Source organism: Candidatus Laterigemmans baculatus, from assembly GCF_010367455.1.
Classification (GTDB): Bacteria; Planctomycetota; Planctomycetia; order Pirellulales; family Pirellulaceae; genus Laterigemmans; species Laterigemmans baculatus.
Genome location: NZ_WRPR01000126.1, coordinates 1 through 57,671, shown reverse-complemented (window position 1 = coordinate 57,671; position 57,671 = coordinate 1). Strand labels below are relative to the sequence as shown.

The 57,671-nt window shown below is 61.2% G+C and carries 34 protein-coding genes (1 of these 34 running past the window's edge); 21 read left to right on the top strand and 13 right to left on the bottom strand.

Going from position 1 to position 57,671, the window contains the following annotated elements; translation table 11 throughout:
• The 17 genes from GNK13_RS21555 to GNK13_RS19350 form a co-directional block, all read left to right on the top strand.
• On the top strand, positions 1-1,474 hold the 3' portion of the coding sequence (locus GNK13_RS21555) for a GAP1-N2 domain-containing protein (RefSeq protein WP_203329156.1). The gene continues 926 nt to the left of window position 1, outside the view; 1,474 of the gene's 2,400 nt are visible here — the last part of the coding sequence; the start codon falls outside the window, past its left edge; the stop codon is at positions 1,472-1,474.
• A 16-nt stretch (positions 1,475-1,490) separates the two neighbouring features.
• Positions 1,491-4,382 (top strand): hypothetical protein, encoded by a 2,892-nt coding sequence (locus tag GNK13_RS19425; protein WP_164104223.1) that lies wholly within the window; start codon positions 1,491-1,493, stop codon positions 4,380-4,382.
• A 15-nt stretch (positions 4,383-4,397) separates the two neighbouring features.
• Positions 4,398-5,375, top strand: coding sequence for a DUF4339 domain-containing protein (locus GNK13_RS21950; protein WP_164104222.1), 978 nt, complete (start codon positions 4,398-4,400; stop codon positions 5,373-5,375).
• Positions 5,376-5,553: 178 nt separating this feature from the next.
• The gene (locus GNK13_RS19415; RefSeq protein ID WP_203545383.1) at positions 5,554-6,300 is read left to right on the top strand and encodes a MotA/TolQ/ExbB proton channel family protein; all 747 of its coding nucleotides are present in this window, start codon (positions 5,554-5,556) and stop codon (positions 6,298-6,300) included.
• A gap of 55 nt (positions 6,301-6,355) precedes the next feature.
• The gene (locus tag GNK13_RS19410; RefSeq protein WP_164104220.1) at positions 6,356-7,183 is read left to right on the top strand and encodes a hypothetical protein; all 828 of its coding nucleotides are present in this window, start codon (positions 6,356-6,358) and stop codon (positions 7,181-7,183) included.
• Positions 7,180-8,088: a hypothetical protein gene (locus GNK13_RS19405; protein ID WP_164104219.1), complete on the top strand. Its 909-nt coding sequence runs from the start codon at positions 7,180-7,182 to the stop codon at positions 8,086-8,088. Before GNK13_RS19410 ends, GNK13_RS19405 begins: the two co-directional genes overlap by 4 nt.
• Before the next feature lie 185 nt (positions 8,089-8,273).
• Entirely contained in the window at positions 8,274-8,495 is a 222-nt protein-coding gene (locus tag GNK13_RS19400) for a MerR family transcriptional regulator (protein WP_164104218.1), read from the top strand.
• Between the two features lie 54 nt (positions 8,496-8,549).
• Complete coding sequence (gene pglW, locus GNK13_RS19395; protein ID WP_164104217.1) at positions 8,550-12,827, top strand: BREX system serine/threonine kinase PglW; 4,278 nt, start codon at positions 8,550-8,552, stop codon at positions 12,825-12,827.
• Positions 12,828-12,920: 93 nt separating this feature from the next.
• A complete protein-coding gene (locus tag GNK13_RS19390; protein WP_164104216.1) occupies positions 12,921-13,304 on the top strand; it encodes a GxxExxY protein in 384 nt (127 codons plus the stop codon).
• Positions 13,305-13,388: 84 nt separating this feature from the next.
• The gene (gene pglX / locus GNK13_RS19385) at positions 13,389-17,360 is read left to right on the top strand and encodes a BREX-2 system adenine-specific DNA-methyltransferase PglX (RefSeq protein WP_164104215.1); all 3,972 of its coding nucleotides are present in this window, start codon (positions 13,389-13,391) and stop codon (positions 17,358-17,360) included.
• Between the two features lie 519 nt (positions 17,361-17,879).
• The gene (locus GNK13_RS19380; protein ID WP_164104214.1) at positions 17,880-18,374 is read left to right on the top strand and encodes a hypothetical protein; all 495 of its coding nucleotides are present in this window, start codon (positions 17,880-17,882) and stop codon (positions 18,372-18,374) included.
• Positions 18,375-18,586: 212 nt separating this feature from the next.
• Complete coding sequence (locus tag GNK13_RS19375; RefSeq protein ID WP_164104213.1) at positions 18,587-18,784, top strand: hypothetical protein; 198 nt, start codon at positions 18,587-18,589, stop codon at positions 18,782-18,784.
• Positions 18,785-18,961: 177 nt separating this feature from the next.
• Positions 18,962-22,675, top strand: coding sequence for a phage resistance protein (locus GNK13_RS19370; RefSeq protein WP_164104212.1), 3,714 nt, complete (start codon positions 18,962-18,964; stop codon positions 22,673-22,675).
• 2 nt (positions 22,676-22,677) lie between these two features.
• A complete protein-coding gene (gene pglZ / locus GNK13_RS19365) occupies positions 22,678-25,416 on the top strand; it encodes a BREX-2 system phosphatase PglZ (RefSeq protein WP_164104211.1) in 2,739 nt (912 codons plus the stop codon).
• A 115-nt stretch (positions 25,417-25,531) separates the two neighbouring features.
• Positions 25,532-26,851 (top strand): BREX system ATP-binding protein BrxD, encoded by a 1,320-nt coding sequence (brxD, locus tag GNK13_RS19360; protein WP_164104210.1) that lies wholly within the window; start codon positions 25,532-25,534, stop codon positions 26,849-26,851.
• A complete protein-coding gene (locus GNK13_RS19355) occupies positions 26,848-28,950 on the top strand; it encodes a DEAD/DEAH box helicase (RefSeq protein WP_164104209.1) in 2,103 nt (700 codons plus the stop codon). Before brxD ends, GNK13_RS19355 begins: the two co-directional genes overlap by 4 nt.
• A 108-nt stretch (positions 28,951-29,058) precedes the next feature.
• The gene (locus GNK13_RS19350) at positions 29,059-29,376 is read left to right on the top strand and encodes a hypothetical protein (protein ID WP_164104208.1); all 318 of its coding nucleotides are present in this window, start codon (positions 29,059-29,061) and stop codon (positions 29,374-29,376) included.
• A gap of 79 nt (positions 29,377-29,455) precedes the next feature.
• Here the strand turns inward: GNK13_RS19350 and GNK13_RS19345 are convergent, their stop codons facing one another.
• Entirely contained in the window at positions 29,456-34,558 is a 5,103-nt protein-coding gene (locus GNK13_RS19345) for a DUF4011 domain-containing protein (protein ID WP_164104207.1), read from the bottom strand.
• A gap of 186 nt (positions 34,559-34,744) precedes the next feature.
• On the opposite strand from GNK13_RS19345, the gene GNK13_RS19340 reads away from it, so the two are divergent.
• Genes GNK13_RS19340 through GNK13_RS19330 form a run of 3 tightly spaced genes read left to right on the top strand, consistent with a single transcriptional unit; the run spans position 34,745 to position 41,030 of the window.
• Complete coding sequence (locus GNK13_RS19340; RefSeq protein ID WP_164104206.1) at positions 34,745-36,028, top strand: hypothetical protein; 1,284 nt, start codon at positions 34,745-34,747, stop codon at positions 36,026-36,028.
• Positions 35,992-38,148 (top strand): hypothetical protein, encoded by a 2,157-nt coding sequence (locus tag GNK13_RS19335; protein WP_164104205.1) that lies wholly within the window; start codon positions 35,992-35,994, stop codon positions 38,146-38,148. The genes GNK13_RS19340 and GNK13_RS19335 overlap by 37 nt, the downstream gene beginning before the upstream one ends.
• Positions 38,136-41,030 (top strand): helicase-related protein, encoded by a 2,895-nt coding sequence (locus GNK13_RS19330; RefSeq protein ID WP_164104204.1) that lies wholly within the window; start codon positions 38,136-38,138, stop codon positions 41,028-41,030. Before GNK13_RS19335 ends, GNK13_RS19330 begins: the two co-directional genes overlap by 13 nt.
• A 133-nt stretch (positions 41,031-41,163) precedes the next feature.
• Here GNK13_RS19330 and GNK13_RS19325 read toward each other — a convergent pair whose 3' ends face one another.
• Complete coding sequence (locus tag GNK13_RS19325) at positions 41,164-41,880, bottom strand: phytanoyl-CoA dioxygenase family protein (protein WP_164104203.1); 717 nt, start codon at positions 41,878-41,880, stop codon at positions 41,164-41,166.
• Between the two features lie 279 nt (positions 41,881-42,159).
• Here GNK13_RS19325 and GNK13_RS19320 point away from each other — a divergent pair, with 279 nt between their 5' ends.
• The gene (locus GNK13_RS19320) at positions 42,160-42,930 is read left to right on the top strand and encodes a hypothetical protein (protein ID WP_203329155.1); all 771 of its coding nucleotides are present in this window, start codon (positions 42,160-42,162) and stop codon (positions 42,928-42,930) included.
• 589 nt (positions 42,931-43,519) lie between these two features.
• Here GNK13_RS19320 and GNK13_RS19315 read toward each other — a convergent pair.
• From GNK13_RS19315 to GNK13_RS19265, 11 genes are all read right to left on the bottom strand, one after another.
• Positions 43,520-43,990, bottom strand: coding sequence for a hypothetical protein (locus tag GNK13_RS19315; RefSeq protein WP_164104202.1), 471 nt, complete (start codon positions 43,988-43,990; stop codon positions 43,520-43,522).
• Positions 43,991-44,038: 48 nt separating this feature from the next.
• Entirely contained in the window at positions 44,039-45,427 is a 1,389-nt protein-coding gene (locus tag GNK13_RS19310) for a hypothetical protein (RefSeq protein WP_164104201.1), read from the bottom strand.
• A gap of 141 nt (positions 45,428-45,568) precedes the next feature.
• Positions 45,569-45,781, bottom strand: coding sequence for a hypothetical protein (locus GNK13_RS19305; RefSeq protein ID WP_164104200.1), 213 nt, complete (start codon positions 45,779-45,781; stop codon positions 45,569-45,571).
• 131 nt (positions 45,782-45,912) lie between these two features.
• Complete coding sequence (locus tag GNK13_RS19300; protein ID WP_164104199.1) at positions 45,913-46,173, bottom strand: hypothetical protein; 261 nt, start codon at positions 46,171-46,173, stop codon at positions 45,913-45,915.
• A gap of 9 nt (positions 46,174-46,182) precedes the next feature.
• The gene (locus GNK13_RS19295) at positions 46,183-47,151 is read right to left on the bottom strand and encodes a hypothetical protein (protein ID WP_164104198.1); all 969 of its coding nucleotides are present in this window, start codon (positions 47,149-47,151) and stop codon (positions 46,183-46,185) included.
• Positions 47,152-47,726: 575 nt separating this feature from the next.
• Positions 47,727-48,023, bottom strand: a complete 297-nt coding sequence (locus tag GNK13_RS19290) for a hypothetical protein (RefSeq protein WP_164104197.1) — start codon at positions 48,021-48,023, stop codon at positions 47,727-47,729.
• A 349-nt stretch (positions 48,024-48,372) separates the two neighbouring features.
• Positions 48,373-48,879 (bottom strand): hypothetical protein, encoded by a 507-nt coding sequence (locus GNK13_RS19285; protein WP_164104196.1) that lies wholly within the window; start codon positions 48,877-48,879, stop codon positions 48,373-48,375.
• Positions 48,880-49,085: 206 nt separating this feature from the next.
• On the bottom strand, positions 49,086-50,576 hold the full coding sequence (locus GNK13_RS19280; RefSeq protein ID WP_164104195.1) for an AAA family ATPase: 1,491 nt from the start codon (positions 50,574-50,576) through the stop codon (positions 49,086-49,088).
• Positions 50,577-50,743: 167 nt separating this feature from the next.
• Positions 50,744-50,935: a DUF2997 domain-containing protein gene (locus GNK13_RS19275; protein WP_164104194.1), complete on the bottom strand. Its 192-nt coding sequence runs from the start codon at positions 50,933-50,935 to the stop codon at positions 50,744-50,746.
• The gene (locus GNK13_RS19270) at positions 50,932-51,300 is read right to left on the bottom strand and encodes a DUF1257 domain-containing protein (protein ID WP_164104193.1); all 369 of its coding nucleotides are present in this window, start codon (positions 51,298-51,300) and stop codon (positions 50,932-50,934) included. Before GNK13_RS19270 ends, GNK13_RS19275 begins: the two co-directional genes overlap by 4 nt.
• A gap of 1,250 nt (positions 51,301-52,550) precedes the next feature.
• The gene (locus tag GNK13_RS19265) at positions 52,551-54,548 is read right to left on the bottom strand and encodes an integron integrase (protein WP_203329154.1); all 1,998 of its coding nucleotides are present in this window, start codon (positions 54,546-54,548) and stop codon (positions 52,551-52,553) included.
• Positions 54,549-57,671: the final 3,123 nt, after the last annotated feature.

Sequence of the window (57,671 nt, the reverse complement as noted above, 5' to 3'; positions counted from 1 at the left end):
GCGCAGCCGCAGGTTGCCTCCCGGTCCTCCGTTAGAAAAAGCACCGACGGCGAGTCGAAACCTGAAAGCTGCGTACATATTGGGCGCCTTATTGGCCGTGCTGGCCGGGTCTGCTGCGGTATTCGGCGTTCCTCAGATTTACCACCGAGTTTCCGCGTCTGTGGCATCTAACAAGGACACTGCTGGATCAGCGGCTGAAGCGGAAAAAGCTGCCGCTGAGAAAGCTGCCGCCGAGAAAGCTGCCGCCGAGAAAGCTGCCGCCGAGAAAGCTGCCGCCGAGAAAGCTGCCGCCGAGAAAGCGGCTGCCGAGAAAGCGGCTGCCGAGAAAGCGGCCGCCGAGAAAGCTGCCGCCGAGAAAGCTGCTGCTGAGAAAGCTGCTGCTGAGAAAGCCGCCGCCGAGAAAGCCGCCGCCGAGAAAGCCGCCGCCGAGAAAGCCGCTGCCGAGAAAGCCGCCGCCGAGAAAGCCGCTGCCGAGAAAGCCGCTGCCGAGAAAGCCGCTGCCGAGAAAGCCGCCGCCGAGAAAGCCGCCGCCGAGAAAGCCGCCGCCGAACGCATGGCTTTATTTGGGCCGTTTCGAGTGTCTCTCGATATAGAAAGTTTGGCTGTGGGCACCATCGACGGCGTGGCACGAATACCGTTCGATAAAATCGAGGGTGCGCAGGGAAGCACATGGTACTATCCCGACAAAAACGCTCTGGAGATCGAACGCGTCGCCCCAGTGCGACTAACGACGAGGAAGCTCAATCAGGAAGCGAGGAATCGGAAGCTAATCGCGATGGATAAGCCCTTTGCGATCTCTCAAATCTCCCAAATTCAAGAATTCAAAAATTACAGCAGGGTCTCAACTCCATTTTCAAAAAACCCACTGGTTTCCGCATTTTCGTCAGCAGCAAATAACGAAGTGATCGTGCGGATTGTCTTCGATTCTAGCAGACCCAGCATCGACGGATTAGAAGAGCTTGAAAGAATTGCAACCAATGTGCGGCGGGATTACGAGCGAACATGCAAGACTTCTGAAGTACTGCGTGCGCTTCACCAGTCAACATCACTCACGCCAATCGATGATGGCCCCGAGAAGACCATTCCGCTTGAAGGCGTAACCCTCAAAGAGAAGGCTATTACTGGGATTGCGAATCTCATCGAGAGACATGACAGCTTGAGCAAGGAAGCTTCGCGACTGAAGTCTGAGTACGAAGATAGAACTGCAGCCATCAAAGCCGAAATGGCGGGTGTGGTGACGGATGACGCAAAAACTGCGTTGAGGAAAAAGGCCCGAGAATTCAGCGATCTAGCGGAAAAGGCCGCGGAACTAGTCGATCAGTTTGCAAACCTAAAAAATTCTCTCGCAGAGTTCGCCAGCGGTGTTGAGGTAGACCTCGGGACACTGAGTTTTGAAACGCTTCCGGAAGGCGGCTTGTTGGCCCGACCTGCGATTCTGCAGGAGAAGAACATAACCATACTCATTAAGTTTTGATCGCATTCAATTAAACATGACGTCACCTGTTGATCAAATTCGTCAGCTCCTAGACAAGCGGGATGGGCTTTCGGTCGAGTCCATGCGGCCGTTGGCTGCTGCGTACTCCGAAGAGGTCACTCGCGTCAACGAGCGTCTGCGCGATGCAGCACAACTGCTCCGCAAGGGGCTGCGCAGCGAAGCAATTCAGCGAGCCAGCCTGCACCCAAACGCGATCGAAGGCGCTGCAAACCTCGACTTCCCCGAGTATGAGGACTGGTTCGAAATCCTTCAGTTCCTCGCGATTCCGCTTCCGCCCGACCTCGATCGGGATGCGGCGGAACAGTTGAACGAGGCGATCGTCGAAACGCAGCCTCTTAACAAGATTCTCAAGCAACATCGTCGGCTGGCGATCGCTCGTGCTCCGCTAGCGTGGCGGTTGAGAATTCTCCGTCGTCTCGCGGCGCTCGACCTAACGAGCAGCGTGTGGGAAGAGGACCTCGAATCTTGGGAAGAGGCTCGGCTCAAGCAAATCCCCGGGGAACTACAAGCTGCGATCAAGGCCGAGGATACCGACAAGGTCGCGTCCATCGTTGATGAACTGGCTGATCCGTCGTGGCGAAACACGCCGGACCCGAAACTGGTTGACCAGGCACGCACCGCACTTCGTCGCTTCGCGCATGAAGCCCATCTTGAGCGCCTCCGAGTGCTCGTGCCGCAGTTGCATGACGCGTTCAATGAGTTCAATGAGGCAGAAGCCCGACGCCTGCGAGACGAACTGCGCTCGACAGAGAAGCGAATGACTGACGCGATTCCGGCTGACCTAGCCGAACACGCGGAGCCGGCGCTGCTCTGGCTAGAGGAGATCGATCGAGAGGCTAACCTCCGGCAAGAACATGCCGTCGCCGTCGCAGGTTTTGAAGCAGCCCTTGATGCCCATGCCCCGGCCTCTGACCTTCAACGTGCTTTCCACCAAGCCACCCGATTCGATGAGCCGCTCAGTCCGGAATTACAGCAGCGATATCGAGTCGCCATGGAAGAGCGGCAACTAGCGGCAAAACGCAAGACGCAGGCCGTCATCGCCGGCATTGGCGCCGCCACGCTCCTCATGGCCGCCGTCATAGGCTACTGGCAATACCAGTCACTCCAGGAGCGCAAAGTCGCTGCAGCGCATGCTCAACTTAAGGGATTGCTGGATGCTGAGAAGCTCAGTGAGGCTGAGGGGCTCTGGAAGCGGATCGAGTCAAGCCAGCCTCAGATCGCTGCCAGTACCCAATTAGCCCAGCTTGCGAGTCAGCTAACAACGATGCTGGCCAATGAGTCTTCCCGCGCTGCTCAGTTTGCGGACTACTTAGAACAAGCTGATGCCGAAGACCCAGCGCATATCGACTTATCGGCACTGGCTCGTGCGGAGAACTTGGCTGCCAACGAAGAAGAGAAAGCGTCTGCATTCCGCATCCGCCGTCGTCGTTCGCAGTGGGAAAGCGAGGTAACGGCGCAGCACTCGAAAGCGGTCACGACCGCGGTTGCCGAATTTACCCGGCAACTCGACCAATTCGAGTCGATGTCGGCGTCGAGGATCGAAACCGCCGAAATTGCTGCGTTGATCGCAAAGCTGAAGCACCTAGAAGCGACCTATCCGCGACGAGGATCCGCAGCTAGCGGCGAAATCGATCTCGTTCGCTCGCGGGCCGCGGCGATGAAACAGGCCGTGGAAGAGCAACGTCAACAGATGGATGCCATTGAGCGCGCCCATCAACGCGTCATTGACGCCCCTTCACTCAAGGCTTTTGCCGAAGGGCTTGAGGCATTCGCGCGTGACGCTCCGGATTCTCCGGCCGCCGATGAGTTCGCTCAAGCTGCGACCGAACAGCCCCTCTGGGAGCGTGCGCTCGCTTGGAACAGCGTAGCGGCGGCCCTTTCCTCGTCACTGAGTGCAAGCCTGACGCCCGATCAGGCCCAGTCCCTTCTCGAACGCAACGCAGAACTCCGGCGAGATCTGGAGCAAAACCCTGCTGAACTAGTGGCACCGGAGTGGCGCACGCGTTTGGAGGAAGTCGCGAATCGTACCAAAGTTCTTGATGAACTCTTTGCCGAACTACCGCAGACCGTCATCGCAGAGCTGAACACCGCAATCGACGCAGAAAAGAACCGCTACTTCGTCTACAAGAGCTACCAAGACCGGTACCCCGAGAAGTTTGACAACCGCAACTCAGGCACGACGAGCATTGACGTAGTGAGCACTGAAAGCGGTGCGGTCGCGGGTGAGCCAGCGCGTGAGCCGATCACGACGCTCCCGGAACCACGATCGACCATCCGCTGGTTGTCGGAGCGGGGACAGAGTGAGCGCAACGCCTTCCTCACGAACTGGAATCAAACATTCCTGAGGACGATAGCCGAACTCCGCAGTCGCCCGGATCTTGACGGGACGATTAAGGAAATGCTGCTTCTCCATCTGCTCGAAGGAGCCTGCAAGGGCAACCCCGCCCTCAAGGAGCTTCTCGCTGATGAGCTGCAACTGCTTCGGGCTCGGGGCGAGTTCCGCGAACAGTGGTACGTGGCGGGACCAGCGAACAGCCAGCTGGATCCCGAGATCGAACAGAAAGTCGTAGCGGCACTCTCATCTGCCTATCGAACCGATCCGTCGAGTCTTCGCGAACTGCACACCCTCGCTGAGCGGCGATACCGTTGGATAGGGTTCCTGACCCGGGACTCCTCGGGATCGATTGACGCTCACGTGAAGGACGCTCCTGACACTACAGGGCTCCTGCTAATCGTGCGTGCCTCGCTCTCCGACCCGGGCCGGGTCACCTGGGTCCCAGTTGGAACGTGGGAGTCCGATCAACCGAAGCTTGACCGGACCTCCGCCGATTTGACCGCCGGCCGTCCGCTTTTCTTCCTTGGCTCTCCCTTAAACACCGATTCCTGAGCAGCACGCTTTCTCATGACCGACAGCTCGGACCAATATTTCGTTCGTTTCCGCGGCCGTACCCTCGGACCGCTTCCAGCTCAGCGGGTACAAGAGCTTGTGCGACGCGGCCAGATCACTCGTCTGCACGAGTTGTCGCCGGATGGCCTCTCCTGGTCCAAAGCTGAGACGTTCGACTCGCTTTTCCGAAGGCCCGCTCCGCAATCCGCTTCCTCGTCGACGACTCAGGCTGTAGAGCCGCAGACTTCGACCGGTGGTGCGGAGCCTGCCACCCCTCAGCCACTCACAGCAAAAGCAGGGAGCGCTGCAGATCCGGAGGTTCAGTGGTACGCCCATATCGGAGAAGAGAGCCGAGGTCCGGTCTCGACTCAGAAGCTAATGGAGTGGATTGACGGCGGCGTCGTCGACCGCACCACCCTCGTCTGGCGTGCCGGCTTCGATTCGTGGCAACCGGCAGAGCAATCCCTCCCGCAACGATTCAGTCCTATTCAACCTGGCCATGCCGCATCACCATTCAGCCGCCGCCCTACGCTGTCGCTCGGAGCATACGACACTACAACAACTGGCAACCCAAATGACTGGTCGCTCCTGGCCACAGAGATGCATCGTCGACGTGGTTGGGCACTGTTCTTCGGAATCTTTCTCATTTCGCTTGCCAGCCTACAAGTTCTGGCCCAAATCGTCGTTTTGCTCATGGCGGCTAGTAATAGCGAAAGCCGCGCAGAGACGTTCGGCGCCGCAATATGGGCCATGACCGGCCTCGCAATCGCTGGTCCCATTCTGTATTCGGGCATCCTCGTCATCCGTTATTGCAACTGGGTGTCAGAATTTCGGGACGATCAGAACCAGGCGAATGCTCTGAAAGCCTTAAAGCGGCTCAGCTCATTGTGGATGTTTAGCGGCATCACCGCGCTCGTATGGCTGGTTTTGCTGATTGCTGCCCCAATCATAGTAATAACGCTCGGACTCGAAGCCATAGAAGCGTTTTCATAGCAGATATTACTCCAACATCCAGATCCCGCTTCGTTTCGAAACGAGGGCAGCAACGACTGTGACTTATCTAACTTCTCCACCGCTTCCGCGACCGCTAAGCGTTCTACGCAGCGATCCAGAACGACGTCTCGGCATTCCCGCTGGCAATGGCACCGCTGTTAACACTGCATTTTCAGGCTTGATTGCGGCAGTGTTAACCACGATGTTTTATACCGCCGTCTACTTCCTACCGGAGCATCACTTCCGTGCAATGCTCCTCGATCGAGGGCCAACCCAATACTTCGCCGTCTTTCTGGGATTTTGGTGCGTAGTGATTCTTCTGTTCAAACGCAGCAAATTGGGAGTCCAGCGGCGAGCGTTGTCGCATTCCGTCGTTCCCGAGACGCATGACTTCGTACTTTCGTCGCAAACCGCTGATCACCTGATCCGAAACATCCATGCGATTGCGGAGGATCCAGAACGGTTCCTCGTTTACAACCGGATCCTTGTCGCGGTGTCGAACCTCAAGAACCTCGGCCGCGTCTCCGACGTCGACGACATACTTCGTTCGCTGTCCGAGAGGGACGAATCCGCGCATCAGACGTCGTTCGCGACACTTGGCGGGTTCCTTTGGGCGATCCCAGTGCTCGGCTTCATCGGCACAGTTCTCGGTCTCGCATCGGCGATTGGAAACTTCAGTTCACTGCTGGAGCAGCAATCGGATGTCAGCGGCATCGTCGGCTCCCTGCGTGAAGTAACCGGCGGACTGAGCACCGCGTTCGAGACGACGCTGTTGGCACTCGTAATTGCCTTGGTAGTGCAGCTCTGGATTACTGCGCAGAAAAAGGCAGAAGAAGTCTTTCTCGACGACTGCCAAGAATACTGCTTGAAGCAGATCGTCAGTCGCATCCGAATCTTGCCATTCGAGCAATCTCGCGATGTCTGACTGGCACCATGTCCAGTAGGCTACCCCACCGAAGCCGCTTTCCTTCGGCCATTACATGAAACGTCGCTCAGTTGGTCCCGGAATTTCCTTCTTCGCTTTCCAGGACATCATCACCGCAGTGGTTGGAATCTTTATCCTGATCACGTTGATACTCGTGCTCGAGCTCGCCCAACGCGTCGAGGCAGCGACCAGTCCACCCACGGTTGATATCGAGCAGCTCCAGACATCGCTCGCCTCTCTCGAGGCGGAGGTCGAGAAGATGCAAGCAGAGTTTGAGCGACGCATGTCGAGCCAGAAGCAGCTCGCCAACCTCAACGAGTTCAACCGCGACGCTAAGATTGCGGAACTGCGATATGCAGCGCAAGCGGCAAGCGAGCGACTTGCCAGCGCGCAAGTGGAGAATCAACGGGCGGACCGGAGCCTCAAGGAGGCTCAGAAGGCCGAATCGGCGCTCCTGCAGAAATCCGCCGCTCTTGCGGACGACCGGGAACTGATCGCCGACCTGCGAGAGAGGCTGAAGGAAATGGGCCGTCGCATTAACGAGATCGAAAGCGAAGATCCTTTGATCTACCGTGACAATACAGCCGACGGGCAGTATCTCACTCTGCTAACGCTTGGAGATGGGGAAATCGAGCTGAGCGACGCCCTCAGCAAGAAAACCCTCCGCTGGAATGGGCTAGGGAGGATACATCAGTTTCGTGAGTGGCTAGATCATACGGACCTGCAGTCGCGACATATTCTACTCCTTGTTCGCCCGGGCGGCGCTCGTGACTTCGAGCGTCTGCAAGCGGAACTGGAGATGGACCACGCAACGTTCGGGTACGACGTCATCGGGACGAATCGAACCATCCATATGGCCTTCGAAGTGGATGAGTCGCCGTGAAGCGAGAAATGTCCGACAGCTCGAGTTTCGACCTGTTTCTCGATACGATTTGCAACACCTTCGGCGGGATCGTCTTTTTGGCGATCCTGCTGGCCATCATGATTCAGACGCGTGCAATCGTTAAATCCCCAGAGAGGTCAGACCAGCAACCGCCAACGCCCGATGAAGTCCGCGAGCTAATCACGAAGCTCGATTTGCTAGCCGCCCAACATGCTGATCTTCAGCAGTCATTAGCAAATTCGCCCGCGCGTGCCGAGTTACCCGAAGACGCGCAGTTTCAGGAGCTCGCGGCGCAACTGGACCAGTTGACCAGTGAGCTTGCCGAGATGACGGCGATGAATGCGTCGCAGACACGGCAACTCGCGGAAGTCCTCGCCGAAAACTCGCGACTCGAGGAAGAGAACCGACGAGTTCCAGCGGAACTGCAGGCCGTCCAGAACCAGGTGAACCAAGCGACTGCTGCACTGCGCACCACGTTGGCAGACCAGCAACAGACCCTGCAGGTGCCGCGTGTGCGGGACTCGAATGCAGCATCAGTCCTGCTGCTGCTGCAATCTCAGAGGGTGTTTTTGGCGATGGAGCCTGACGCCTTTGGTCTAGGCGTCAATAGCCGGCATGTTACGACTGCTGGAAGCCTGGCTACCGAATTGATGATTACACCGTTAGCGGGATCGGGCTGGCCGGTTGCCACCTCTGACGGATGGAAACGCATAGAGCAGCTGATACTAGAAATCAGATCCAAGGGAAAAGCCGTGAGTATTGCAGTCTGGCCAGATTCCTACGAAGCATTCGCAGAGGTCAAGTCCCGGATGGTTGCTTCCGGTGTGGGGTATCAGCTGGTCGTAATGGGGGAAGGTGAAACGCTGGTGCTAAGAAACGGCGGAGGTCGTTCGACTATTCAATGAATAACCGCGTGCCGCTCCGCCCCAACGATGTATGCCGAATGTAGGTCAGCGGCCATTTCGGCCTCTGTCGCTCGCTAGCGGCATCCGTATGCCAGCTTCTCTCGCGCCCTCGGGTTTGGTAGGGTTCGTGCATCCTTGTGCCCGGGTTGTGCGGGGGCGGATTTCCTCCGGAGGAGGGGCGGGTGATGCCGAATCTCGACGATTATCTCACGATCAAAGAAGCGGCGGCCTTTCTGGGGGTCTCCCCCAATACGCTCCGCAGCTGGGGATCCAGCGGCAAGCTGCCCGAGCACCGCAACCCGATCAACGGCTATCGGCTGTTCAAGATCGCTGATCTCGAGGAATTGCTCGCACGGATCGAAAGCTCTCGTAGCTCTGGATCCGGACAGCGGCAACAGCCGAAGTAGTGTGAATGCCCGGGGGCAGGGCGGCATCAGGGCATCGTGGAAAGCAAATCAGGTATGGGCTCGCAGTTTTGGACGACCGTTTCGGAGTCGCAGTTTCCCTGGGAACGCGACGCGCTGGACTTTGTCCGCGAGCGGCTGCCCGAGCGCGAGCCGTTCCGCGCGTGGTCGAACTTCGAGTTCATCGCCGATGACGGCAGCATCAACGAAGTCGACCTGCTCGTCCTTTCCCCGGTCGGGCTGTTCCTAGTCGAGATCAAATCCCAGCCGGGTGAGCTGCGGGGGGATGCCGGCACGTGGACCTGGCAGAAGCCGGACGGAAAACTCGTCACGACCGATAACCCGCTGTACCTGGCGAACCAAAAGGCCAAAAAGCTGGCTTCGCTGCTCGGGCGGCAGAAAGTCGTCAAGCGCAAGCGGGGGCGGGTCCCGTTCATCGAGTCCCTGGTCTTCTGCTCGGCTCCCGCCCTCCGGCTCCAGCTGGAAGGCACCGCCGCCTACCGCGTCTGCATTCGTGACGGCGGAGAGGAGTCCGAGGGGCCGCGGCCGGGGATCATGGCGGCTCTTGAGCGGCGGGAGTGCCCGGGACTCGATCCGCATCCGAAGGGAGGCGGCGACCGCGAAACCGCGCGGCTGATCTGCCAGGCGATGGACCAAGCCGGTATCCGGCCGTCTCGACGGCATCGCAAAGTCAGTGACTTCGAGCTGAAGCAACTGCTTGGCGAAGGAAAAGAGCTCGGCGGCCGTCCGGCCTACCAGGATTGGCTGGCGACGCACGTCCAGCTGTCTCAGACGCGGCGCCGCGTTCGTATCTATCTCGTTCGCACCAGTGCCAACGACGATGACCGGCAGATGATCCAGCGGGCGGCCATGCGCGAAGCCCAGCTGCTGGAAACGCTCGAGCACCCCGGCATCCTCCGCATCTACGGGTTCACCGAGCACGAGTTGGGCCCAGCGCTGATCTTCGAGCACGACCCGCTCAGCCTGCGGCTTGACCACTTCCTGGCCCAACGCGGCGCCAAGCTGACTCCCGAAGCTCGCCTCGAGCTCCTGCGGCAAATCGCTGAAGTCGTGCAGTACGCCCACGAGAAGAAAATCGTCCACCGCGCCCTCAGCCCCCAGAACATCCTGGTTACCAATGCTGGCGGTCGCCCCCGGGTGAAGATCTTCAACTGGCAGGCCGGCTACCGCGGCGGCACTGCGTCCAGCGGCGTCTCCCGCGAGATCACCGCCACGTCCCATGTGGATCAGCTGGTCGACGACATCAGCACCGCCTACATGGCGCCAGAAGCCATGTCCGACGGGGACAACACCGGCGAACACCTCGATGTCTTCTCGCTCGGCTGCATCGCCTATCACCTCTTTTCCGGGGAAGCCCCCGCGGCGAATGGCCTGGAGCTGAGCAACAAGCTCCGCGAGACCCGCGGGCTGCAGATCAGCTCGGTCCTTGGTGGCGCCGGTGAGGCACTCCAGTCGCTGGTCCAGGAAAGCACGCACCCTGAAGTACCCAATCGCCCCGAGTCCGTGGCTCGTTTTCTCGAGGATCTGGACGCGGTCGAAGCGGAGGTGGCCAGTCCCGACGTCGACCACGTCGACGATCCGCATCATGCGAGCAAAGGGGACACGTTCCCTGGCGGCTACACCGTTGTCCGCCGCATCGGCGAAGGGTCGACGTCGATCGCGTTCCTAGTCGAACGGGGCGAGCAGAATTTCATCCTCAAGGTTGCCAACGACACCGATCACAACGACCGCATCCACGAAGAGGCGGAGATTCTCGGCAAGCTGCGGCACGCACGGATCGTCGAGCTGGATTCACCCGTAGAGATCGGCTCGTACGCTGGCTTCCTGATGAAGCCGGCCTTCGTCGAGCGAGCCAAGAAGAAGATCGAGACGCTGGGCCAGCGGGTGCGGCGTGACGGGCGACTTCACATCGATCTGCTTCAGCGGTTCGGCGAAGACCTGCTGGACGTCTTGAATTTCCTGGAAGAGCAGGGAATCCCGCACCGCGACATCAAGCCGGACAACATCGCTGTGGCACAAGCTGGCCGTAGCAACCGGCTTCACGCTTTAGTGTTCGACTTCTCGCTCTCCCGCACGCCAGCGGAAAACATCCGTGCGGGCACGAAGCACTACCTAGACCCGACGCTCCCAACGCGCAAGCCCTCGCCTCCGCGGTGGGACCTGCACGCGGAACGCTATGCCGCGGCTGTCACGCTTTACGAACTGGCCACCGGCACGTTGCCCCTGTGGGGAGACGGCATCACCGAACCGTCACAGCTGCCCGACAGCTGTGAAGTGACGATCAATCCGGAGCTGTTCGACAGCGGACTACGCGAATCGCTGACCGCGTTTTTCGAGCAAGCCCTGCGGCGGGATCCCAGCGAGCGTTTTGACAACGCCGAGGAGATGCAGCGGGCTTGGCGGCTGAGCTTCGAAGGCGTCGAGGAAGCCGGAGCGCTGACCGACGTCGAGGACGAGGATCAGCTGCGGGAGCTGCTCGCCGATGCCACGTTCGACACTCAAATCCCGGAATTAGGCCTGGGCACCCGCGCCACCAACGCCCTCGACCGAGCCAACATTCTCACCGTCGAGGATCTGCTGACCTTCCCGATGCGCCGCATCCTGCGGTTGCGCGGCGTGGGCAACAAGACGCGTCGCGAGATCTCGCTGGCGATCCGCATCCTGCGAGAGCGGCTGGGACGACCTGAGCAGGCGGGCGGCGTTCCGCAGGTAAGCGATGAAGAGGCGAAAGACGAGGATGTCGACAGCCTCAGCGTGGATCTGCTGATTCGTCGCGTCACGAAAGCCAGCACTCGAGCCGGGCAGGCGCAGCAGCGGGTGCTCGAAATCCTCCTGGGACTCGCTTCCGATGCACAGCAAGCGTGGGCGACGCAGTCGGACGTGGCTCGCTGCGTCGAGGTGACTCGAGCCCGCGTGGGGCAGATCGTGGGCAAGTTGCAAGAACGCTGGCGGCGGGATGCTGCGATCAGCCGGCTGCGAGAAGAGATCCACGAGATTCTGGTCGCGGCCGGCGGGGTGCTGTCCGCCGCGGATCTCAGCGAGGCAGTTCTCGCCGCGCGTGGTTCGGTGCAAGACGAGCCGATGCGGTCGCAGCTGGCGGCAGCGGTCACACGTGCCGCGCTAGAAGTGGAACGCACCACGGCCGAGCCGCGTTTCCTGGTGCGCCGCGAGGGCGGACGCGTCATCGTCGCCACCGGCCAAGAGCTCGCTGGTTACGCTTTCTCGCTCGGCCGCGTGGCCGATCAGCTCGCCGCGGAAGATCCCCTGGCCGCTCCCGCTCGCGCGATGGAGCGATTGCGGGCCGTACCGTTGCCGCACGAAGCCGAGCCGCTGACCGATTCCCGCCTGCTGCGGCTCGCCACTGCGGCATCCGAAACCGCTGCGGTTTCCAGCCGTCAGGAAATCTATCCCCGCGGGATGGAGGCAACTCGGGCACTGCGACTGTCGTACAACGCGCTGGTCGGCGTGAAGCAATTGACGGTCGAAGAAGTGCTCGAGCGGGTGCAGGGCCGCTATCCTGACGCGGCGCCGCTGCCCGGACGCCCACAGCTGGACGATATGCTCCGCGCCGCAGGGCTGGAACTCCGCTGGGACCCAGCCGCCGATTACCGCAAACACGGTCGACGCGGCGTCGGCTGCTACGTCGGCCCCAGAGGGAGCGGCTTCACCGTCACCAGCGGCAGCGAGACGCTGCAGCGCCAACCGACCACCCGGGGACCATTGCCGGCCGGAGAGCTCTCGCCGGAGGAAGCCGATGCGCGGCAGTTTGAAGAGCGGCTGCAGCGAGCCGCCCGCGACGGAGCGTTTTTGGCGCTACTGGTCCACCCTCGCGATTACCAACAAGCGGTCGAGGAGATCGCGCGTCGCTTCTCGGTGGAAGTGGTCGATTTTGAGGCGACGTTCCTCGAGCAGCTCAAGGCCGCCGCCGAGAAAGCCCGCGTCGACTGGACGTTGGTCTTGAAGACCGATGCCAAACCCGGCAGCGGCGACTGGCGCAAATTGCTGATGCTGGTCAGTCGGGCGGTGAAGCAGATGGAAGAGCAGATCCGCGGCAGCGACCGCACCGTCCTGCTGACCTACGCGAACCTGCTCGGCCGTTACGAGCAACTCGACCTGCTAGACCGTCTCCGAGACGCCCTCGGCCGCGACGGCCGACTCCCCGGCCTCTGGCTCCTAGTTCCCGGAGACCATCAGCCCCTGATGGATGGCAAGGCGATTCCAGTCTTGAGCCCCGCTCAGCGAGCGCAGGTTCCTGAGAGTTGGATCAGAAACGTACACCGCAGTCGGCATTTAGCAGCAGTAGGGCCCGAATGATGAACGAGGCCTCACGCAAAGGCGCAAAGGCGCCAAGGAAACTGAATTCCCCCCTTTGCGAGCTTTGCGCCTTTGCGTGAGGCTCATCCCGCCATGACCGAGAACGACCTAGCACGAACCACCGTCGACACGGCGTACCAGATCCATCGCCAGCTCGGACCAGGACTGTTGGAATCCGTATACCAGGCGGTGATGGTGCATGAGCTGCGTAAACGCGGACTTCAGGTGGAGGCGGAGGTCCCTGTTCCCGTAGTGTGGGACGACACAAAACTGGAGGTTGGCTTCCGAATTGATGTGTTCGTGGAACGCCGCTTGGTCGTGGAATTGAAGTCCATCGAGAAAATCGCTCCGGTTCATAAGAAGGTGCTGCTGACTTACCTGCGACTGACGAACAGCCGACTAGGGTTACTGATCAATTTCGGCGAGGAGCTGATGAAAGACGGCCTCTCGCGTGTAGTAAATGGTTTAAACGAGTAAGACCTCACGCAAAGGCGCAAAGACGCCAAGAACCTCGAATACCCCGACTTTGCGAGCTTTGCGCCTTTGCGTGAGACATCGATCATGATAAATCGCCAACAACTGCTGAAAGATTTACAGGCCCTACTGCGTCGTCTCGAAGCTGACCTGCGCGAGCGGCATGACGAGATGCCGGAGGTACGTGAGGCTCTCGAAGCCGAGTTCAATAAGGCGAAGGAGCAGGAGCGTACGGCGCTCAGTTACGAAAACTGGCTCTCGGACTACGCAACTCAGATCGCCGCGGCCTGGGTGCTTTCCTGCGTTTTTGCTCGCTTCTTGGAAGACAACGAGCTGGTCGATCCACCGCGGCTGGCCGGTCCAGGCGAGCGGCTGAAGCGGGCTCGGGACGAGCATGAGTTGTACTTCCGCTCGGCGCCGACGGAGACGGACCGGGAGTACCTGCTGCATGTGTTTGGCGAATTGGCCAAGCTGAAGGGCGGCGAGGAGATTTTTGGGCGGCACAACCTCATTCACCAGCAGCCGACGTGGCTCAGTGGTGACGCAGCGGGCGATCTACTGAAATTTTTTCAGAAGATCGACGCCAACAGCGGCCAGCTCGTCCACGACTTCACCGATCCCGAATGGGACACGCGGTTCCTGGGCGACCTCTACCAGGACCTCTCCGAAGCGGCACGCAAAAAGTACGCGCTGCTGCAGACGCCGGAATTCGTGGAGGAATTCATCCTCGATCGGACGCTCGATCCGGCCCTGGATGAATTCGGTCTGGAGCCTCACGCAAAGGCGCAAAGGCGCGAAGAGGAAGACGGCGGCAGATCTTCCTTGGCGAGCTTAGCGTCTTTGCGTGAGAATCGCTTCCGCATGATTGATCCTGCGTGCGGATCCGGCCACTTCCTGCTCGGCGCTTTCCCACGCATCCTCGACCGTTGGCAGCGTCAGGAGCCGGGGACGGGAGTACGCGAGCTAGTCCAGCGGACGCTCGATTCGATCCACGGCGTCGATGTGAACCCGTATGCCATTGCGATCACGCGGTTCCGGTTGCTGCTCGCAGCACTGCGAGCCTGCGGCATCACTCGGCTGAAGGACGCGCCCGCCTTTCGGATGCATCTCGCTTGCGGCGATTCACTTTATCACGGGCGGGAATCGCAACTGCAGTTCGAAGACATCAGCGATGAGGCGCACTACTTCGCGACCGAAGATGCCGACGAACTGCGCCGCATCCTGCGGGAGGGCACCTTTCACTGCGTCGTGGCGAATCCGCCCTACATCACGCCGAAGGATCGCGCGGCGAATCAAGCCTACCGGAGGTTGTATCCCGATTCTTGCCACATGAAGTATTCGTTGGCCGTCCCGTTCATGGAGCGGTTGTTTCGGCTGGCGGTGAAGAGTGGTCAGTTCTCAGGTGGTGGTCATCAGTCGTCAGTTGTCAGTCATCAGTCAAAGGGCACTGACAACTGTCAACTGACTACTGACAACTCCCGCGCAGCGGGCTACGTCGGTCAGATCACAGCCAACAGCTTCATGAAACGCGAGTTCGGAAAGAAGCTAATCGAGTCGTTTTTCCCGACGATGAACCTCACGCACGTAATCGACACCAGCGGGGCATACATCCCGGGCCACGGCACGCCGACAGTGATTCTATTCGGTCAGAACCGTAAGCCGGTGAATGGCACGATCCGTACGGTGATGGGGATTCGCGGGGAACCAAGCACGCCGGACGATCCGGCGCAAGGACGCGTGTGGTCGGCAATTATCGAGCAGATCGATCAGCCACGATCTCAGAGCGAATTCGTGAGTGTCGGCGACTCGGAGCGGGAGTTATTCCACAAGCATCCGTGGTCCATTGGCGGGGGCGGTGCCGCGGAATTGAAGGAAGAGCTTGAATCATCAGCGGCATCCACAGTCGCGACGCATTCAATATGCATTGGATTCGGCGCAATTTTGGGTGAAGACGAGGCATTTTCTGGCCCGGGTAATTCTCCACGCATAAGGCAACTTCCCTCAAGTCGCCGGCGATCAATAGTTGAAGGCGAGCAAGTTCGCGACTGGTCTCTTGGCTGGCAGTTCAACGCGTTGTTTCCCTACGACCAAAACATTGTACTATGCGATCGGAGCGAGATTGAGCGTTGGCTCTGGCCTGTACGGAGTGTGCTCTGGCAGAGAAACGACTTCAGCAAGCAATCGTACCGACAGTGCGGGCGCCCATACTGGGAATATCACCAGATCCCCATCGACCGCAATCAGACGCCCCTGTCGATCGTGTTTGGCGAGGTGGCGACTCATAATCATTTTGTGCTCGACCGGGGTGGGAAGGTATTCAAGCAGACGGCTCCGGTGATCAAGCTGCCTCGCGAGGCGAGCGAGGACGACCACCTGGCCCTCCTCGGCCTCCTCAACAGCTCCACCGCCTGCTTCTGGATGAAGCAGGTGTGCCACAACAAGGGCAGTACGGTCGATCAACATGGTGCGAGACAGCGAACAAGTCCCTTTGAGGACTTTTTCGCATACAACGCCACGAAGCTGAAGCAATTGCCGCTTCCCGCTGCCCGACCGCTGGAGCTGACCCGGGATCTCGACTCGCTATCCCAGCGGCTCGCTACGTTTGCGCCCGATCAGGTGCTCACGCAAAGGCGCAAAGGCGCAAAGGAAGGGGGCTCTGACCTTGGCGTCTTGGCGCCTTTGCGTGAGGCCCTCACCACCGCCCACGACGCCTGGACCCAAACCCGCGGCGAGATGATCCGCCTCCAAGAAGACCTCGATTGGCAGTGCTACCAGCTCTACGGACTACTCAACGAAGAACTGGTGAGCGGTGAGTTATCAGTTGTCAGTGATCAGTCGTCAGGAAATGGCGTTCAAGAAACTGATAACTGTCAACTGACGACTGACAACTCCCTTCCCATCGACCTCGGCCAGCGCGCCTTTGAAATCGTCCTCGCCCGAAAGAATGTCCAAACCACTTGGTTCGACCGCCACGGCAGCACTCCCATCACCGAACTCCCCGCCCACTGGCCCGACGACTACCGACAACTCGTCGAGCGGCGGATCGAGGCAATCGAAAAGAACCCGCAGATCGCCCTAATCGAACAGCCCGAATACAAACGCCGCTGGAATACCGAGCCCTGGGAGTCGCAGGTCGAGCGGGCGCTCCGCGAGTGGTTGCTCGATCGGCTAGAGGCTTACTTCGACTTCGATGGCCGGATGTCGGAGGGGCTCACGCAAAGGCGCGAAGGCGCAAAGGAGGAGGACGGTCGGGAATCACTTGGCGCCTTTGCACCTTTGCGTGAGATCCGAATCGTCTCCACCGCCAACCTGGCCGACGTGGCCTCAAAAGACGCTGCGTTTATGGAAGCGGCGGAAGTGTATCGCGACGACCCCGCGTTCGACGTTCACCGCTTGGTCGAAGAACTCGTCGCTGCCGAGAGCGTGCCGCTACTTCCCGTGCTGCGGTACAAGCCGTCGGGGCTGCGGAAGCGGGCCGAGTGGGAGCGGACGTGGGAGCTGCAGCGGGAGGAAGACGAGCTCACGCAAAGGCGCAAAGGCGCAAAGGAGGGAGAAGAACGAGAGACTCTTGGCGCCTTGGCGCCTTTGCGTGAGATCCCGGTTCCTCCCAAGTACACCAGCGGCGACTTCATCTCCACTGGCGGTGCTCGCTACTGGGCTCTCCGCGGCAAGCTGGACGTGCCCAAGGAGCGGTGGATCAGCTTTCCGCACTGCGAGGGCGAAGACGGCTCGCTGCCGATCGCCTGGGCCGGCTACGACCACCTCCAGCAGGCGCTGGCGATCGGCCAGTACTTCCAGCACATCAAGGATGAAGTCGGCGGAGCCGGCGATCCCCGCCTCGAGCCGCTGCTCGCCGGCCTCCTCGAGCTGATCCCCTGGCTCAAGCAGTGGCACAACGAGCCCAGCGCCGAATACGGAGGCACCCGCATGGGCGACTACTTCGAAGGTTTTGTACAGGACGAAGCGAGGCAGCTAGGCAAGACCGTCGACGAGATCCGGGCGTGGCAACCACCCAAGAAAACGTCCCGCGGCCGTGGTCGCCGGAGGGCCGCGACGTGAGCATTGGTTGTTGCCAGTTGTCAGTGGAGCGGTGAGTGACTGCGGGGTGGATCGGACCTCACGCAAAGGCGCAAAGCTCGCAAAGGGCAGATCCCGGTTCTTGGCGCCTTTGCGTGAGTCGATCCGGCTGCCGAAGGGTAAACAGGTGCAGGACGAGCTGATGGCCACCAAAACGAAACAAGGCGGCGAGGCACCCCCGCCGCGTGGATCTGGTCCGACGATTTACACGGCGACACTGCAGCCACAATCCAGCGGTGGCGGTGTCGTTCGCGGTCGAGAAATCAGCGAAGCGGATGCTGTGACCGGACGACGACACGGGCGTGATGTGGTCGTCTGTGGCCCGAACCCTCGAGATAATCGAGAGCTAGCGAAACAAATCGAAACACAAGCAAACGGCCGATGGAAGCGATGCCCGCCGCACTTCAACGCGGGCCCCGACGCGCTGCCCCATTACCAGCCTGATCCGCGACCTCCCGCGGGTCACTGCTTTTATGAAACCGATCACCGCAAGGCGAAGCCATGAAGTTCTTCACCCCCAAAATTTACCTCGGTTTCAACTCGGACGATCCGGACGAAGCGGACAAGGCCGACCGGCAATGGGAAAAGGCCCTCGGGTCTTACCGAAAGCACCTCACCGAGATCGGTTCCCAACTTCCGGCGTCGGTCCGCGAATTGGCTGAGACACTCGATTTGCACGATGCAGACTACCTCGGCCTTTCCCTGCCGCACATCCCGGAAAGCGAGGGGCCGCTGGCGATGTTGGCGATGCGCCGCGACGCCACCATGACCCTGCTGCTCTACTTCTTGGCGGAGGAGCCACTGATCCAACCGGTAAAAGAATCGTGGCCATTCTCCCATGAGCGGGTGCACTGGCTCTACGACGAATTCAGTGTCGCCCCCGGAGGAATCCCGCAGCACGAAGTCCTGCTGAGCAGCGGACGCATCATCACCCTGCGATTTCACGATCTGCAGATAATCAAGCACGAAATCCACCACCGATCGGCCGTGGCTTGATGTGTCGTCAGCTTGTCACAGCGACGCAATCAGCGTCAGCTCTCCCCGCACGCGACGCACGTTCCGCGACACGCCACGTCGAATTTAACAAAACTTAGCCAGTGGCTCCTCGTCGAAGCTGACGCAGGGGCTCGCCGCGCAAGTCGTAGCGACACCACAAGTTGCAGCGAAAGCGATCTTAGCGGCGTCCTAACAAACGCGTAGACAACCAGATGACTAAACAACACCCGCAGGACCACGAGGAAATCAGCAATCGCTTGAAGGACGTCGACCGCGTGAACGCCGCTCTCAAACGAGCAGCTCGAGATGCAGTCCAAGAGCACGCCCGCGAAGGCAGGAAAATCGTCGTCTGGCGCGACGGCCGCATCGTGTGGGAAGACGCCACCATCGAAGAAGCCCCTAAGCAGTAATGAAGCTGTCAACGACCACAGTGCGCGGCAGCCGGAAGGCCTCACGCAAAGACGCAAAGGCGCCAAGAACTTGAAATCTCCCCTTTGCGAGCTTTGCGCCTTTGCGTGAGCCCCAATCCACCACACGCCACCAGCCGCCCCCCTGACAACTGACGACTGAAAACCGACAACTCGCCCATGACCCTCCTCAAAGACCTCATCGACATCCCCGAGCACATCCAGCGCGGCGACTTTGTGCTGCGGCTCTCCGAGGGGGTGACGCGTGCCGATCAGACGGTCAAGAACTACGTCGCCACGCCGGAGCTCGTAAAGTGCTTTGACGATGCGCTGTCGTTCGTCCGCAGCGCGCTGGTCTCGAACACCAGCAAGGCGTCCTACCTGCACGGCAGCTTCGGTAGCGGTAAAAGCCACTTCATGGCCGTCCTGCACCTGATCCTGCAGGGCAACACCGCCGCCCGCAGCATCACCGAGCTGGCCGGCGTGATCGACAAGCACAACGAGTGGACGCAGGGCGAGCACAAGAAATTCCTGATGGTGCCGTACCACATGCTCGGCTCCACGACGATGGAATCGGGCATTCTGGGCGGCTACGTCGACTTCATTCGCCGAACTCACCCGAACGCGCCCATCCCGGCCGTCTACCTCAGCGAAGGCTTATTCCGCGATGCTCACTCGCTGCGCCAGCAAATCGGCGACGCAGCGTTCTTCACCGGACTGAACGAGGGTGAAGGAGGCGGCGACGGCGGCTGGGGGGAATTCGAAGCCGAGTGGGACGCGCGGCGGTTTGATGAGGCAATCGCGGCACCGCCCGGCGACGACGAGCGTCTGCAGCTGATCAGCCGACTGCTGAGCACCTACTTCAAGCAGTACCACGCGGTCTCTTCCGGCAGCGGCGAAGCCTACGTCTCGCTCGACCACGGGCTGTCGGTGATCAGCAAACATGCGGCGTCGCTCGGCTACGACTGTCTGATCCTGTTTCTCGACGAGCTGATCCTCTGGCTCGCCAGCCGTGCGGCCGACGTCAAATTCGTGCACCAAGAAGTGCAAAAGCTAGCCAAGCTGGTCGAGGCCCAAACGGCTGATCGCCCGACGCCGATCGTCAGCTTTGTTGCCCGCCAGCGCGACTTGCGCGAACTGGTCGGCAATAAAATTCCGGGGATGGAGAAGCACAACTTCGCCGATGCCCTGGGATACCAGGAAGGTCGCTTCCACACGATCACGCTTGAAGATCGCAATCTGCCCGCGATTGCCGAGCGGCGGGTGCTTTGTCCCCGCGATAACGCAGCTCGCAATGAGATCAGTGCGGCATTTGAGCGGGTCACCAAAGTCCGTGACTCGGTGCTCACCACGCTGCTGACCAGCGAGGGCGACCGGCAGATGTTCCGCCAGGTCTACCCGTTCAGCCCGGCGCTGGTGCAGACCCTGATCGCGCTCTCCAGCATGCTCCAGCGGGAGCGGACGGCGCTCAAGGCGATGGCCCAGTTGCTGGTCGAGCAGCGAGAGACGCTTCAGCTGGGCGACATCGTGCCGGTGGGTGATCTGTTCGATGTGATCGCGCACGGTGACGAAGCCTTCAGCCCCGAGATGGCAAGCCACTTTGAAAACGCACGGCGGCTCTACCACCAAAAACTGCTGCCCCAGCTGGAACGCACGCACGGACGAGTCGAAGAACTGGAGAAGCTGCCGTTTGACGATCCGAAGCGGGTCGCGTTCCGCAACGACGACCGGCTGATCAAGACGCTCCTGCTCTCCGCGCTGGCGCCAGACGTCGAGGCCCTGCGCGGATTGAACGCCGAGCGGCTGGCGGCGCTCAACCATGGAACGATCAAGACGCCGATCCCGGGACGCGAAGGGGCGGAAGTGCTGCGGCGCTGCAAACAGTGGGCGGCCGATGTCGGCGAGATTCGCCTCGGCGAAGAAGCCAACCCGACGATCACCGTCCAGTTGTCCGGCGTCGACACGGGCAGCATCATCGAGCAGGCAGGCCGAGAAAACAACATCGGCAATCGCATCCGCCGCACGCGGCAGATGATCTTCGAACAGCTCGGGATCGCCGACAGCGACGAGTTCTTCCTCCATCACGAATTCACCTGGCGGCACACGCGGCGGACCTGCGAGGTGCTGTTCCGCAACATGCGTGAGCTGCCGCTCTCGTCACTCGAGGCGGAAGACGAATGGAAGCTCGTGATCGACTTTCCGTTCGACGAGAGTGGGCACGGACCGCGGGACGACGTCAGCAAGGTTCAAGAGTTTCTCGACGCACATCCCGAAGGCACAAAGACCCTCGTCTGGATTCCCGCCTTTCTCAGTACCGATGCCGAGAGGGATCTGGGAATGCTGGTGATCCTGGAACACATCCTCACGGGCGAGCGGTTTGGCGGCTACGCTTCGCACCTCTCGCCCCAGGACCGGCAGACAGCCAAGTCGCTGCTCGATAACCAGCGCAGCGTCCTGCGGCAGCGCGTGCAAAGCCATCTCGAGGCAGCATACGGGCTCGACCAAGTGCTCACCGGATCGCTCGACACGGTGCATGACCTCGAGCTCTCCGAACGTTTCCAGTCGCTCCTGCCTGGCTTCAAGCCGCAGCCTCCGGTCGCCGCCAATCTCCGTGGGGCGATGGAAAGCCTGCTCGACCAGGCACTGGCGCATGAGTTCCCTGCCCACCCCTACTTCGAGGCCGACGTCAAAACGACGAACCTCCGCAAGGTCTATGAGGTGGTCAGCGAGGCAACCCAGAGCGAGGACGGGCGCGTCCTGGTGGACAAACCATTGCGGCCGCTGCTACGGCAAATCGCTGGTCCGTTGATGCTGGGCGAAATGGGTTACGACGCCACCCACTTTGTGCTCGGGCACCATTGGCGGAACCATTTCATGCGGAAAACGGCCGAAACCGGCAGCGAGATGTCCGTGGAGAAACTGCGAGAGTGGATCGATCAGCCCAAGCCGATGGGCTTGCCGCGAGAGGCGGAGAACCTGGTGATCCTGATCTTCGCCGAGCAGACTAACCAGTCCTTCTACCTGCATGGTGGGATCTACGATCAGGCCAAGCTGACCGATCTGCCCGAAAGAGCCGTGCTACGTGAAGAGCAACTGCCCGACAAGCCGGACTGGGACGCGGCAGTGGCACGGTCGGCGAAAATCTTCGGCATGGCTCCCTCGCCGCTGCTGAAAGCCGCCAACGTCTCGGCACTCACCTCGAAGATTAAGGAGGCAGCCGGCACTTCACGCCGCGCCTGCCAGATGCTCTGCAGTCGTCTTCGGGAGCGACTCGAGTGGGCGGGCGTCAATCCGGACTCGGCCGATCGGCTCCAGACGGCTACGGCCACTCTGACGCTCGCCGATGCACTTGGCTCGGCCGAAGCGGGCTCCGTGGTGGAGATTTTGGCGAAGGCAGAGGTGGCGACTTCGCTGGAAGCGATGGGCAGCTGCTATGGCAATGCCAGTGAACAAGCCGAGCGGCTCGATGCCACCGACTGGGAGATTCTGGATGCGATCCGAAAGCTGCAGGATGAACGGCAGCAGGCGGCGGAGAAAATCATCGCCGAAGTCGCTGAAGCCCTTCGAAGCGACGAGCACGTCCTGGCGCTAGGCCCGGCGCTGAAGTCCGCTCAATCGCGTGCCGTCCGCCTGTTGGCTAAGGCGCCCGCCGGCGCTGCGCCGCCGCCAACTCCACCAGCAGGCCCTGGGGAACCGCGAACTCCCCGAATGCTTCCCCCCGTTCCCCCGCAACCTGCGCCACCGCAGCCGGGGCGACGTGTGGTGGAGCAGGACACCCGACAGGATCTGGGGCTGAGCGAAGCGAACGCGTTGCTGACGGAACTGGATCAGAAAGCGACAGCAGGGCGAACCGTCCGCGTTAGCGTCAGCTGGCGGATTGAGGAGGAGGCGTAAACATGGCCGTGGCTGCCCCCTCGTTCCACGAGATCAAGGCCCAGGTGAGGGCGATCCGTCAGGCACTGGAGCGCTCGGACCGCACCGATGACGCGCAGGTAGTCGGAATCCACACGAACGGTCGCTGGGCCGGTGACGCGGAGCGGACCGACGGCGACGAGCGGTACTGGATCGTCCAGTGCGATTCGCCGCTCGCGATGCGGCTGGCTCTGCAGGAGACCCGGCCCGACGTCACGACTAAGGTGCTGCTGACACAGTTGTCGGACACGGACCTGGAGATGGATGTCCTGCTGCGGCTGGCCAAACGCCGACTGTTCACCATCGACGCTTGGCAGATCGTCCAGAGCCTATTTCAGGCGCGATCCCTCGATCCGCGGATTGCCCGGCACGCTTGGATGGCTGAAAAGCTGCTCGACTCGATGCCGGCCGAGGGTTACCCGCCGTCGCCCAGCGGGTTTCTCGATGCCGAGACGGTGTGGCAGATTTTGCTGGAGCGAGAACTGGGGCTCAGTGCTGACCAGCCCGACCTCGCCGCGCTGCTCGCTTGGTCGGTCCACGGCGAAAACGTCGACCGCTGGCGAGCGACATCGACGGAGTTCCGAAAGGCTGCCATCGACTGGATCAGCCAAACGGCCGGCCCGGCCGCGACAGCCATTCTCACGATGCTCACTCGGTCGGAAAAAGCCGACGCGGTAGCGATCGGTTTGGCATTGGGAGTGGTGTTCCACAAGAGTGCGAAAGGGAAGCTCGACAAACCGGCCGTACGTCTCGAAGAGCGTTATCTGGGCGGTCAGTCGCTCGAGGAAAACGTCATCAGCCGCTGGCATTCCACCGCCAGTGAGGTCGTCACCGTTCACTTCGGATCGCGTCCCAAGCTGCGGTATTCGTTGCTGGAACGCTGCGACGAGATCCTGGCCGACGTGGAGGCGGATCAATTCGCCTGGCTCAGCCGAACTTCACCGCGTGGATTCAACCTGCGAATGGCCCGCTACGGAAAGGCTCTGCGGCAAACGCTGAAGAGCAGCCCCGTGGTCGTCTCGGAGCACTTGGTGGAACTGAAGGAGGCCATCTCCGACCACGACTTGGCTCGCGACGAAAATCACCGGCGGCGGTTGGAACGGGTCGAGATGTCCCTGCGATTGGTGCGGTGGTTGATGCACGTGAGCCGTAGCGGACCGCCTGAGCATGCGTCGCTGGCTGAGGCAGCGGAGTGGCACTTGGCCGAGGGCTCGTTCGTCGATTGGGCGCGGCTAACCCTGCGCAGCGGCGACCTGGAGCGGGACCTTTCGAAAGCCTACGGCGAGCTGATCGCCGCGGCGAACAAGCTGCGCGAGCCTCAGGCACGGCGGTTCGCCGAACTTGCACGCGACTGGACGGCAGCCGGTTCGACCGGCGGTGGCGTGATCCCTGTCGAGCGGGTGCTGGAGCAATTGGTCGGCCCACTGGCGGCTGATTTTCCGGTGCTGCTGATGGTTCTCGATGGCATGAGCGGGGCAGTCTGCCGCGAGTTGCTCAGCAGTATCACTCGCAGCAACGACTGGACGGTGCTGTGTAAGACCGATGCGGCGACGCTCCAGCCAGCGCTGGCGACGATCCCTTCGGTTACCAAGGTTTCTCGCACGAGCCTCCTCACCGGCCAGTTGCAGCAGGGGGACCAGGCGGCTGAGCAGAAAGGGTTCGCCCAGCACCCGGCGCTGGTGAAACAGTGTGGACGCACTAAGCCGCCGGTCCTGTTTCACAAGGTCGACCTCGCCGACGCCGACGGCCCGGACGCGGTTGACGATCTGCGAGATGAGATTGCGTCGACTGGTCGGAAGGTGGTCGGGGTGGTCATCAACGCGATCGATGACACATTGGCGAAAGGGGATCAGCTGGATATCCGCTGGAGCCGAGACCAAATCAAGATCCTGCCAATGCTGTTGCACGAAGCGCATACGGCGGGGCGGCTGGTGATCTTCGTCAGCGACCACGGGCATGTGCTGGAACATCGCACCGAGTACCGCTCCCACAACCTTGATGCACCTCAGAACAGCGGCGAGCGTTGGCGTCCGAACGATGGACAGCCGCAAGAAGGTGAGCTGCTGGTTAGCGGCAGTCGGGTGATGCTGGCCGACGACCAGCAAGTAATCGTCCCCTGGAGCGAGACGATTCGCTACACCCGCGGCAAGAGCAACGGCTACCACGGGGGACTCTCGCCTCAGGAGATGATCGCTCCGATCGCTGTGCTCTCGCCAAGCGAGAAGGTTCCCGAGGGCTGGGCACTGGCTCCGCTCGACACGCCGGCGTGGTGGGACGACGCGGTTGCTGAGATGGCCACGGTGGAGAGTGCCGAACCGGCCGAGTTGCCGGAACCCACCAAGCCGGGGCTGCTATTCGATCTGGAGCCGGCCGAGAACACCGCCATGCCGGCCGCTTCCACCGCGAAAGCTCAGCCGCAGTGGATCGAGTCGCTGCTGGCGTCGCCGGTTCTAGAGCAGCAAAAACAGCTCGCCGGCCGCATCAAGCCGACAGACGAGCAGATCAGCAGTTTGCTGGCCGCACTCGAATCTGCCGGTGGAAAACTCACCACCACCGCATTGGCTCGACGGCTCGAGCTGCCACCGGTGCGCTTGCCCGGCTTCCTGGCCATGATGCAACGTATGCTCAACATCGAGGGCTACGCCGTCCTCACCCGTGATGACGCGTCCGACACGGTCGAGTTAAACCAAGACCTGCTCCGCCGACAGTTCGAGCTCGAATAGAAAGCGTTGTTCCTCCTCCACTCCTGTCCATGTCCTTTGCGTCTTTGCGCCTTTGCGTGAGGCCCTCCTCCACGAAATCACGATCGCGACAGTAAAGCCCGGAGATTCCGCCTTAATGACCATCAGCCCCCAGCGCCGCCAAGAGATCATCGACGCGCTCCGTCGCGGCACGGTGCCGCAAAGCAGCCTCGATGCCTTTGCGGTCGGACTGGGCCGTTTTGAAGATGCTCTGGAGGCTGAGCTACAGAACGTGAAAGCGGGCAGCAGCGTGTTCAAGGCCGTGCGCGGCGAGTACGGATGCGGCAAAACGTTCTTCGCACGCTGGCTGGCCGATCGGGCCAGAAAGAATGGATTCGCCTCCTCCGAGGTGCAGATCTCCGAAACCGAAACACCGCTGCATCGGCTCGAGACCGTCTACCGCCGACTGATCGAGCGGCTGGCGACCGCGGACACGCCACAGGGAGCGCTGCGGAACATCCTCGACAGCTGGTTCTACACACTTGAGGAAGACGCACTCGCGGAAGGGCAGGTGGATCCGAATGACGGTGAGGCCCTGCTTGCCCGCACCGACGAACTGCTTGAGCAGAGGCTCGGGCGAGTTACGAGCACGGCGCCGATGTTCAGCGCGGCGCTGCGCGGCTACCGCCGGGCGCAAGCTGAAAACGACATGGCAACCGCCGAGGGTATTGTTGCCTGGCTAGCTGGCCAACCGAACGTCGCCGCCAGCGCCAAGCGCTACGCCGGAGTGAAGGGGGACATCGACCACTTCGGGGCGTTGAACTTCCTCCAGGGCCTACTGATCGTCCTCCGCGACTGTGGTCACCCAGGGCTGTTGGTCGTGCTGGACGAGGTGGAAACACTCCAGCGGGTTCGCAGCGACGTGCGGGACAAGGGCCTCAATGCGCTGCGGCAACTGATCGATGAAGTCGACTCCGGCCGCTTTCCCGGGCTCTACCTCGTCGTCACCGGCACGCCCGCCTTCTTCGAGGGACCCCAGGGAATCCAGCGGCTCGAGCCACTTGCCCAGCGGCTGCACGTCGACTTCCAGACCGATACCCGCTTCGACAATCCGCGTGCGCCGCAGATCCGTCTCCCTGGCTTCGACCTCGAACGCCTCTGCCGCGTCGGAGAGAAGGTGCGGGACATCTACAGCGCTCACAGTAATTCTGCCGAGCGAATCGGCGAGCTCTGTGACGACTGCTACATCCGCGATTTGGCTGAAGCGGTCACTGGCCGGCTAGGCGGTAAAGTCGGCATCGCCCCCCGGATCTTCCTCAAAAAGCTAGTCGCCGACGTCCTAGACCGCATCGACCTGCACCCCGACTTCCGGCCTCGCGAAGATTACGCCCTGACCGTCAGCGAGAGCGAGCTGAGCGCAGTGGAACGCCACGCGGCCGGAGCCACCGACGTCGACGAGATTGAATTGGAACTGTGAGCGCGTTCGACCAGCTGCATCCCGCCCTCCAGTACCAGATCGTCAACAGTCTGGGCTGGCGTGAGCTGAGACCGTTTCAGGAGGCGGTGATCCCGCAGGTCCTCAGCGGTCAGCACATCATCATCCTGGCGCCGACGGCGGGTGGGAAGACCGAAGCGGCGATGTTTCCCACCATCTCTCGGATGCTCTCCGAGGGTTGGTCAGGCTTGAGCGTCCTCTACATCTGCCCGATCAAGGCGCTGCTCAACAACCTCGACGTCCGGCTGCAGCATTACTGCACGCTACTCGGCCGACGCTCCGGCCTCTGGCACGGCGACGTGAAGCAGTCCGCCCGCCGACGCATTCTGCAAGAGCCGCCGGACTGTCTCCTGACGACCCCCGAGTCGCTGGAGGTGATGCTGATCTCGAAGAATGTCGACGCCCGCGGTCTGTTCAGCAATCTGCAGGTCGTGATCATCGACGAGATCCATGCGTTTGCTGGCGACGACCGAGGCTGGCACCTGCTCTCGGTCCTGGAACGGATCTCCCGGCTAGCGGACCGTGAGCCCCAGCGCATCGGGTTATCGGCAACCGTGGGCAATCCGGAGGCGCTGGTCGATTGGCTGGCCGGCTCCTGCCAGCGAGAGCGGAGCGTCTATCTGCCGCCGGAGTCGGGCGGCGGCGAAGCGGACGTGCGGCTCGACTACGTGGGATCGCTTCAGAACGCCGCGACTGTGATCTCCCGTCTTCACCGGGGTGAGAAGCGGCTGGTGTTCGTCGACAGCCGCTCACGAGCCGAGCAGCTGGGCACGGAGCTGCGGCAGCTCGACGTCACCACTTTCGTGACCCACAGTTCGCTCAGCCAAGAGCAGCGGCACCAGGCCGAGGAAGCCTTCGCCTCGCGTGAAGACTGCGTGATCGTCGCCACCAGCGTCTTGGAGCTCGGCGTCGATGTCGGCAACCTCGACCGGGTGATCCAAATTGACTCGCCCCCGAGCGTCTCCAGCTTTTTGCAGCGGATGGGTCGCACCGGACGACGGGCCGGCACCGAGCGAAACTGCCTCTTTCTCGCCACCAAGGAGGCCACCCTTCTGCAAGCGGCCGCGCTAGTCGATCTCTGGGCCGACGGCTATGTCGAACCAGTCCAGCCGCCGCCGGCGCCCTACCACATCCTCGCCCAACAGCTGATGGCCTTGGCCCTGCAGGAAGGCGGCATTGGGCGACGAGACTGGTTCGATTGGATCCGCGGCGTCCCAGGGTTCGCCGAGATGCCGCCGGAGACGATCGAAGAGATCGTCGACTGGATGCTCGAGCAGGAAATTCTCTGGGATGACGCCGGCATCCTCTGGCTCGGTCGAGAGGGCGAAAGCGCCTTCGGCCGCAAAAACTTCCTCGAGCTCTTTTCGGTTTTCACCTCGCCGCCCCTGTTCTCGATCCTGCACGGGCGGAGGGAGCTCGGCTACGTCGACCAGATGAGCTTTCTCACCAAACAGGACGGCCCCCGCGTGCTGCTCCTCGGCGGCCGGCCGTGGCAGGTGAACCACATCGACTGGCAGCGCCGGATCGCCTACGTCGAACCCTCCGACGCCAAGGGCCGCTCCCGCTGGCACGGGGAAGGGCAGGGGATCAGCGCCGCACTCACCCAATCCATCCGCCGCGTCCTGGCCAGCGACGACACCCGCCCCTACTGGTCCCGCCGAGCTGCCGAACAGATCCAGCAGGCCCGCCTGGATTACCCCTGGCTCGATGTAGGAAGCACCGTCGTCCTCCAAACCACCGACAGCCTAACCTGGTGGACCTTCGCCGGCTCCGCCGCCAACGCCACCCTAGCCAACGAGCTAGCCCAACGCCTCCAAACCCATATCCCCCACGACAGCTTCAAGCTCACTCTCCCCGCCGACATTCAACCGACCGCTCTCAACCAAGCGCTCGCCCAACTCAGAGACCTCGACCCCCGTGACATGCAACCCCAGATCGACGAAAGAGCTATCGAGGGTCTAAAGTTCGCGCGATGCCTGCCGTATCTCCTTGCGCTGAACCTCTTGCGCCGGCGCGTTGCAGAGGGCCCTTCGGCGCAGAATGTTTTGGTGCAACCCATGCGTTTCGCGACCGCACATTGAATTGAATTAACCCGACCGGCTCGCTCTCGTCACGGAGCGCTGCTCGCTTCCGAAACCCACCGACAGGCAACGTAGAAAACTCTTTCTGATTTATAGGAGATCGCGACGATGGTTGATCTGAAGGATTTAATGTCTCAAGAAGAACTCGAACAGATCGGCGTGGCCGCGATGTCGCCTGACCAGCAGCAGGCGATTTGGAAATGGGGCATCAGGATGTATTCGCTGGGACAGCACGTGGTTTCCGAAATCGCAGAGCTGAAGTACGAAGGACGTCTCATCATTCTCACTGACGGGTCGCGTTGGGAAGTCGACGAACTCGACGCGTCAACTGCCGAGTTCTGGAGTGAGCTCGATCGTGTCGTCGTTATCGACGGCGAAATGTATCGTCTTGAGGATGCTGAGCGTGTCGACGTAACCGAGGAGTGACGCACGGCAGCCGGCTGTTCCAGCTTGCCTGCGCAGTTTTTCGCAAGGCCCCTTCGGAGTCGCGACACAAAAGCATGCTTTATGGCTGGAGCTCTGCTGTGAGCTCAGCTACCGTACCGCACGCGGCTTCTATCGCGCGTCTCAGACGGTTCTCTTCATGGCGTTGGTTCAGGTACCAATCGGTCGACCAGATTCGGTGCAGATTCCATCCTCGCGAGCGAATGATCTCCTCGCGCAGCCGATCACGGTCTCGTGCGGAACGGGAGGAGTGGTACGCTGCGCCATCGCACTCGATTCCGATCAGAAACTCGCCCGGCGAGCTGCGGGACCGTACCCCGATGTCGATAAAGAAGCCGGCGACCCCTACTTGCGGCACTGCTTCGAGTCCCATCGATTCCACCACTCGGCACACTGCAGATTCAAACGGCGAATCACAGTCTCGACCGCTGAGATCGCCGCGATCGACGAGCTTCCCGGTGACGGAAAACTCGAGAAAATCCTTATAGGCGTTCACGCCTTGGCTCTTCTCCGGCCCGCCTACCACATCTGAAGACAGCAGAGACGAAAAGACCTCCATTCGTTTTCGAGACCGCGTCACCAAAACGTTCAGTCGCCTCCACCCCGTACTGCTATTGATCGGACCGAACCGTTGCATAACGCGGCCACTCTGAGGATCCGGCCCGTACGTGTAGGAGATGAAAATCACGTCGCGTTCATCGCCCTGCAGGTTTTCGAGGTTCTTGATGAACAGCTGCTCATGCCCCGAATTCAGTCTCTCGAGGGCTGCCCGGGCACGGGAGTCTGATGCGCATTGGCGGTCCAGCAGGTCTTGAATAGCGTCCGCCTGGGCCTTGTTGAACGTGCCCACCCCCAAGGTTTCTCCGGAGTCGCGTTTCGCATGCTCCAGGATCGCGGCTACAACCGCCTCGGCTTCTTTGAGATTGACTCCCGACGAAAAGAAGGCATTGTCTACGAAATGGTGCTTCACGCCGCTCATACCGCCGTTTGCGCTTGGCGAAGGGAAGATGACAAGGTCCTCGTCGTAAAAGCGGGAATTGGAGAACGATATGAGGCCCTCGTGGGAGCTGCGGTAGTGCCACCGGAGCCTACGGAACGGCTGGAAGACCTTCATCGCTACCTCCAGAATTGACTCCGCGTTGTCGAACTGGGTCGAGTCATCGTCGTCAACCTCTTCCCCAATACGGTCAAAAAAGGACGTTGGGGGTAGCTGTTTGGGGTCTCCGACCACCACCAGCTGATGGGCTCGAAGTATGGTCCCCAATGCATCCTCTGGCTTGATCTGCGATGCTTCGTCCATGATCACCAGATCGAACTCGAGTGTGCCGGCGGGAATGGCCTGTGCCACCGACAGTGGACTCATCATGAAGCACGGCTTTAGTGCCTGAACTGATGCTCCTGCACGAACCATCAGGTCGCGGATACGACAGTGGCGTTTCTGCTTTTGCACCTCGTGCTTGATGAGGGCTAGCTCTGTGAACTCACCGACACGCCCGCGGTTATTGCCGGCGGGCGGCTGGCGTCTGGATGCGCGATACGCAACCTCTTCGCACGCGAGGTTACGCAGTTCAACGTCAAGTTGTTGGTATCGCTCGCGAGCCGTTTCCAAACGCTGGCGAGCGAAGCCCTGAAGCTCTGGACAAGAGTCGATTGCCTCGTCGGCCAAGCGTTCTAGTAGCGTCAGCTCAAAGGTGGCCGCCAGTTTGCCAGGAGCAACCCGCGAATCGATTGCCGCGGCAGTGAAATGGGCGAGGCCGAGCCGCTCGCATTGCGTGAGTGTTCGACTCAACGCAGCCCAGGCCGGAAGCTCATAAAGTGAGGAGAGCAGTCGTTCTAGCTGCTCACGAAGTTCGCCCGTGGCGACCGCCGACGCCTTAACACGAAGCCATTCGTCCGCAACCTGCCCTTGCTGGCCTAGGATGCCCCGGGCTTCGTCCCATTCGGCTAAAGCAGTTCTGACAGCCCACGCCGCTCCCACAACGAATCTGCAAGATTCGACAGGATTACTTTCCAGAATGTGGCGAATCGCCTGATCTGAAAGCCCACTGGCCTCAGAGGCATCGAACCAGTCGATGTCAGTGCGGCCCTGATCTGGATCACCTAGCAAAGCAGAGTGCATCTCCGCCGATAGGGGCGGCCAGTTTGCAGATTCGAAGACTCTGTCTCGGATCTCGCCCCACCGAGCGATCGCATTCGATGTTTCACTAATTTCGCTCAGGCGTGTGGATTCCTTGCTGGAAAATAGCTGAGAGGCAGACTCAAGTCGCGATATGGCTGACTCCGTCTCCTCCAGTCGCAGCTTCAGGTTCTCAAGCGGCAAGTCCTCCCATCGCTCTGTGCCGATCCCGATCAGCTTCGATGCAGACTCGCTCGCGAACTGTTCTGAGACAGCGGTTAGCAGCTCCTTTGTTTTGGCGGGGCTCACACCGATAGCGTTTGAGTATCTCGCGTCGAGGAGCATGTTCGCTCGCTCGTAGTCCAGCCCGTGTTTTTTCGCGGTATGCACCCAGTCGAAGAGAGTCCGCAAGCTGTCCCACGCCGTGTCGATACCCTGAAATGCCGATCCGAATGTTTCGATCAGCTCCGGAGCCTCGCGGAATTTCCGCTTCTCCTCTTCGATAGACTCCAGGCTCTCGACAGCGTTCACCCACTGTTCCGGCGACCGCTTGCAGTCGACACGTGCAAAACGGCGAATCTGTGCCATCGCAGTGCGGTACTCACGGCGAAACACCCGTAGCACTGAATGCACATGCGGTCGCAGCGCCGACACGATCTCCAGCAAAGCATCTCGATCTGGGACGCTCGGCATATGAAATACTTCACTCAGATCTGCCTCACGCTTGGCCAGTTTATCCGCCGTTGCGTGGGCGTCCCGGAAGGTCTTTTTGGCCGCTTCTAGAAAGAGCTGTGGAGTCACCGTTCCCGGCTGGTGCACGCAGGGGTGGAGTACGAGCTGCAGCACCGTTCTCGCTCGCTTGTACTCATTAATCGTTCGGGCCGGCCCCAGCCCGGCTTTCTCCATGGCCTCAGCTGCTTCTTTTAGTTGCTCTAGGTAGGTGAGAGTCGTGCGATGCCAAACTCGCCGTTCCCTTAGCTCAGCCAGCGTGACCTCTTTGGGAAAATGCTGACAGCGATCGGAGACGGTCGCCTGAAGTCCAGCGAGTTGATCGGCAGCATTCTTGGGCTCGACGAGCAGCGTGGCATTTAGCTGCTCCGTTAGTTGCTGGTAGCCACCGATATCATTCAGCAAGGCTGTGCCTTGTTTGCGACACTCAGGGATCTGCAGGTCAGCGATCTGCTCACGGCTCCGGGATGGTGGAGCTTCGGCAATTCGCTCGAAAATCGCGAGATCGATCCGCGATAGCTCCTCAAGCCAAAACAAGCTGTCACCGCCCAACTTCGAGGCGAGCTCCTCTGCAGTTCCCGAAAACGCATCGAGCGTTTTCACCATTGCTCGGAGTGCAGATTCGACGGGGTCGCAGTTGTTGGGATTCAGCGAGGACGGGAAGAAGCCCCACCACGGGCTCTCGCGGGGAGAGGGAAACTCCCCCAGGGCCGCAGCAAATGACTCGAGTTCCTGGGACGCGCGCAGAAACTGGCGCATATCCAAAGACGTGTCCAGCTCTGCCTCACGCAGCGAGACTAGGCCCTGGGAACGCATCTCCACAAGCTGCCAGAACACCTCGTAGAGCGGGCGACGCCTTGGCCCGATGGGCGTTTCTGTTGCCGTCAGATACGAATCGATTTCTTCCTGCTGCAGGGTCAGCTCTGACCGCAATTCGCTCATTTCTTTCGGCATCCGAGCCTTTCGCTCGAGCCTCGACCGAAGGGACTCGAATACGAGCCGTGGAGTGGATGCATCGCTGTGAAGCTTGAGGCAGAAGTCGTCAAGACCGAGTTTGGCGAGCCGGCCAGCAACCACCTCGAGTGCAGCGAGCTTCTCCGAGACAAAGAGCACCGTTTTACCGTGTGAGATGGCGTTCGCGATCGCATTGGTGATGGTTTGCGATTTGCCTGTTCCTGGAGGTCCCTCGATAACAAGAGTACGGCCGTCATGGATGTCACAAAGGGCGGAGTGCTGAGAGCTGTCAGCATCAAGTGGCAGAGCGATATCGCCTGCTGAAGCATGATTGTGGAGGTCATAATCGGCAGCGTAGAGCGCTGATGCAGCTTCGGTATTTGCGCCGCCAATCAACTGTCCCGATAGGGAACTCTCCGACAACGCGTTACCGCTCTTCCAATTTTCCGGGGCAAGGTCGCTGTACATCGACAGCTTGTGGAATGAAAAGAATCCCAGAAGGGCCTCGCGGCAAATTCCCCACCCGCGTTTGGACTTGGTGATACGCTGGACCTCACGGAAGTAGTCTTCTGGTGACTGGTCTGGAGAATACTCGTCGAGTGCAATTCCGTAGTTCTTCTCGAGCAACTTGATCAGGCACAGATTCGAAGCGACGTCCTCCTCATTCCAAACAACCGTGGACTTCTGCTGTCCGATTCTGCGGTCGAGGACCGATTCGATGCGTACAGGAATGAGGATCAGGGGCGCCAGCTTTGACGTGGACGAGCTGTCAGCTTCGGTCCAGCGGAGAAACCCTAGGGCCAGATGTAGATAGTTGATTCCGGTTTCTTCGATCGCATTACGAGATTCGCGATGCATGTAGCGGAGGGTGGATCGAAGCCGAGCCGCGGATAGGTTTGTTTGCAGCCGGTGGGCGGGACCCGCGATCTCACCGCCGCGATCGCTGGAGGGACCAGGCAACTCAACCGGAAAAAGTTGCCGGCGAATTGCACGGTCTTTCTTGTCGCGTGGAGTGCCGGTTGGCTCATCTTCTGACGCCACTCGTTTTGAATGCTTGTGTTCAAATCTGCCGGCGGCCGTCCGCAGTGCATCCTCGCCAACTGACGTGTGAGCTGCGTTCACGTCGGTAATAGTGACGAGGTTTCCCTCGTCCTCCTCGTCTTCCTCTTCTTCCACCAGCGGCTCGGGTTGATAGCCCTTCTGCTCCGTGACCAGACGCTCGTAGAGACGGTCCGGCAGTATGTCGACGATCTGCACTGTCCGGCGGACACTCTTCCGGTAGTTCAGCAGTGGGTTGCGCAGGCTCAAATCCAGCAAGCGCTCGCGGAAACGCTCAAGTTCCTTCGGTAGATGGAGCGATGTCATGCGGGTATCAGCCGATTCCAGAGGTGGGGGGGTACGCAGGTGTAGTATAGGTGGCTATCGTGCTTCCGCTACAGCGAGGGGCATTTTCCGAGCGACAGAAGATGCCGCTCGTGGCGATTTTTACGGAGTGGGACGACTCTGTCGCTTCCCGGTCCACACCAGACGCCCGAGATCGTGGCGATAGCAATGAATGCGGTTCCCTTCTTGACCAGCTACGATCCCCCGGGAACAAGCGAAGGGACGCTCGATCCCTTGGGGCTGTACCAAATCGCCGATCAGCTGGCGGTGCGGCTGGTACCGGCGGTGCGTGAGCGGATGCAGCGGGTTCGGTTTCTGACGACGATGGCTCTCGGGGCGCTGGTCGTTGAGGGCCTGGAGAGCGATCCCGAGCAGCCGGAAGTCTCGCCTTTCCTAGTTTGGGAGTGGCTGACTGTCGAGTCGATCGTCCGCTCCCGCGGGGACGGCGGTATCCCGCTCGGCGTCCCGGGGACTCTCGTCGCTGGCCGTGCGCTGGCGGATCATGCATATCTCGACGCCCGCAGCTACCTGAAGACGCCGAGGATTTTCGGCTTCCACGGTGTTTACAAGCGGCTTGCGATCCACCTCGACCTCGTCGACGTGCACCTCGGGCCGCGGCCGGAAAGCGAACGACTAATCGACGCCTGGGCCCGCGACCTTGGATACGACGGGCTGCCCGGCTGCCGGCCGTTGCTCGACAAGTGGCGACAGGCGGTCGAACGGAGCTTGGGTCAGAATCCGGCTCGCACCCGACCGGCCTGGAACAGCGACGGCTGGCAAGAACTGGCTCACGCCACTGCTCCAGACCGTGCGGGGCCAGCGGAAAAACAGTTTCTGCGAGAGCTCCTTCACGCAGCCGACGGCCGTGCCCTCGGGGCTCTGCCCGCGATATGGGCGCTCCAGCCTGAGTTCAGTGAGGATTATGCCGAGGAACAGCTACACGCTCGGCTTGAGCAGGAGCTACCGTCGGTCACTGCGCTCGTCCGGGCAATCGACGCGTATGAGCAATTTTGCCGCGGCCTCCATGACGCTTTTGATGTTCTCCGGGCCACAGCCGTCTCGTCAGACGCGAGTGCGCTCCCCATTCCGAGCCTGGCCAACGACGAAGAGTTTCGCTCGTCCCTGAGCGGCACGGCCGACCGGCACGCGGCCGCTCGCCAACTGCTCGGCGAAGTCGATCTCCAGCTGCTGAACGTGTTCGACGAGCGGTTTCGCCCTTTCGCCGAGCCGTTAAACGCCGCGGAGTGTGCATTCGCTCTATGCGATCACCACGAAACGGTGCAGAAGACCAAGGGAGGTGACGGCAAACGGGCCTGGTTCGATCGGATTTCCTCGGATCGCATCTACGTTCGCCAGCAGTATCGCCAGTCGCGCCGCTCGGTGCAGCCGACCCAGTATGTCCACGACTACCGTGGGTGGCCGATCCGCAACTTCTACTTAGACCTGCAATGAGCAAGAAGCGATCAGCCCCGGGAACGATGCTAGACCTGTGGCGGCCGCCGCGCGGAGCGGGCGAGCCGATCGGCTGCCTCACGACCACTTATACCTTCGATCCGGGGCTATTCGACGAGCAATGCCTCGGTCGGTTCCTCGAGGTCGAGTCCGATCCGAACCGAGAGGATTTGGCGTACCTGCTGGAACGGGAGACGCGTCTGGGGTCAACCTACGCCGGTGTGCTGGTCGATCACACTCAAGCCGGGGTCGAACACTCACTGCGATGGGATGTTCTCCCAGTCCGCATTTGGGGCGGTAAGCAGCACGCCAAAATCAGTCTTCTGTCCTGGACTCGATGCATCCGGATCATCATCGCATCGGCCAACCTCACCGAATCGGGTTACCGCTACAACCACGAAATTGCCGTTGCCGTCGACTCGACCCCGCAAGAGGCTGAGCGCGAGCAACTGGGAGCGGCGATCGGATTTCTGCGGTCTCTCGTAGCGTTCGTGCCAGGCGCCGCCCCGGAGATGCCTGTCGTAAAACGTTCATTGGCCTTCCTGAACCAGGTCGAGATCCAGGCGAGCCAGTGGAAGGCAGCAGCAGCCGCGAACGGATACGACCGGAAATTAGTGTTTTCACTTCCGCGGCTAGGCAGCAACCCTGTGAACGGCGGAGCGGACATCGAGCCTCGCAGTGCTTTAGACGAAGCGGCCGAATTCTGCCGCAAGCGGGGCGGATCGCCCCAGGAAGCATGGATCGCCTCGCCTTTCTTCGATCCGTGCAGTGGCGAACTCGATCCCGCGACTGCTGCACTGTGCAAGAAGATGGCACGAGGCGTCACGCGACGGCTGACCATGTGTGTGCCAGCGATTGGTTCACCGCATGATGCCGTTCTCCGGCTGGCGGCACCCCGCAGCCTGTTGCAAACGCCAGCTCATTACTCCGGTGAAGTTGAAATTGGGGTCCTGCCACAGAGCGACGCGGACCGTAACGCCCGTCCGTGGCATGCCAAGATGCTCGCGTTGCGGTCAGACCAATATTCCGCCCTCCTCATCGGTTCCTCCAACTTCACTCGCGCGGGCCTCGGGATTGGAGAACGCTGCAACGCGGAAGCGAACCTGCTGATGCTGGCGGTGCAGCGGCCACATGCACGCGAACCCCGAGAGCTGGAAGCCGTGTGGCCCGAATTCAATCCGGTAGAGCATCCCGAAAAGGCTGAATGGGAAGGCCCAGCTCCGGAACATGACGAAGAGGAGCGGGCAGATCAGCCGCTGCTGCCGGCCGGTTTTCTGGTGGCGACCTATCGTGGCGGCACGGAGCGAGAAATCCTGCTCCAGCTTGAGCCATCGGGGCTGCCCGCCCAGTGGTCGCTCTCGGCGTGCGGTCAGGAGATCGTGGAGTTACTCGGTTCTGAACGCTGGATCGCCAACGGGAGCCCCAGTGTTATCCGCTTGCCGTGGGGTCTCCTGCACCCGCCGGAAAAGCTGCACGTTTGCTGGCCTGAGGGAGAGGGGTTCTGGCCTCTGAACGTGGAGGACGCGAGTCAGCTTCCGCCCCCGATTGCACTGGAAAACATGGCGGCCGATGACATGCTGCAAATCCTGGCTGCTGCGGACCCCAGTGCCGCATTCCGAGCTTGGACAAAGCGGCAGAAGACTGGCGACGGTTTCGACGAGGAATTGGATGCGGCTCTCCCGACCGACCTCGATCCACTCGCCCGGTACGACCTCCGTGCCACGTTTCTCCGTCGCGTGCGGACCAGAGCCCGGGTCCTTGCAAAACTACGGGAGAACCTGGAGCGACCAGCATTCAGCAAGCAGGCAGTTCAGTGGCGGCTCGAAGGCTTCATCGGCGTGAAGCCACTGGTGCAGCGTCTGACGCATGAGGTGGTGACCGGTAACGGCAAAGTCGACGAAACCTTACTCACGCTGGCGGATGTCCTGATTGTGCTGCGTGATCTTGACTATCAGCCGGCGGAAGGAGCTCTATCAGCAGTGGATTTCGGCGAAATTTACCTCCCGTTCCTGCGGGAGTTGGCGGAATGCGTCGACCACCAAGTTAGGCCGCAGCATGCTCGAATCAGCAGTGACGTGCGAGACTTCTGGAGCCGGGTGGTTGAACGATGCCAAAACTAGATCGCTACAGCATTCCCGCAGAGCTTCGACTGGGCGTGCAGAAAAACGATCGAGTTCCGCACGCCGACCAAGATCGGCAGCGGGTCGAAGTTGAGGAGATCCTTGACCGTCTTCGTCGCCAGCCGGGCGTGGTTCTCGCTGACGAAGTGGGGATGGGCAAGACCTTCGTGGCTCTGGCGGTCGCCTATTCAGTCGCCACGCTCAGCCGGCGCGGGCCAGTGATCGTCATGGCGCCGCCGAATCTCATCGACAAGTGGCAACAGGACTTGGCCACCTTTTGCGAGCTCTATCTCGAGGACCGCTGTCCGGTGTTTCGGGATGAAGCGTCACCCAGCGACCTGCGGTCCTGTCGAGCTGTCCGCTACGGGGTCGCTCGCCATAGCGTGGAACTCCTGAAATTGATGGACGATCCGGCTCGCGAGCGGTGCCATTTGATCTTTCTTGCGCAGGGTGCGATGACGCGCCGCCAATCCGACAAGTGGGTTAGCCTCGCGCTGATCCGCGAGGCATTTCGGCGACATGGCAGGCGGGAGAGTCTGAAGAAGGTCCGGCAATCGATCCACCGATTCATGGGAAGACTGCTGGGGGCGCTCGGAGAGGAGCGGGCGACCGACCTCGGCGATGAGCTCTGGAGTGAACTCCTACGGCGCGATCCCATGGAGTGGAAGGACTACTACAACGAGGTCATTTGCCAAGACAAACGCCGACTGCCCGACGACCCAGTGCCCCAGGCTGTCGTCGAAGCGTTTCCCGATATCGACCTTTCCGAATTGGCCGACGCCCTCGAACAGTTGCCGCTGCGGGAGAGCAAGACCACGGCAGCTCGGATCACCAACGCTCGACGCGCCCTGCGTCACATCGAGCACGAGCTCTGGGGAGATGTTCTCGCATCCGCCCCGTGGCAATCCCCGCTCTTGATCATGGATGAAGCGCATCATTTGAAAAATCCCGGCACGAGCCTAGCCAAGCAGCTGAAGTCGCTTGAGCTGGATGGCGACCTGCGGGTCGGGGACGGCGCGTTGGCTCATGTATTCGACCGGATGCTTTTCCTGACGGCGACGCCATTCCAGTTAGGGCACCAGGAACTCGTCAGCGTGCTGAATCGCTTTGGCGATGTGCGACGGGCTCCGCAGACGCTCGGCTCGAAAGCAGCCTTCGAAAGCCAGCTGACCGCGCTCGCGGGCAGTTTGACCGAGAGCCAACGTACCGCCATCGTGCTACAGCGCTGCTGGGCTCTTCTGCGTCCTGAGGAGGGGCCAGCGGACCAGGACGTCGACGCGTGGTGGGAAGCCCTGCGGCGATCTGAGCCGGATGAATTAACTCCTCGGCAACGTGCACTGGTCGGCGCGTTCTCGGAGGCACATAAGTGGCGAACCGCAGCCGAGGCAAATCTAAGGCCGTGGGTCATCCGCCACAACAAGGGAGAGCATTGGCCCGGCACCGGGATTCAGCGGCGACGCCGCCTCGCTGGAGCAGCCAGCAACGGCGACACCCAGGCGGAGGCGGGACTCGACGTTCCACCCGATCAGCTGCTGCCCTTCTTCCTTGCAGCGAGGAGCGACGTCTCGGCAGGGCGGGACCTCCTGGGCGACGCCCTTTGCTCCTCCTATGAAGCCTTCCGCTACACACGTCAGCAGCGAGTCGCAGACCGCGACGAGTTGGACGGTGACGAACAGGAGCAGGCCTCGACCGATCTCTCTCAGGCGAATTGGTACCTTGCGGAGTTCGACTTCGCTCTCCAGCAGTACAGTGGGAACATCCACCCAAAGATCTCCTCGACGGTTCGGCAGGCGGTCGACCTCTGGGAGGCGGGCGAAAAAGTGCTGGTATTCGCCTTTTATCGGCAGACGTGCAGAGCACTGCGACTGCACATCAGCGAGGAGATCCGTCGCCGCATGAACGTCGTGGCACAGCGGCGATTCGCCGAGGCAGGGCGAGCGATCGCCGACGGAGAGATCGAGCGGGTCATCGAGAGTATTCAAGACCGCTACTTCGACGACGCAAAGCGGCCGGGACGCGTCGAGCTCGATCGAGCATTGGAGGCGATCATTCACGGTCGCAAGCGCGAACTGGAAGACGCCGAGCTGCCAGACGCCCAGCATTCGCAGCTGCTGGACGTGATGCGGCGATTCCTGCGGGTACCGACGACGCTGGTCCGTTGTTTTCCAATCGGCCAACACGACCAGCTGACACCAGCGCTCGGGGTCGAGCAGATGCTGGCTGCGCCCGACGGATCGGGAGTGACCTGGCGGAAGAAGTTCGAGGCCTTCATCGACTTTCTCGTCGACCGCTGCTCGTCGAGCGAACGATTGAGCTATCTCGAAGCCGCCGCACGCACGCAAACCGGCGGAATCCGGGTCACGACGGAAGAGACGGAAACCCAGTCGAACGACGACGATGAAGACGCGGATTCAGCCATCGCGCTGGCCAACGTCCAGGTGGCGATGGGAACGACACGGCGAGAACAGCGTTCACGGCTAATGCGCGCCTTTAACACGCCGTTCTTTCCCGACATCCTCGTCTGCAGCCAAGTCATGGGAGAAGGCGTCGATCTGCACCGCTACTGCCGGCACATCATCCATCACGACCTGGCCTGGAACCCGAGCGTCATCGAGCAGCGGACTGGCCGCATCGACCGCCTCGGCTGCAAGGCAGAAGGCGAGCACCCCATCCAGATCTTCCTGCCGTACCTCAGCGGCACCGCCGACGAGCGCCAGTACCGAGTCATGAGGGACCGAGAGCAATGGTTCCGAATCGTCATGGGCCAAGACGAAGTCGCAAAGCTCATTCCCGAAAACGGCACTCAGCCCACCGCCCCACTCCCCGACGCCTTCGGCACCGAATTGGCGTTCGACCTGACCGTAGATCGGACGCCAAGCTGACCGAACTCACGGTGCCCCGGTAAGACGGAGTCCGGCAAGCACGCTCAGATGTATGACCTACCGCGTCACTGCCACGGTTCATGAGAAGTAGCCGGCGGAACCCTCTGACTCACCTCACAGCGAAACCACAGTCTCACCAGCGGCCGTGCCACTGCAGGCCGTGTGGCAGTTCTTCGGCCGCGAACTCGAGGTGGATCACTCGGCGGTGCTTTGGGACGGTGGCGGCGGACGAGGCGTGTAGGATCAGCGGACGCATGACCACGACTCCGCCTCGACTCGATGTGCAGGCCACCGACGACACCGTTTCACGCCAGCGCGCGATCTCATCCGCGTTCAACCTGCCGCTCCGGTGCGAGCCTGGAATCACCCGAAGCGGACCGTTCTCCGGACCGCACTCGTCCAGGTGGATTCGCACGGTAAGCATCCGCGCGAGGACTTCGGTCGGCGGCTGGACGTGCGGGATGCCGGCTTTCTCCGACCAGGGGCCGAACGCCGGCACATTCATGGGCTCCCGGACTGCGATCGTCAGGTCCTGGTGCCAAGTGACCTTCCAGTTCGCCTCCGGCGTCTTGTCAAAGAGGATGCCGCGGACCACGAATGCGGCAGGTCCCAGCACGGGCTCGACAATCGCGCGCACAGGCTCTGAGCGAGCAAGCGTCTGCACCTCCGGCACGGCCTCAAGAAGATTGCGAACCGCATGGACGCTCCCCCGTCGCCGGATCGCCCCTGCATGCTGCACGCCCTCCAGCCCCGCGATCACCGCATCGATCGCTGGTTCCGGCACGGCCTCATCCAATACGGCAAAGCCGTGTGGGTGAATGTCGACTGCATGTGATCCGTGAATGGACATAAGCTAGGACTGTCAGAAGTACGTAGAGGGACGGCATCGACGGACGACAACCGCAACCTATTCGCGATGGATCGTGTGTATCTATCAGATTGAGGACGGGGTGCTCCAATTTGAACTGTTCGAGAGAGACTGCGCAACCCACGCAGGGTAACCACCAGAACCCCCGAGGCAAATCACTTCCGAACACAGTCGCGCCCTCCCGGATTGATTTGCGTCCACGAACTGAGGACAATTCGCGGTTTGGGAATTAACATTGAATGCTTTCCAAGGACTAGATTCTTGCGATCTATCGATCCAGATACGGGCAAACAGATCGTCGCCCTAAAAAACCACATCATCGCCGGCTTCAACGATTCGCATTGGCGTGAACTGGGCATACTAACGAACCAAATTGATGCGGTAAACGATCATCCACGCCTGCTGCGCAGCCTCAGTTTCGGCGACGATGACTACGAAGGCCACGTGTTGAGCATGCTGCAAAAGATGGTAGCCGCAGACCCCAGCTACCTTGACATTATTACCGACTACGTCAAGACAAAGTGCCCCGAAGCTGGCGAGTATATCTCCAGCGAGGGCAATGACGCACGCCGCATCGTGTTCTCGCCCAACGTTTTTCGAGTCCCCGAGGGTAATGTAGATCGCTCCCTCGTGTCCGTGATGATGCCGTTTGCCAGCAATTTCGGTCCTGTGTACAGCTCGATCAAATCCGCCGCTTCGTCTGCGGGGTTGGCCTGCAAACGCGCTGATGACATATGGGATGACTCAACCGTCATTCAGGACATATTTTCCCTGATCTTTCGATCTCATATAGTTGTCTGTGACTTCACCGGCATGAACGCAAATGTTTTCTATGAGGCTGGCATTGCGCACACACTGGGGAAGCATGTAATCCCAATCACCCAGGAAAGTGATCACATTCCATTTGATCTGCGCCACCACCGCTACATTCAGTACCTGAACAACTCCGAGGGCCTCGACGTCTTAAGACCGATCTTGTCGAACCGTTTCAAGACACTTGCAGCCAAGCCGAAACCCATGCCTTGGGATTGAACCTGCGACTTTGAACAAGCCGACGGTGGACTGAGGGAGCGGCACCAGTGCCTGCGAGCCTGCTACAGAAAAGACGAGACCGGATTGCTTTGAGCGGGATAGTGGCCAAAAGAGTTGCGAATATCGCCGAGGCCACAACAACTCTGCTACCCAAGCGGGCACGCCGGGCTAACTAGCAACCGTGGAGCCGCGAGCGGGGTCGCTGTCCGCCATGTTTATGTGCCACTGGTTGGTGTCAGTCTCGGCGGCCACGTCGCCGTTCAGAAGAAACGGAAATGCCCTGATAATGCGGCCTGCGGCTTACCTCACCTTGGCCCCAGTGGTGTCCTTTTTCTGCTGCCTAGCTTGATTGCCCATCGCAACAGCTGCCACTACTCCGTGTGTTCGGGCTGCTCTGGCGATGTCCGCTGCTTCACGCTGTCCGGGATTTAGGTGCGGGCGAAGTCGCGACCAGCCACCAACAGTTGCTCTGATGGCTAAGGAAAATGCGGAGGCTGACGCCCGCGTGTTTTCAGCCTCCGCATCGCCACCTGCCGAATGAACAGCAGGTGGCGATGCGGAGATTCTGTGTGGTCGAGCGCTGGACCGCTCAGCCAGCGACGGGTTGGGCGTCGAGCTGTTCTTTGAGCGCGTCGATCAGTTGGCTGGCTTGGCGGAGATCGAGGGCTTCGGGAGTGCGGACTCCGTAGCGGGTAGTCAGCTCCGAGGCGATTTGAATTCCCGCTCGGTGAGCGATCGCTCGGATCGCTTTCACCTGGGCGGCGGTTGCCGGCCGAGGGGAACGATCGCTTCCGATGTTGCGGTTGGCTGGTGCGGACCGGAGAGCCTGGCTGGGGCGTGGGGGATCGCTCGCGTCGCCGGCCGACGGGCGGGCCAGCTCCTCTTCTACGGCTTGCCGGCAGGCGGCGAAGGCTTCCTGGACTCGCTGCTGAAAGCGTGCGGGATCGTGTGACAGGGTCGCGAAATCCAGCTCAACTTCCACATGGCAGCTCGCCCCACGTGAGCCGTAGTTCGACTCGCCGATCTTGCGGCTGAGCCCGACGTTCAATTTCATCGACATTTCGGTCTCTCCTTGCGGTTTGTGGGCGGTGGATAGGACAAGCCACGCTCAGGCGGCGGCTTGATCCTGGAGTTGTTCGGTCGATCCGACAGCGGAAGGCAGGTTGCTTGTCGGCGGGCAGCGGCGTTTGAGGCTCTCGGCTAGCGAGGTGGTTCTGCGGAGCAGCTCACGCAGGGACTCCTCGAGTGCCTCGACGTGCTCCGTCACACGCGTCAGGTTCGCCGATTCGTGCTCCGCCGCCGCACGACTGGTGACGGCGGGAGTCACGGCCGAGAATCTGCGGCTGCTTCGCTGGCGACTGGGCGAGAGCGCCCGCCCGCTCTCGGCCGGTGATTCGATCCGCACGGCATCCGGATCACCGAGGATTGCTCCCTCTTTGCTGAGCAGACTCCAGACATACACTCGCTGTCCGTCTCGGCAGCAGGCAGGCGACTCCGCTCCAGCGAACTCGACGTCGCGAAATCCCATTCGCACGGCTCGCGCAAGAAAGTCGCGGTTGGTGTTGAAGCGGAGGGCTTCACCTTCACGCCGCGAACCGGTGAGCACCACTTCGGTCGGTGCCGGCTGCTCGCTACTCTTCGCGCGAATGGCGACCGAGCCGTTGAGTTCCACGGTGACGGGCGAGTTGAGTTCGTCGCCCGATGGAATCCGCCGCAGAGCTCGCCTCATGAAAGATGCGTCGCCGGCGGACAGCCGCAGCGTCGACTGGGTTCGGCTCGGCTGGGGAATGCAGTCGTCGATGCGGGGGTACCGTCCCGCCTTCTCGATCCGCAGGTGAATCGTCCAGGGACCGCGGCGCAGGACGACCCAGTCATCCGTGCTGCCGATCTCAAGCGTTCCGCCGGTCTCGAGGTCGGGACAGCCAAAGACGCGGCAGGCGGGGACGAGTCGTTCGTCTTCCCAGGGGAAGTGAAACCCGTCCTGGACGAAGAGCTGCCGACCGTCAGTGCCGGCGATTGGACCATCGCTGCCACGCAGCCGGATGCAGTTCAGCACGTACCGCGTCGATTCGCTGTCGGTCGTCTCGACGGCTTCCTTCAGTGCCGAGAGCAGAGCATCGGCATCGTTCGCCAGCATGGTATCGGGAAGCGGCAGTGGCTCATCGCTGTCCGTGATCTGAAACCGGGCGATCTGCGGGATGCCGGCGTCGGTCCAGCGGGCTACGATCTCATCACCTTCGCGTTCGAGCGAGACCGGTTCGTGTTTCGTTCCCTCGCACCGCTTGAGCAGTTCGAAGGGAACAGCGAGCGACTCGGAACTGGATGCAGTGGAATGTTGGTAGGCGACGGCCGCGTCGCGGCCGACGATGAAGAGCGTGACTCCTCCGTCGCCGGCACGGAACTGAACGGAGGGCGCGTGGCTGCGGGGTGAAATGCCGAGGGTACGGCTGAAAACAATGCGCAGCCGGCGGGCGAGTGAGCGGGGGATGGTGATCAATGAGTCTCTCCTGGTTGGGGTACCGCCGCTCGGCGGAAAACGAGCGGCGAACCTGGTGAGCAACAAAAGACTCAGCCCCGCCTCACTGAAGACGTGCGGTCCGGTGAGGCGGGGCTGAGAGAGAAGCAGCGACTGAAATAATCAGACGGCGATTGACGGCTCTCGCTGTTCGAATAACGCCAGGTTGCGGTACAGCTCCAGTTCGTCCCAGTCGACCGTGCTGGGTTCGTGGTGGCTTTCGTCATCAAAGTCCTCCACTTCGAGCATCCCAGTCTGGAAGCCAAGGCGGCTGATCTCCGACAGCGAGTCGCCCGTGGCGTGAGCAATCGCGTGATTGAGTTCGCTCTGAGTCATAGCGCTAAATCCTTCAGAAAAAGAGATGGGAGAATTAGCGCCGCCCCCATCGCGGGGCGGCATGAGAAAACACACCGCCCCACGAATCGGGGCACGTCAGAAACAAAAACAGCCCGCGGCGAAGCGGGCTGTTATCGGGCAGCTGATAGGGTGCTGGGCGTGAGCCAGTGCTCTTCGAGCCAGCGGACCTCGGCGTCCAACGCCTCGCTGCGGCAGGCGAACGGCCCCAGCACCGGGCCGTTCACGGGCGACAGGTCGGCCGTCCATCGGCCGTCGCCAGTTGGCTCGACATGTGAACCACGCTCGATCGCCAGCCGACCGAACTGGTGAAGATCGAGCTGTTCGGAGTAGATGCAGCGGACCGAGCCGCTGGGGGTGATGACGAGTTGCATTTGCACTCCCTAGCGAGGCCGGCGGAGGATGTTGCGCCGCGGCCGGTCGGTCATCCAGCCTTCGAGCGACGCTTCAACCCGCGTCAGCTCCTGAGCGACCTGCTGCCGCAGCCGGTCCCGGTCTCGCAGATCCTGGGGCCCAACGCCTCGGATGATTGACCGGGCCTGCTCGACGAGCTGATCGAGCTGGTCATTGGAGCGAACGTTCAGCCGCTGGAAGCGGTCGAAGAACTCGTTCAGGTTCGTGACTGCCGAGTCGCGGAACACTTTCGGTTTACCGTCGACTTCACCGGTGAGCCGGTCGGCCAGGTGCGTTACGAGCTGCGACAGCTCATCGGCAAAGGCCTGCTCGGCCATCTGGACCGCTTCCTCGAAGCGGCTGCGGACCCGCTGGCATTCCGCCTCGTAAAGCTGCGGACTGACCGAGCGGAGGTACTCGGGCGGCTCGACGCTTGGGTAATCCCACTCGATCGCAAACAGCTCGCTGAGGCTCGGCGGGTAATCCGAGGCATCGAACAGATCATCGAGCCGCTCACGGGCCTGGTCGACCAGCTCGCCGTAGCAGCGGTCGAGCTCCGCCACGGCCTCCTGTAGCTCGATGCGAACGCTCGCCATGTGGACGTCGAACGCCGGAACGTCCTGGCGGCGCAGCAGCCGCACGCCCGGTTCGATGTACGGCAGCGTGCTACCGCGCCAGTAGGCGACCGCTTGGCTGCGGACCGCCGTGACGGCTTTGAACGCCGGATGGGACGTGTCGAGCAGCTTCTTCGCGGCGGAGACACTTTTGGTGTCCGCTTCGAAGGCATCCGCCGCAACCTGCCGCTGGTGCTGGCTGAGAGTCTTGCGGACACCAGGCCAGCGGATGTGCAGCCGAACGGCGGTGGTCTCGGACTTCAGTTGTTCGCTGGCGGTGGAGTGGGACTGGGCAGTGCTTTGGGGTCGGGATTCGGTTTGGGGTTCATCTAAGAGAGTGCTCATATCGAAATCCAGATGGCGTTAGAAAACGAATAACCGCCCGGCCGGAACAGGTCCGAGCGGGCGGCGATGAAGTTCAACTATGGACGAATGTCCGCGGCCGCTAGCCGGGGCCTTCTGCGTCGGTTACGACTTGTCCCACTCAAGCAGCACGTACCCGAGGCAGCTGGGGGCTGCGCCAAATAGCAATGACCATGGGAGCATGCTTACCTGCCAATTTCCCGACACGACCATCAGGACGCTGAAACCGAGGTAGTAGTACCAGAATTTGGTTAGGAGGCGTGCGCCACTCAAGATGTCTGGGTGGAGCTTGTGAGTCTCACTGGAATCGGCCGGGTCATCCCCTAGTTTCTTTTCGCTCATTGCATGGCTCTCTCGCTAAGGTGTTTGAGGTTTCATTGGGCTGTAGGATTTTAACGTTCGGCAGTTGCTAACTGCACTGGCAGCCGACACCACCAAGAATCCGACAATCATACAAAGGCAGGCCCACACGAGTGCGTTGTTGGATCCACGCAAAGAAGTATGGAGCAACCTCACGCGGTTAGCATCTTCGCCTGTCATCAAAACCATGCAGCCACTCATCCGAGCAGCACGGTGCCGACGGCGAATCCGTCCCATGTCAGGCGCTGAGCAAGGCGTCGATCGCTGAACAAATGCGGAGCAGCAATCCGTTCCGTGCTGCGGTTGTACGGGATGTACCGCACCGCCGCATGCTCGAACCGCAATTCAAGGTTTTGCACCTGGCGTGCTGACAGATGGTTCTCGATCGTTTCATCGAAGTAGCGGTCCGCTGCTTCATCACCAGCCGGGCACATCTCCTCCCGCCAGAACTGGAGAGCTGCCCGCACCGTCGCTAGCTGTACTTCGGACAGCATGGAAAAGTCTCCTGCTATGGGGACTGCGGACCACAGCGGAGCACCGGGATCGCAGTCAGGACTGGGGGCGGGTTACCCATTGGCCCGGCGCCGGCACTTCCCGGGCGTCGGACAGACGAGCCTGGCCGCCGCCGCTCTCGCGCGGCGCTTTGCGATGCTGCGGCCGAGGAGCTGCACTCCGTGCCGGAACGTAGGGTCGCGAATCAGTAACCGAAGCGTGACGAGCGCGAGCCGGACTCCTACCTCGCGCATGAGCGACCCCAGCGAAGGCCGTACAGTCACAGCCATAAAACACCTCCATCGATTGAGAAACATTGGGGCCTGGGGCTGAACGCCGAAGAGACGGAGTTCAGTTGCGGAGCTTGAGACCCGGCAGCCTCTTGATGGTTGTACCGAGCAGCTTCGGCTTTGGTGCTGGTGGTTGCCGGTCCAGCCAGTCTTCGATCAGCACCTCCGAGAGCTGTCGGTCCTCGGGCGTCTCTCGCGTCCGCAGCACGAACCACGCGAACACGGCCAGCGGCGAAAGACAGACGAGCGTCGTGCCTATCCGCAGAATGGCTTCCGCGACGACTGGAGCGACAGCCTGGCTGCGGACGAACGCTTGCTGGTCGGCGTGCAGCTGATCGCGCCGCCGATCGAGCTCCCCGCGAGCGTCCTCCAGCTTGAGCTGCAGCGCCGCCCAGTCGGCTCTAGCTGACGCGTCGTGCTCGACCAGATGTCGACTTCCCGAAGCCACGTCGGCCTGCATGTCCGCGAGCCGCTCGATCTGACGACTGGAAAGGTCGCTGCGGTTTCGGCACCCGAACACCAGCAAGAAAATGAGCAGGATCAGAGGGATCGGGTTTGGTGCTTTCATGGCATCTCATCTGTGCGACACGAGTAAGCAGGACCAACAGCCCACGGCGCCGATGCCGTTCGCGGAGCGCCAAAAACATCGCTCCGGCGGTGGCCAGGGCCAGCAGAAATACGAGGGTGGGTTCCAAGTGATTGCTCCCTTGAGAAAGTGGTAGGGGAAGAGTGCTGAGCACGATGCTCAGCTGGTGGAGACGGCGCCCAGCTGGTTTAGTTCTCCGACGGCTCGCCGCGAGTAACCCGGCGGCGCTGTTTGCCTGCCGGTTTCGTCGCCGAGTAGATGCCCCCGAAGTCCGCATCCAAGCAGCGGCCACTGGCCCACTGCCGCAGCCGCGTGACCGATTCAGCCGAAGTCACCGCCACCGGCACGACGTTCTTCGCGGCCTCGACCAGCGGCAGATCCAGGAGCGCCGCCAGCCGGCAGCAGGAGCGGATCTCCGCCCCGGTCCAGTCGTCGTCCCGCGGACGCTGCTGGTCGGCATCGACTCCGAAGTGCGCGATGTACATCTCCCAGATCGCGTCCTTCTGTTCCCGCTGGGGCAAGTCCAGAAAGAACACTCCGTCAAACCTCTCACTCCGCGAGAACTCCGGCGGGAGCTTCGTGACGTCGTTCGCCGTGCAGACCACGAACACATCCGACTCGTGATCGTTAAGCCACGACAGGAACGTTCCGAACATCCGGGCCGAGACGCCGCTGTCGTTCTGCCCCGAGCCGCCGACTCCAGCGAACGCTTTGTCGACCTCGTCCAGCATGGCCACGCAAGGTGCCATCGCATCGATCGTGCGGAGCGCGTGACGCGTCCGCTCTTCGGATTGGCCGACGAGGCTCCCCATCAAGCTGCCGACATCCAGGATCAGCACCGGGCGACCGACCTCTTTGCCGAGCGTCTTGCAGAACTGGCTCTTTCCGCAGCCTGGCGGCGACAAGAGCAGCACGCCGCGGGCCTTGGCCGACGGGGCGACGCGGGGACTCCGCAGTAGCGCCCGACGCGTGAACGCCTTGAGCGCCGACAGCCCGCCGAGGTGGCTAAAGTCTTCTTGGCCGCGGTACAGCGAGAGCAGCCCCGACTTCTTGAGCGTCTGGGTCTTGAGTTCCCAGATCGTGTCGGGCCGCACGCACCCGTGACGCACCAGCGACAGCGAGAAGGCGGCTTCGGCTTCGTAGCGGGTCAGCCCCACCGCCGCATCCAGCACGCGGTCCATCTCGCTCTCCTGCGGCAGCTCGCCCTCTTCGGTGGCGATGCTGCGGGCCAGCGAGTCGAGCTGCTCCCGGGTCGGCGGTTCGTGATCGATGACCACGAACAGCTTCTCAAGCTCCACCGGCAATTGGACCACCGGCGAAAGGACCACCACGAACGTGCGGTGCAGCTTGCCGTCGATCACGGCCCGGCTGACCGCCTGCACGATTTCCGCAGAGCCGAGGAAGCGGTGGTAGTTCTGGAGCACCAGCAGCGTCGTACCAGCCTCTTCGGAGCCCGCCAGAGCACCGAGTGCCCGGACCGCGGAGAGCGGATCGGACGCGTCCGCCTGGCCCTCCTGCCCGCTCAGCCCCTGGTCGACATCCCAAAGGACCATCCGCCACGCTTCGCGCTGGCAGAGAGCACCGATCTCGGCAATCGCATCCTGATGTTCGTGGGACTGAATCCAGATCCCGGTGAAGCAGGCCCGGACGAGTTCGTCGAGCCGTTGAGTCAGCGTCATAGAGAATCTCCATAGAAAAATGGTTCGAGAACAAGACAAGCGGGCGCAGCGAGAGCGCATGCACGCCGCCGGGAAAGCGCCCCCTCGGAAGCAGGCAGCGGCCAGAGAGAAGTGGCCGCAGAGCGAAGAATCGCGAGCCGATAGCGACCGGCTCTGCGCTTCAGCACCTACTGCCGATGGTGCTGCTGATTCGCCTGGGATGCCGCCTGGTGCATCTCGGCGGTCGGCGTATCGGACTCTTTGGCCCCGATCGCCTGTTCGAGCAGTCGGCTCGCCTCGCGGCACTCGCTGCCGCTAAAGCCCTTGGTTTCCAGGCGTGACGAGCCGTCGGGCGCGACGATGATTTCGATCGTCTTCATGCAGCACCTCCAACCTGGACGGTGAGTTTGATGCTGCCATCGGCCAGCGCCTGTTCACGGACGCTGTGCCCCTGCTTCCGTGCTTCGATCTTCGCCTTCTCGACGGCATAAGCCTGCAGCAGCTGATCGAGATACCGTTGCTCTCCCCAGCGGCCCTGGTAGTTATCGAAGTGGGCTTCGCCGCTGCCGGTATCAAAGACGACCGGGTATCGCCAATTGGTCAGTGGCACCGACCAACCCGTCTGCTCGGCGCTAAACAGTCGCACCTTTCCATACTGAGGGCTGGGAAGCGACAGTCGCGCGGCAGCTAGCCGCAGCGCCCCCACATCCCGCACCTCCGTCCGAATTCGAACCACGTGGGACATATGCAAAGCTCCAAGAGATAGACACATCCGCGGCTTCACGTGCTTCAAAACGCACGATTCAGCCGCGGAACAGGGTGAATCCCGAGCCAGAGAACCTAGCCTCGGGTACATCACGTCTATATGGAGCAAAAAGGCTCGAAATTTAGCCCACAAGCGAGCATCTGCCGCTGTTCGTCAGTCTCCGAGGAGCGAGCATCTGCCGCTGGTCGGGCTGTAGCTTCGCTGCGAGAGAATCGTCGTGAGACGGACGCTTACGAGCTACCCGGAAGACCTGAAGCCAGAGCTCAAATCTGCCGGGGGCCCAAACGGTTCAGATCCGTACCCTTTGGATCTCGAGCGGACAATCTGAGTGGATACTCCAAAGCGCTAACTATAAGCGCTTTCTCAAAGCCCCCCCTCATGCTGGAAAATCTCTATATTTCCGCCGGCCCGGAACGAGTCAGACCGCGGTCCTGGAGGAGGGTGAGCTGGTTCCGAAACACGGATCCCGCGTCCCCCGTCCCTTCCGCCGCACGGCTCCCTCTCCCCGGGAGACCCGGAATCGCCGGCGTCGCTGCGCCCCCTCGGGGAACCGCGGCGAGCCGCGGCAGGACGTGAGCGACGCAGCCACTCGCAGAGCGTGACCGGCGTCCCCGTGTCCGCTATGCTGTCGGGGGGCTACCTACGACCAGCCGGGGACAACTCACGCGTCACCCATGGGAACGAAGTCCAGCTCCATAAATTGTGTCATCCGCTTGAGGCTAGGCGATTGGGCCGATTCTGCGCAATCTGTGGCCACTCCCGTCCTCACGAGCAGTTTGGCGCCCGAGGTGAACGCGCTGTCGTGTGCCGCCGGTGTCGTCAGCGACCACGAGAGGAACAAGCGCGGATTTTCCTGACCGATGAGATCCTCGGTTTTCTCGACCCGTCCAACGTCTCCGCAAAGAACCTCCGACGGTTGGAACAGCTCGAAGCGGAGGCCCCCGAAGACGTCGCTGTACTCGCCTCCCTCGTACGGCAGATCGCTCAGGTCCGTCCGCGAAAGCGAAGACGCTGGAAGCTACTGAGGCAGCAGCACCCGGTTTTGTTTCGCCTGGCCGCCGAGGCGGGGTTCCTCGAGGACCTTGAGCCGGAACAGCTGGGCGAGCCCCAGGTCGATGTCTGGAACAAAGAACTCGATCTCGACGGATGGATCGAACCATGGCCATGGGAAATCGAACCAACGTCCGAAGAGTATGTCGCCAGCTGGCGTGCCTCGCGCGAAGACCGTGTCAGCCTGCTCGGCAGCCTAAGCTCGTCGCCGGCGTCCGCTGCAGAAGACTCCGTCGAGTGCTGGCCCGAGAATACGTTCTCCTGAAAAACCTTCCCAGCGATGAAGCCGTGCTGGTGCAGCGACTCGTCGCGTTGCCGTCTCCCGCCGTACAGCCGTCCTGGGGAGAGCAGGGCAGGGCCGAGTGCAGTTTTCCGATCGCTCCCACGACGCCGTTCCACCAGCCTCCGTTCGCCGGTGCCGGAGCCGGCCCTCCATTTGAAACCGTTTCCTGGTCGCCGCAGCTGGACATTCTCGCGGAGTCGTCGCTGGGATCAGATTCATGCACGACACCCACCGCAACTTCAGCGTCCTCACTCTGGGCAACTTGCACCGCGTCGAGTTCAGAGGCTGGATCAGTCACATAGGTCGGCTCTGCCACACATGCCGGCTCTGGATCACGCACTAGCTCTGGATCACGCACTGGCTCGGACACATACGCGGGCATGGGATCGCAGACAAGTACAGGCTCGCTGGCCGACTCGGACTCGCAGCACGGAGCGGGGGTACAGACCGATTCTGGCACATACGCCCGTTTGGGCTCGCGCGTTGTCTCGACCTCGCACACTGGATCAAGCTGGACGCCGCACTGTGGCGGGTCCGGCTTCAGCTGGTCAGGATTCCCCGACTCGCTTTCCTGTTGGCTGGAGATCAATCGGTCGAGGGGGCTGACAACGCGTACGTCGTTGCGGTGGACCACGTGCGTGTAGATCATCGTCGTCGTCACGTCGCTATGCCCGAGCAACTCCTGAATGGTGCGGATGTTCGCTCCCTGTTGCAGCAGATGGGTAGCAAACGAATGGCGGAATGTGTGGGCGGAGACGTGCTTCGTGATTCCGGCTGCCTCAACCGCACGCCGCAAATGGCTCGGAAAGGTATCGCGGTGAAGGTGGTGGCGGTGCAGAGCGTGGGTGCGCGGATCCTTGGAAAGCCGATCGGAGGCAAACAGAAACTGCCAACGGAACTCGCGAGCAGCCGACGGATACTTCTTGGCTAGCGAATACGGAAGCCACACCGAAGCGACACCATCGGCCAGATCTTGCTCGTGCAGCACCCGCCGTGACTTGACCAGCCGGCGAAGCGGCTCAATCAGCTCGAGCGGCAAGGGAACGAGTCGGCTTTTACCCCCTTTCGCCTGATGGATCTGGATCAACTGGTTGTCAAAATCGATGTCCTTGATCCTCAGCCGCAGGGCTTCGCTGATTCGCATCCCACAGCCGTACAGAAGCTTGGCGATGACCAGCGGCACACCTTTCAACTGAGCGAGAACCTGCTCGACTTCATTGCAGCTCATGACCGTTGGGATCTGCTTACCCTTGGAGGCACGGATCGCCTGGATGCGGCCCATGTCGCGCTTCAAAACGTTCTCGAAAAGGAAGAGCAAGGCGTAGAACGCTTGATTTTGAGTCGACGGAGCAACATTGCCATCCACAGCAAGATCGGTTAGGTGCGCCTCGACGTCAGCAGCGCCAACTTTGCGAAAATCATTGCGACACCGCAGTCCGTGGGCGCTCATGAAAGCTTTCAACTTCCGCACATAAGCCCGCTCGGTCTCATGACTCTTCCCCAGCCGACGCAAGGTCCGCCGGTAGTCGCGAAGGATGTCCGGCTCCTGCGGGTCGATCCGCCCCACCACATCCTCGATCGAGTCGACACCGGCACCAGCGAGCTGCTCCTTGGCGGCGATCTCTCGAAGTTTCGCCCGTATCGGCAGCAGATCACCTGCCGCTGCTTCTTGGACCATCCAGCGATAACTGATCAGCCCCTGAACAATCCTCAATCGCTTCCAAGCAGGCGTCCCCTTCCTCAGGTGTGACCGCAGGAAGGCAATCACATGATCCGCTGTAAACTTCCAATTGCCCCGCGGAACTCGCTGATGAAAGCGAGCCAGATTCGAGAACCAAATTCTCGCCCACTTCAGCTCCCGCTCCGACCTTGCCGACCGCTCAAGAACAGCCATCACAGTCTCCCGAGTCGCAGCGTCCGGGGAGTCCTCTGTGCGATGGCGGCACACACGTGCCCGTACCAGCGCGCCCCGAGACGCTTCAATTGACGTAGCAAGCTCCTGACAAACTCGGCCGCAAACGGGAAAGCCGTCCGCACCCTCTCCATGGCGAATCGCATGTGCACCTCCTCAGGCCGCACTCCAGCCGAAACAGGGGGACGCACACTCGCAACCGGAGGGGCAAAGAACATGCCAGATGTTCAGCACATGAAGGCCAGTACAGCAAAATCTGCCGAAACTACGGCAGAGACCAATTCCAGCCAACTTGATTGACGCCGAGCGCCGAAACCGGCGAGAATACGAACCAAGCCGTTCTCACCAACCAGCGGGAACACCACCCGCCGAACCGGCGAGAACACCCACCCCAAACCCCATCTCGCCGCACCACCCGGTGAGAAACAAGTTATGGCAATCACCGACGCTATCCGTTCTCTGCCTGCCGTAGTGCGCTCGAATCAGCCCCTATGCACAGTGAACCGCCACGCGCATTAGATTCTGACTGTCGATTGGGGCGCCACTAACTTCCATGCTCGAGGATTTGACGTCATCGCGATCCGAGGGTTCAATCGGGGAGCAGGTGCGCGTGAAGGTCATTCGCATTGGAGAGTCGCGGGGCCGTCAACGTTTATGAAGCACTTCGCTCATGCGACACCGTCGTTGACTGTCTGGCGTTCGATGATCACTGAACCTGGTTCGCGGGGCTTGGCCCGAAGAGTGATACGTGAGTTCCGGCTTTCGCGATTGATGCAAGAGAACCGGCTGATTCAGACATGCTGACGCCGAGTCGATCGGTTACACTCGATTACCACGGTGCTACATCTGCGGTTCTGGCTCGCCGGGCACTGCTGCGGAGCCATAACAACGCGTCGAACCCGAGCGGCGGATGGGGCACTTACTGAAGCCTATCCACTCGGCCGCCGCCGGGTTAACGCGGACGTTACGCGATTGCACTTTAATGACCGCTCCTGGAAACACGAGCATCCGGAGGCTTGCAGCCGCACTCCGCACACGCTTTGGCGACTCACGTATAGAACTCGGTGCGATCGATGACGAGCAGGACGCACTTGGGTGGCGACTACCATCTTGTCCGCATCTGATCTTCTCGGTCTCTACGAATTCCGGAGAACTGCCCGACGATACCTATGACTTACAGATATCCGTATTCGATGACACTCTGCACAACGGCGAGATCCTTTTCGGTCCCGAGTCACCATATCTCGGAGCCCATGAGGTGTGCGCGGTCGTTGAGAGGTTCGCTTCTGGTGCAATGCGGTAGCCTTCCAGAGCGAGGAATCCACTGTGGGCCGTCGTCGCGAGGGAGATTGCGGGATCGACAGAATCGTCGCGTCTCTCGCGTAACAATGAAATCCACGTGAGCGACCGATGGGCTCTTCCCTGCGGATCTAACTCCTCGGCGGTCGCCACGTGATTTCCACCGTTATGGCAATCACCGACGCTATCCGTTCTCTGCCTGCCGTGGTGCGCTCGAATCAGCCCCTATGCACAGTGAACCGCCACCCGCATTAGATTCTGACTGTCGATTGGGGCGCCACTAACTTCCGTGCTCGAGGATTTGACGTCATCGCGATCCGAGGGTTCAATCGGAGAGCAGAGGTGCGCGTGAAGTTCAATCGCATTGAAGGGTCGTGGGGCCGACAACGTTTATGAAGCTCTTCGCTCACGCGACACCGTCGTTGACTGTCTGGCGTTCGATGATCACTGAGCCTGGTTCGCGGGGCTTGGCCCAAAGAGTGATACGTGAGTTCCGGCTTTCACGATTGATGCCACAGAACCGGCTGATTCAGGCATGCTGACGCCGAGTCGATCGGTTACACTCGATTACCACGGTGCTACATCTGCGGTCCTGGCTCGCCGGGCACTGCTGCGGAGCCATAACAACGCGTCGAACCCGAGCGGCGGATGGGGCACTTACTGAAGACTATCCACTCGGCCGCCGCCGGGTTAACGCGTCCGTTATGGCAATCACCGACACTATCCGTTCTCTGCCTGCCGTGGTGCGCTCGAATCAGCCCCTATGCACAGTGAGCCGCCACCCGCATTAGATTCCGACTGTCGTTTGGGGTGCCACTAACTTCCGTGCTCGAGGATTTGACGTCATCGCGATCCGAGGGTTCAATCGGGGAGCAGGTGCGCGTGAAGGTCAATCGCATTGGAGAGTCGTGGGGCCGACAACGTTTATGAAGCACTTCGCTCACGCGACACCGTCGTTGACTGTCTGGCGTTTGATGATTACTGAACCTGGTTCACGGGGCTTGGCCCGAAGAGTGATACGTGAGTTCCGGCTTTCACAATTGATGCCACAGAACCGGCTGATTCAGGCATGCTGACGCCGAGTCGATCGGTTACACTCGATTACCACGGTGCTACATCTGCGGTCCTGGCTCGCCGGGCACTGCTGCGGAGCCATAACAACGCGTCGAACCCGAGCGGCGGATGGGGCACTTACTGAAGACTATCCACTCGGCCGCCGCCGGGTTAACGCCACCGTTCGCGGAGTCGCCCATCATGCCGCCCTCGCAGCCCCTGATTTAATTCTTTCCCGCTCACGTCACAAAATGGTGCGCTCGAATTACTGATGCTCGCCGCTCGGTGACGCCATCGGTTTGATGCGCTCGATCCACGACTTTCGTTCTGCCGTAAGTTCGATCTCGCAACAGGTGCACGCGATTTGACTGTGCCCCGGAGTCGCGGATTTCCGCATATGACCGCCGGTCGCCAATTCATGATTCGATTGGCTCAGTTCACGCGGCTACTACGGATTGTCCAACGCCAGGTGCGCTTGAGAACTGGTGCGCTCGAAGATTGGCTCGGCCATGGCTCACTGCTACACTTTGTGGACTTGACTCGTCGCACCATCCGACTTCCGGCTGCACAGAAAATCCGCGAACCATCGGATGTACGGGAGCGGCGGGTGTCCGTGTTTTTGAGTCTATCGATGTGGGCCGCCGCCCCGTAATCCGTGCCGTTATGGCAATCACCGACGCCACATGTTCCCCGGCTGCTGAACCGCACTCGAATCACCCACCGCACTCATGAATACGGTGTTGCGCCTCGCCG

Coding starts and splice junctions, on each gene's coding strand:
- GNK13_RS19290 (WP_164104197.1), bottom strand. CDS start 48,023: ATGCTGTCCGAAGTACAGCTAGCGACGGTGCGGGCAGCTCTCCAGTTC.
- GNK13_RS19410 (WP_164104220.1), top strand. CDS start 6,356: ATGAAACGTCGCTCAGTTGGTCCCGGAATTTCCTTCTTCGCTTTCCAG.
- GNK13_RS19315 (WP_164104202.1), bottom strand. CDS start 43,990: ATGTCGATGAAATTGAACGTCGGGCTCAGCCGCAAGATCGGCGAGTCG.
- GNK13_RS19270 (WP_164104193.1), bottom strand. CDS start 51,300: ATGTCCCACGTGGTTCGAATTCGGACGGAGGTGCGGGATGTGGGGGCG.
- GNK13_RS19265 (WP_203329154.1), bottom strand. CDS start 54,548: ATGGCTGTTCTTGAGCGGTCGGCAAGGTCGGAGCGGGAGCTGAAGTGG.
- GNK13_RS19340 (WP_164104206.1), top strand. CDS start 34,745: ATGAATGCGGTTCCCTTCTTGACCAGCTACGATCCCCCGGGAACAAGC.
- GNK13_RS19375 (WP_164104213.1), top strand. CDS start 18,587: ATGACTAAACAACACCCGCAGGACCACGAGGAAATCAGCAATCGCTTG.
- pglW (WP_164104217.1), top strand. CDS start 8,550: ATGGGCTCGCAGTTTTGGACGACCGTTTCGGAGTCGCAGTTTCCCTGG.
- GNK13_RS19390 (WP_164104216.1), top strand. CDS start 12,921: ATGACCGAGAACGACCTAGCACGAACCACCGTCGACACGGCGTACCAG.
- GNK13_RS19280 (WP_164104195.1), bottom strand. CDS start 50,576: ATGACGCTGACTCAACGGCTCGACGAACTCGTCCGGGCCTGCTTCACC.
- GNK13_RS19425 (WP_164104223.1), top strand. CDS start 1,491: ATGACGTCACCTGTTGATCAAATTCGTCAGCTCCTAGACAAGCGGGAT.
- GNK13_RS21950 (WP_164104222.1), top strand. CDS start 4,398: ATGACCGACAGCTCGGACCAATATTTCGTTCGTTTCCGCGGCCGTACC.
- GNK13_RS19380 (WP_164104214.1), top strand. CDS start 17,880: ATGAAGTTCTTCACCCCCAAAATTTACCTCGGTTTCAACTCGGACGAT.
- GNK13_RS19345 (WP_164104207.1), bottom strand. CDS start 34,558: ATGACATCGCTCCATCTACCGAAGGAACTTGAGCGTTTCCGCGAGCGC.
- GNK13_RS19300 (WP_164104199.1), bottom strand. CDS start 46,173: ATGCAACTCGTCATCACCCCCAGCGGCTCGGTCCGCTGCATCTACTCC.
- GNK13_RS19330 (WP_164104204.1), top strand. CDS start 38,136: ATGCCAAAACTAGATCGCTACAGCATTCCCGCAGAGCTTCGACTGGGC.
- GNK13_RS19305 (WP_164104200.1), bottom strand. CDS start 45,781: ATGACTCAGAGCGAACTCAATCACGCGATTGCTCACGCCACGGGCGAC.
- pglX (WP_164104215.1), top strand. CDS start 13,389: ATGATAAATCGCCAACAACTGCTGAAAGATTTACAGGCCCTACTGCGT.
- GNK13_RS19350 (WP_164104208.1), top strand. CDS start 29,059: ATGGTTGATCTGAAGGATTTAATGTCTCAAGAAGAACTCGAACAGATC.
- GNK13_RS19285 (WP_164104196.1), bottom strand. CDS start 48,879: ATGAAAGCACCAAACCCGATCCCTCTGATCCTGCTCATTTTCTTGCTG.
- GNK13_RS19325 (WP_164104203.1), bottom strand. CDS start 41,880: ATGTCCATTCACGGATCACATGCAGTCGACATTCACCCACACGGCTTT.
- GNK13_RS19275 (WP_164104194.1), bottom strand. CDS start 50,935: ATGAAGACGATCGAAATCATCGTCGCGCCCGACGGCTCGTCACGCCTG.
- GNK13_RS19295 (WP_164104198.1), bottom strand. CDS start 47,151: ATGAGCACTCTCTTAGATGAACCCCAAACCGAATCCCGACCCCAAAGC.
- brxD (WP_164104210.1), top strand. CDS start 25,532: ATGACCATCAGCCCCCAGCGCCGCCAAGAGATCATCGACGCGCTCCGT.
- pglZ (WP_164104211.1), top strand. CDS start 22,678: ATGGCCGTGGCTGCCCCCTCGTTCCACGAGATCAAGGCCCAGGTGAGG.
- GNK13_RS19370 (WP_164104212.1), top strand. CDS start 18,962: ATGACCCTCCTCAAAGACCTCATCGACATCCCCGAGCACATCCAGCGC.
- GNK13_RS19400 (WP_164104218.1), top strand. CDS start 8,274: ATGCCGAATCTCGACGATTATCTCACGATCAAAGAAGCGGCGGCCTTT.